This window comes from Ideonella sp. BN130291, from assembly GCF_036231905.1.
GTDB lineage: Bacteria > Pseudomonadota > Gammaproteobacteria > Burkholderiales > Burkholderiaceae_C > CAMLIZ01.
In genome coordinates this window covers 220287-276523 of record NZ_JAZARE010000009.1, presented here as the reverse complement: position 1 = coordinate 276523, position 56237 = coordinate 220287, and the positions used below count along the sequence as shown (strand labels likewise).

53 protein-coding genes (2 of these 53 cut by a window edge) are annotated in these 56237 nt (G+C 69.3%); 15 read left to right on the top strand and 38 right to left on the bottom strand.

Annotation, left to right across the window (positions count from 1 at the left end):
* On the top strand, positions 1-1698 hold the 3' portion of the coding sequence (locus tag VPH43_RS20275; RefSeq protein WP_328579562.1) for a M61 family metallopeptidase. It extends 240 nt beyond the left edge of the window; the window shows 1698 of its 1938 coding nt (coding positions 241-1938); its start codon lies beyond the left edge, outside the window; its stop codon occupies positions 1696-1698.
* Between the two features lie 36 nt (positions 1699-1734).
* Here VPH43_RS20275 and VPH43_RS20270 read toward each other — a convergent pair whose 3' ends face one another.
* The gene (locus tag VPH43_RS20270; RefSeq protein ID WP_328579561.1) at positions 1735-2196 is read right to left on the bottom strand and encodes a glycine zipper 2TM domain-containing protein; all 462 of its coding nucleotides are present in this window, start codon (positions 2194-2196) and stop codon (positions 1735-1737) included.
* Between the two features lie 177 nt (positions 2197-2373).
* Between VPH43_RS20270 and VPH43_RS20265 the strand changes: the two genes are divergently transcribed.
* From VPH43_RS20265 to fusA, 3 genes are all read left to right on the top strand, one after another.
* Positions 2374-3921: an AMP nucleosidase gene (locus tag VPH43_RS20265; RefSeq protein WP_328579560.1), complete on the top strand. Its 1548-nt coding sequence runs from the start codon at positions 2374-2376 to the stop codon at positions 3919-3921.
* A gap of 163 nt (positions 3922-4084) precedes the next feature.
* Positions 4085-5026: a DUF3344 domain-containing protein gene (locus VPH43_RS20260; RefSeq protein ID WP_328579559.1), complete on the top strand. Its 942-nt coding sequence runs from the start codon at positions 4085-4087 to the stop codon at positions 5024-5026.
* Between the two features lie 178 nt (positions 5027-5204).
* Positions 5205-7268, top strand: a complete 2064-nt coding sequence (fusA, locus tag VPH43_RS20255) for an elongation factor G (RefSeq protein WP_328579558.1) — start codon at positions 5205-5207, stop codon at positions 7266-7268.
* Positions 7269-7290: 22 nt separating this feature from the next.
* On the opposite strand, the gene VPH43_RS20250 is transcribed toward fusA, so the two are convergent.
* The 23 genes from VPH43_RS20250 to VPH43_RS20140 form a co-directional block, all read right to left on the bottom strand.
* Positions 7291-7725: a universal stress protein gene (locus VPH43_RS20250; RefSeq protein WP_328579557.1), complete on the bottom strand. Its 435-nt coding sequence runs from the start codon at positions 7723-7725 to the stop codon at positions 7291-7293.
* A 72-nt stretch (positions 7726-7797) separates the two neighbouring features.
* Positions 7798-8391 (bottom strand): SRPBCC family protein, encoded by a 594-nt coding sequence (locus VPH43_RS20245; protein WP_328579556.1) that lies wholly within the window; start codon positions 8389-8391, stop codon positions 7798-7800.
* A gap of 102 nt (positions 8392-8493) precedes the next feature.
* Positions 8494-9018 carry a DUF6683 family protein gene (locus VPH43_RS20240; protein ID WP_328579555.1) on the bottom strand — a complete coding sequence of 175 codons (525 nt, stop codon included), beginning with the start codon at positions 9016-9018 and terminating at the stop codon, positions 8494-8496.
* Positions 9019-9036: 18 nt separating this feature from the next.
* The gene (locus VPH43_RS20235; protein WP_328579554.1) at positions 9037-9900 is read right to left on the bottom strand and encodes a hypothetical protein; all 864 of its coding nucleotides are present in this window, start codon (positions 9898-9900) and stop codon (positions 9037-9039) included.
* A gap of 80 nt (positions 9901-9980) precedes the next feature.
* Positions 9981-10709 (bottom strand): DUF6683 family protein, encoded by a 729-nt coding sequence (locus VPH43_RS20230; RefSeq protein WP_328579553.1) that lies wholly within the window; start codon positions 10707-10709, stop codon positions 9981-9983.
* Between the two features lie 83 nt (positions 10710-10792).
* Positions 10793-11485: a hypothetical protein gene (locus VPH43_RS20225; protein WP_328579552.1), complete on the bottom strand. Its 693-nt coding sequence runs from the start codon at positions 11483-11485 to the stop codon at positions 10793-10795.
* A gap of 206 nt (positions 11486-11691) precedes the next feature.
* Positions 11692-12543 carry a DUF1521 domain-containing protein gene (locus tag VPH43_RS20220; protein WP_328579551.1) on the bottom strand — a complete coding sequence of 284 codons (852 nt, stop codon included), beginning with the start codon at positions 12541-12543 and terminating at the stop codon, positions 11692-11694.
* Positions 12544-12688: 145 nt separating this feature from the next.
* Positions 12689-13567: a hypothetical protein gene (locus tag VPH43_RS20215; RefSeq protein WP_328579550.1), complete on the bottom strand. Its 879-nt coding sequence runs from the start codon at positions 13565-13567 to the stop codon at positions 12689-12691.
* A gap of 16 nt (positions 13568-13583) precedes the next feature.
* The gene (locus VPH43_RS20210) at positions 13584-14255 is read right to left on the bottom strand and encodes a response regulator transcription factor (protein ID WP_328579549.1); all 672 of its coding nucleotides are present in this window, start codon (positions 14253-14255) and stop codon (positions 13584-13586) included.
* Positions 14227-15327 carry a sensor histidine kinase gene (locus VPH43_RS20205; RefSeq protein ID WP_328579548.1) on the bottom strand — a complete coding sequence of 367 codons (1101 nt, stop codon included), beginning with the start codon at positions 15325-15327 and terminating at the stop codon, positions 14227-14229. Before VPH43_RS20205 ends, VPH43_RS20210 begins: the two co-directional genes overlap by 29 nt.
* Entirely contained in the window at positions 15324-16073 is a 750-nt protein-coding gene (locus tag VPH43_RS20200) for a GNAT family N-acetyltransferase (RefSeq protein ID WP_328579547.1), read from the bottom strand. Before VPH43_RS20200 ends, VPH43_RS20205 begins: the two co-directional genes overlap by 4 nt.
* A complete protein-coding gene (locus VPH43_RS20195) occupies positions 16070-16798 on the bottom strand; it encodes a hypothetical protein (protein ID WP_328579546.1) in 729 nt (242 codons plus the stop codon). Before VPH43_RS20195 ends, VPH43_RS20200 begins: the two co-directional genes overlap by 4 nt.
* Positions 16795-17301 (bottom strand): hypothetical protein, encoded by a 507-nt coding sequence (locus VPH43_RS20190; RefSeq protein ID WP_328579545.1) that lies wholly within the window; start codon positions 17299-17301, stop codon positions 16795-16797. The genes VPH43_RS20195 and VPH43_RS20190 overlap by 4 nt, the downstream gene beginning before the upstream one ends.
* Positions 17298-18620, bottom strand: a complete 1323-nt coding sequence (locus VPH43_RS20185; RefSeq protein ID WP_328579544.1) for a FliI/YscN family ATPase — start codon at positions 18618-18620, stop codon at positions 17298-17300. Before VPH43_RS20185 ends, VPH43_RS20190 begins: the two co-directional genes overlap by 4 nt.
* A 136-nt stretch (positions 18621-18756) precedes the next feature.
* The gene (locus VPH43_RS20180) at positions 18757-19401 is read right to left on the bottom strand and encodes a FliH/SctL family protein (RefSeq protein ID WP_328579543.1); all 645 of its coding nucleotides are present in this window, start codon (positions 19399-19401) and stop codon (positions 18757-18759) included.
* Positions 19398-19979, bottom strand: coding sequence for a hypothetical protein (locus VPH43_RS20175; protein WP_328579542.1), 582 nt, complete (start codon positions 19977-19979; stop codon positions 19398-19400). The genes VPH43_RS20180 and VPH43_RS20175 overlap by 4 nt, the downstream gene beginning before the upstream one ends.
* A gap of 34 nt (positions 19980-20013) precedes the next feature.
* The gene (gene sctJ / locus VPH43_RS20170; protein ID WP_328579541.1) at positions 20014-20799 is read right to left on the bottom strand and encodes a type III secretion system inner membrane ring lipoprotein SctJ; all 786 of its coding nucleotides are present in this window, start codon (positions 20797-20799) and stop codon (positions 20014-20016) included.
* 25 nt (positions 20800-20824) lie between these two features.
* Positions 20825-21235, bottom strand: coding sequence for a hypothetical protein (locus VPH43_RS20165; RefSeq protein WP_328579540.1), 411 nt, complete (start codon positions 21233-21235; stop codon positions 20825-20827).
* 26 nt (positions 21236-21261) lie between these two features.
* Positions 21262-21573 carry a hypothetical protein gene (locus VPH43_RS20160; RefSeq protein WP_328579539.1) on the bottom strand — a complete coding sequence of 104 codons (312 nt, stop codon included), beginning with the start codon at positions 21571-21573 and terminating at the stop codon, positions 21262-21264.
* Between the two features lie 24 nt (positions 21574-21597).
* On the bottom strand, positions 21598-22758 hold the full coding sequence (locus VPH43_RS20155) for a SctD/MshK family protein (protein ID WP_328579538.1): 1161 nt from the start codon (positions 22756-22758) through the stop codon (positions 21598-21600).
* 2 nt (positions 22759-22760) lie between these two features.
* Complete coding sequence (gene sctC / locus VPH43_RS20150) at positions 22761-24539, bottom strand: type III secretion system outer membrane ring subunit SctC (RefSeq protein WP_328579537.1); 1779 nt, start codon at positions 24537-24539, stop codon at positions 22761-22763.
* A gap of 40 nt (positions 24540-24579) precedes the next feature.
* A complete protein-coding gene (locus tag VPH43_RS20145; RefSeq protein WP_328579536.1) occupies positions 24580-26565 on the bottom strand; it encodes a flagellar biosynthesis protein FlhA in 1986 nt (661 codons plus the stop codon).
* The gene (locus VPH43_RS20140) at positions 26562-27353 is read right to left on the bottom strand and encodes a lytic transglycosylase domain-containing protein (RefSeq protein WP_328579535.1); all 792 of its coding nucleotides are present in this window, start codon (positions 27351-27353) and stop codon (positions 26562-26564) included. The genes VPH43_RS20145 and VPH43_RS20140 overlap by 4 nt, the downstream gene beginning before the upstream one ends.
* Positions 27354-27604: 251 nt before the next feature.
* On the opposite strand from VPH43_RS20140, the gene sctU reads away from it, so the two are divergent.
* Both sctU and VPH43_RS20130 read left to right on the top strand, forming a co-directional pair.
* A complete protein-coding gene (gene sctU / locus VPH43_RS20135; RefSeq protein ID WP_328579534.1) occupies positions 27605-28765 on the top strand; it encodes a type III secretion system export apparatus subunit SctU in 1161 nt (386 codons plus the stop codon).
* Positions 28766-28782: 17 nt separating this feature from the next.
* Positions 28783-29103, top strand: a complete 321-nt coding sequence (locus VPH43_RS20130; protein ID WP_328579591.1) for a FliO/MopB family protein — start codon at positions 28783-28785, stop codon at positions 29101-29103.
* On the opposite strand, the gene VPH43_RS20125 is transcribed toward VPH43_RS20130, so the two are convergent.
* The 7 genes from VPH43_RS20125 to VPH43_RS20095 form a co-directional block, all read right to left on the bottom strand.
* Entirely contained in the window at positions 29063-29875 is an 813-nt protein-coding gene (locus VPH43_RS20125; protein WP_328579533.1) for a CsgG/HfaB family protein, read from the bottom strand. The two genes, VPH43_RS20130 and VPH43_RS20125, sit on opposite strands and share 41 nt — an antisense overlap.
* A 115-nt stretch (positions 29876-29990) precedes the next feature.
* Positions 29991-30539: a LemA family protein gene (locus tag VPH43_RS20120; RefSeq protein ID WP_328579532.1), complete on the bottom strand. Its 549-nt coding sequence runs from the start codon at positions 30537-30539 to the stop codon at positions 29991-29993.
* Positions 30536-31246 carry a 7-cyano-7-deazaguanine synthase QueC gene (gene queC / locus VPH43_RS20115; RefSeq protein ID WP_328579531.1) on the bottom strand — a complete coding sequence of 237 codons (711 nt, stop codon included), beginning with the start codon at positions 31244-31246 and terminating at the stop codon, positions 30536-30538. Before queC ends, VPH43_RS20120 begins: the two co-directional genes overlap by 4 nt.
* Complete coding sequence (locus tag VPH43_RS20110; RefSeq protein WP_328579530.1) at positions 31243-32523, bottom strand: glutamate-5-semialdehyde dehydrogenase; 1281 nt, start codon at positions 32521-32523, stop codon at positions 31243-31245. Before VPH43_RS20110 ends, queC begins: the two co-directional genes overlap by 4 nt.
* Positions 32524-32717: 194 nt before the next feature.
* Entirely contained in the window at positions 32718-34046 is a 1329-nt protein-coding gene (locus tag VPH43_RS20105; protein ID WP_328579529.1) for a hypothetical protein, read from the bottom strand.
* A 112-nt stretch (positions 34047-34158) separates the two neighbouring features.
* A complete protein-coding gene (locus VPH43_RS20100) occupies positions 34159-35148 on the bottom strand; it encodes an AEC family transporter (RefSeq protein ID WP_328579528.1) in 990 nt (329 codons plus the stop codon).
* A gap of 52 nt (positions 35149-35200) precedes the next feature.
* Entirely contained in the window at positions 35201-37753 is a 2553-nt protein-coding gene (locus VPH43_RS20095) for a DNA topoisomerase III (protein WP_328579527.1), read from the bottom strand.
* Between the two features lie 89 nt (positions 37754-37842).
* On the opposite strand from VPH43_RS20095, the gene VPH43_RS20090 reads away from it, so the two are divergent.
* Genes VPH43_RS20090 through VPH43_RS20080 form a run of 3 tightly spaced genes read left to right on the top strand, consistent with a single transcriptional unit; the run spans position 37843 to position 40051 of the window.
* Entirely contained in the window at positions 37843-38388 is a 546-nt protein-coding gene (locus VPH43_RS20090) for an SET domain-containing protein (RefSeq protein WP_328579526.1), read from the top strand.
* A 15-nt stretch (positions 38389-38403) separates the two neighbouring features.
* Positions 38404-39351 carry a biotin--[acetyl-CoA-carboxylase] ligase gene (locus VPH43_RS20085; RefSeq protein WP_328579525.1) on the top strand — a complete coding sequence of 316 codons (948 nt, stop codon included), beginning with the start codon at positions 38404-38406 and terminating at the stop codon, positions 39349-39351.
* A 31-nt stretch (positions 39352-39382) separates the two neighbouring features.
* Positions 39383-40051, top strand: a complete 669-nt coding sequence (locus VPH43_RS20080) for a hypothetical protein (protein ID WP_328579524.1) — start codon at positions 39383-39385, stop codon at positions 40049-40051.
* On the opposite strand, the gene VPH43_RS20075 is transcribed toward VPH43_RS20080, so the two are convergent.
* From VPH43_RS20075 to tkt, 4 genes are all read right to left on the bottom strand, one after another.
* Complete coding sequence (locus VPH43_RS20075; RefSeq protein WP_328579523.1) at positions 40026-42092, bottom strand: S8 family peptidase; 2067 nt, start codon at positions 42090-42092, stop codon at positions 40026-40028. The genes VPH43_RS20080 and VPH43_RS20075 overlap by 26 nt on opposite strands.
* A gap of 5 nt (positions 42093-42097) precedes the next feature.
* Positions 42098-42460: a hypothetical protein gene (locus VPH43_RS20070; protein WP_328579522.1), complete on the bottom strand. Its 363-nt coding sequence runs from the start codon at positions 42458-42460 to the stop codon at positions 42098-42100.
* A gap of 177 nt (positions 42461-42637) precedes the next feature.
* A complete protein-coding gene (gap, locus tag VPH43_RS20065; protein ID WP_328579521.1) occupies positions 42638-43636 on the bottom strand; it encodes a type I glyceraldehyde-3-phosphate dehydrogenase in 999 nt (332 codons plus the stop codon).
* A gap of 63 nt (positions 43637-43699) precedes the next feature.
* Positions 43700-45727: a transketolase gene (gene tkt, locus VPH43_RS20060; RefSeq protein ID WP_328579520.1), complete on the bottom strand. Its 2028-nt coding sequence runs from the start codon at positions 45725-45727 to the stop codon at positions 43700-43702.
* Positions 45728-45808: 81 nt separating this feature from the next.
* Here tkt and speD point away from each other — a divergent pair, with 81 nt between their 5' ends.
* The 4 genes from speD to VPH43_RS20040 all read left to right on the top strand — a co-directional run bounded on the left by speD (position 45809) and on the right by VPH43_RS20040 (position 50917).
* The gene (gene speD, locus VPH43_RS20055) at positions 45809-46213 is read left to right on the top strand and encodes an adenosylmethionine decarboxylase (protein ID WP_328579519.1); all 405 of its coding nucleotides are present in this window, start codon (positions 45809-45811) and stop codon (positions 46211-46213) included.
* Entirely contained in the window at positions 46210-46893 is a 684-nt protein-coding gene (gene murU / locus VPH43_RS20050; protein WP_328579518.1) for an N-acetylmuramate alpha-1-phosphate uridylyltransferase MurU, read from the top strand. The genes speD and murU overlap by 4 nt, the downstream gene beginning before the upstream one ends.
* A 189-nt stretch (positions 46894-47082) precedes the next feature.
* Positions 47083-50001, top strand: coding sequence for a TonB-dependent receptor domain-containing protein (locus VPH43_RS20045; protein ID WP_328579517.1), 2919 nt, complete (start codon positions 47083-47085; stop codon positions 49999-50001).
* A gap of 208 nt (positions 50002-50209) precedes the next feature.
* Entirely contained in the window at positions 50210-50917 is a 708-nt protein-coding gene (locus VPH43_RS20040) for a histidine phosphatase family protein (protein WP_328579516.1), read from the top strand.
* Positions 50918-50930: 13 nt separating this feature from the next.
* On the opposite strand, the gene VPH43_RS20035 is transcribed toward VPH43_RS20040, so the two are convergent.
* Together VPH43_RS20035 and VPH43_RS20030 are read right to left on the bottom strand one after the other, a co-directional pair.
* Positions 50931-52373, bottom strand: a complete 1443-nt coding sequence (locus VPH43_RS20035; protein ID WP_328579515.1) for a GTPase/DUF3482 domain-containing protein — start codon at positions 52371-52373, stop codon at positions 50931-50933.
* Positions 52370-53815, bottom strand: coding sequence for a DUF2868 domain-containing protein (locus tag VPH43_RS20030; RefSeq protein WP_328579514.1), 1446 nt, complete (start codon positions 53813-53815; stop codon positions 52370-52372). Before VPH43_RS20030 ends, VPH43_RS20035 begins: the two co-directional genes overlap by 4 nt.
* A 110-nt stretch (positions 53816-53925) precedes the next feature.
* On the opposite strand from VPH43_RS20030, the gene VPH43_RS20025 reads away from it, so the two are divergent.
* Entirely contained in the window at positions 53926-54414 is a 489-nt protein-coding gene (locus tag VPH43_RS20025) for a cupin domain-containing protein (protein WP_328579513.1), read from the top strand.
* A gap of 23 nt (positions 54415-54437) precedes the next feature.
* Here VPH43_RS20025 and VPH43_RS20020 read toward each other — a convergent pair whose 3' ends face one another.
* Positions 54438-55418 carry a potassium channel beta subunit family protein gene (locus VPH43_RS20020; RefSeq protein WP_328579512.1) on the bottom strand — a complete coding sequence of 327 codons (981 nt, stop codon included), beginning with the start codon at positions 55416-55418 and terminating at the stop codon, positions 54438-54440.
* An 88-nt stretch (positions 55419-55506) separates the two neighbouring features.
* Between VPH43_RS20020 and VPH43_RS20015 the strand changes: the two genes are divergently transcribed.
* Positions 55507-56237 carry the 5' portion of a sensor domain-containing diguanylate cyclase gene (locus tag VPH43_RS20015; RefSeq protein WP_328579590.1) on the top strand. It continues 706 nt past the right edge of the window, so 731 of the gene's 1437 nt are visible here — the first part of the coding sequence; it begins with the start codon at positions 55507-55509; its stop codon lies off the right edge, out of view.

Here is a 56237-nt window from a genome sequence, read left to right as displayed (position 1 = left end):
CCGCGCTGGCTGCCCGGCACCCACGGTCCCTACGGCAATGCGGTGGACCTGGCCGGCCTGCAGCTGCGTGCTGGCAACACGCCGCTGGCCTGGCAGCGCGACCCGGTGGACACCCACGCCTTCCACGTGCAGGTGCCACCGGGCGCAACCACCCTCACCGCCGAGTTCCAGTACCTCTCGCCCACCTCCAAGGACAGCGGCCGGGTGGTGATGACACCGCGCATGCTCAACGTGCAGTGGGACAACGTGCTGCTGTACCCGGCCGGGCACGAGGTGAGCGAGATCACGTTCGCACCCCGGCTCAAGCTGCCGGCCGGCTGGCAGCACGGCACGGCCTTGCGCGGGAAGGCTGGCGGCGATAGGTGGTGGGAGTTCGAGCGCGTGCCGCTGGACACGCTGATCGACTCACCCCTGTTCGCCGGCCGCCACTACCAGCGCGTGGAGCTGGACCCGCCGGGCGCGGCCCGCCCGGTGGTGCTGCACCTGATGGCCGATTCGCCGGAGCAGCTGAAGGCCAGCGACGCGCAGCTGCAGGCGCATCGCCAGCTGGTGGTGCAGGCCGACCGCCTGTTCGGCGCGCGCCACTACCGGCACTACGACTTCCTGCTCGCGCTGAGCGACAGCTTCGGCGGCATCGGCCTGGAACACCATGAGTCGAGCGAAAACGGCGTCAAGCCCGACTACTTCAAGGACTGGGACAAGGCAGCACTCTCACGCGACCTGCTGCCGCACGAATACACCCACTCCTGGGACGGCAAGTTCCGCCGCCCGGCCGACCTGTGGACACCCGACTACAACACCGTGCCCATGCGCAACAGCCTGCTGTGGGTGTACGAAGGGCAGACCCAGTACTGGGGCCGCATGCTGGCTGTGCGCAGCGGCCTGGTGACGCCGGAGCAGGCACGCGACGGCCTGGCCTACGCGGCGGCCTCGGCAGAGCGCCGCAGCGGCCGCGCCTGGCGCAACCTGCAGGACACCACCAGCGAAGCGACCTTCGGCCATGCCAACGGCCACAAGGCCTGGCGTGACTGGCAACGCAGCTTCGACTACTACGACGAATCGGCGCTGATCTGGCTGGACGCCGACACACTGATCCGCGAGAAGACGAACAACCAGCGCTCGCTGGACGACTTCGCGAAGGCCTTCTTCGGCGTCCAGGATGGACGCGTGCAGCCACTCACCTACACCTTCGACGACGTGGTGAACACGCTCAACGGCGTGCTGCCCTACGACTGGGCCCGCTTCCTGCGCGAGCGGCTGGACAACCACGAACGCGCGCCGCTGGACGGCCTGACGCGCAGCGGCTGGAAGCTCACCTTCACCGATAAGGAAAGCGAGAACGCCAAGGCCGACAACGACGACGACAAGGTGAGCGACTTCGTCTACTCGATCGGCCTGCGCATCAGCACCGAGGAAGAGCAGATCAAGGACGTGTTGTGGAACAGCCCCGCGTTCCAGGCCGGCCTGGCGCCCGGTGCCAAGGTGTTGGCCGTGAACGGCGTGGCCTACAAGCCCGAGCGCCTGGCCACGGCGATCACCGCCAATCGCAGCGGCCAGCAGCCGATCGAGCTGCTGGTGCGCGACGGCGAGCACTACCGCAGCGTGAAGATCGACTACCGCGGCGGCCTGCGCTATCCGACGCTGGAGCGCCTTGAAGGCACGCCTGACCGGCTGAGCGCGATCCAGGCACCGAAATAAAGCATCAGAACCCCGGCTGCGCCGGGGTTCTTCGCTTTACATGCGATACAGCTGGTTGTCCTGCCAGCGCACGCGATCGCCGATCTGCAGGCCGTTCAGCTCCTTGAAGTCGTAGGTCGCGGTGCGCCCGTCGTCGAACTGCACTTCGACCCGGTAGACCTCGGTGCCCGAGGTGCGGCGCTTCTCGATCTCGTTGCCGATCACGCCGCCGGCCACCGCACCGCCCACCGTGGCGGCCGTGCGGCCGTCACCCTTGCCGACCTGGGTGCCCAGCGCGCCACCCACCACCGCGCCCAGCACGGCGCCGGCGCCCGAAGCGGTTCCCGGCCGGTCCACCACGTTGATGGCGCGGACCTGGCCGTACTGCGTGCCCTGGTAGGCCGAGGGCGACTGCGTCACCGGTGCCACCGGGCGGGCGCCCGGGTCCTGCGGGCTGGAGCAGCCCACGGTCATGGCAAGCGCGGACGCGGCGGCAACGAGAGTCAGGGTGCGTGTCATGTCATTCACTCCTTTTGTGATGTCAAACGTTCCCGCCGCCTGCCGGACATCGGTGGCAGCGGCTGCTTGATCGTCGGACAGCCGGCATCGCCAGGCTGCCGCTGGAGGCCGCTTTGCCGGGTCGGCGGAGCCCGCAAGCGCCTGTGGGCGCCTTCCTACAGCGGTATGCTGATGTCCATGAGTGCTCCTCCCACCGTGATCAACACCCAGTCGTTCACCGACGCCGATGCCGCGCTGCAGCACGCGACCACCATCTACAACAGCGGCATCGCCCACCTGCGCCAGGCGCTGCATGAGTTCGTCGCCGGTGCCGAGTTCACCCAGCGGGTGCGCGCCTGCTACCCCTTCGTGCGCATCCAGACCCACACCGTGGCGCGGGCCGACTCGCGCCTGAGCTACGGTTTCGTGGCCGGGCCGGGCACCTTCGAGACCACCCTCACCCGGCCCGACCTGTTCAGCAACTACTACCGGGAGCAGCTGCGCCTGCTGCTGCAGAACCACGGCGTGGCGCTGGAGGTGGGGCTGTCCAGCCAGCCGATCCCGGTGCACTTCTCGTTCGCGGAACACGACCACATCGAGGGCTCGCTCACCGCCCAGCGGCGCCAGCTGATGCGCGACCTGTTCGACCTGCCCGACCTGGCCGCGATGGACGACGGCATCGCCAACGGCACCTACGAGCCGGCCTTCGGCGAGCCCTATCCGCTGGCGCTGTTCACCGCGCCGCGGGTGGACTATTCGCTGCACCGGCTGCGCCACTACACCGGCACCGCGCCCGAACACTTCCAGAACTTCGTGCTCTTCACCAACTACCAGTTCTACATCGACGAGTTCGTGCGCCTGGGCCACCAGCTGATGCGTGAGCCCGGCAACCAGGCCGGCCTGCTGGACGACCAGCCGCAGCACACCCACCCCTCGGGCGACGAGGGCTACGTGGCTTTCGTGGAGCCGGGCAACGTGATCACGCGGCGCGCCGGTGCTGCGCCCCAGCCGGAGGACGAATACGGCGCGCCGCCGCCGCGCATGCCGCAGATGCCGGCCTACCACCTGGTGCGCGCCGACGGCAGCGGCATCACCATGGTGAACATTGGCGTGGGGCCGGCCAACGCCAAGACCATCACCGACCATATCGCGGTGCTGCGCCCGCATGCCTGGATCATGCTGGGCCACTGCGCCGGCCTGCGCACCACCCAGCAGCTGGGCGACTACGTGCTGGCCCATGGCTATGTGCGCGAGGACCATGTGCTGGACGAGGAGCTGCCGCTGTGGGTGCCCATCCCGCCGCTGGCCGAGGTGCAGCAGGCGCTGGAGCAGGCGGTGGAGGAGATCACCGAGCTGAAAGGCTTCGAGTTGAAGCGCGTGATGCGCACCGGCACCGTGGCCTCCACCGACAACCGCAACTGGGAGCTGCTGCCCTCGCGCGGCGTGGGCTCCACGCCGGAGCGCCGCTTCAGCCAGAGCCGCGCGATCGCTCTGGACATGGAAAGCGCGACCATCGCCGCCAACGGCTTCCGCTTCCGCGTGCCCTACGGCACCTTGCTGTGCGTGAGCGACAAGCCGTTGCACGGCGAGATCAAGCTGCCCGGCATGGCCAACCAGTTCTACCGCGACCGGGTGGACCAGCACCTGCGCATCGGCATCCGCGCGGTGGACCTGCTGCGCCAGCAGCGTCAGGACCAACTGCACAGCCGCAAGCTGCGCAGCTTTGCCGAGGTGGCGTTCCAGTAAGGCGTGCCGTAGAGCAGGCGGCGTGCCTGGCGGCACCCCTCATCCACAGGGCCGCGTCCCCCCACACCATAGGGACACGCCACCCCATCCTGACTCCTACATTGGGTTGGCGGGCACCGGCCAGGGGTAACGGTGGGTGCTCGTACAACCACCAGGAGCACCTATGAAACAACAAACGCGGCGGGCCTTGGGGCTCGCCTTGGCCCTTGCGGCGGGCCCCCTTTTCGCGAGCGACATCGCACCCTTCCAGACCGTGACCAACACCGACTGGGCACAAGCCGGCGTCGGCGGGCTGCGCGGGGTGGGCGAGGGCAGCATCAGCCTGTCCGGCGTGAGCGGCACCGTCACCCAGGCCTTCCTGTACTGGCACGGCCCCACCAACAGCAGCGATCCCAACGCCAACGCCAACATCAGCTTCAACGGCACAGCGATCACCGGTGCCAACATCGGCTTCTCGCAGGACAACTTCTGGGGCTTCCAGAACAGCCAGGCCTATCGCGCCAACGTGACCAGCCTGATCACCGGCAACGGCAGCTACACGCTGGCCAACATGGTCAAGCCCAATGTGGAGGTCAACGGCGCCTCGCTGGTGGTGTTCTACAACGACGGCAACGCAACCAACAACCACGACGTGGTGGTGTTCAACGGCAACGACGCCAACTGGCCCAACAGCTTCGACGCGGATGGCTGGAACACCACGCTGGCCGGCATCAACTACACCAGCGGCAGTGCGGCGCTGCACATGCACGTGTCCGACGGCCAGAACTTCGGCCCCTCCGATGACGGCAGCCTCAACGTCAATGGCACCGCCATCGCCTCCGGCGGCATCTTCCAGGGGGACTCCACGCCCTTTGGCACCGGCGGGGTCAGCAACGGCAAGCTGTGGGACATCAAGACCTTCGACGTCACCAGCTTCCTCACGCCGGGCATGAACACCCTCAACATCCAGATGAGCCCCGTCAACGATGCGCTGAGCGAAGTGGCGCTGCTGATCGAGCTGCCGGTGGGCGCGGCGCCGCCGGTGCCCGAGCCCGGCACCTACGCACTGATGCTTGCCGGCCTGGCCGGCGTGGGCGCCATGGTGCGCCGCCGCCAGCGCGGCTGAACGGCACACGCCACGGGGCCCTGGCGCCCCCGTCTCCCGGAACACGGGGCCCTGGCGGGCCCCGTGTTGCGTTGTGCCGCGGCTCGCAGTACCCTGCCTCGTACCCATCCACCAGCCGCGAGGCTGCGTTGCGTCGGTCTCGCGAGTCGGCCCTCAAAGCGGCCGAGAGGAGACTGCCATGCCAAGCACAAGCCAAGGTGGCGCCAGCACCGCCACCACTGCCCTGCGGACCCTCGCCCTCGTGGGGCCCGCGGCGGCCGGAAAAACCAGCCTTGCGGAGGCGCTGCTGCTCAAAGCCGGAGTGATCGGCGCCGCCGGCAGCCTAGAGCGGGGCAGCACCGTCAGCGACTTCGACCCCCTTGAACGCCGCATGCAGCACTCGCTGAATGCGGCGTTGATGCATCTGGAGCATGCCGACACCCGCATCCACCTGATCGACACCCCCGGAGCGGCCGATTTCGTGGGCCAGTCGTTGCCCGCGCTGGAGGCGGTGGAAACGGCGGCGGTGGTGATCAACGCGCAGACCGGCATCGAGATGATGGCCACGCGCATGATGGACTGGGCCGCCAGACGCCACCTGTGCCGCATGATCATCGTCAACAAGATCGACGGCCAGGGCGTGAACCTGCAGGCCTTGCTGACCCAGCTGCGCGAGGCCTTCGGCAAGGAGTGCCTGCCGCTGAACCTGCCCGCCGACGGTGGCAACAAGGTGGTGGACTGCTTCTACAACCGCACCGGCTCGGCCGACTTCTCCTCGGTGGAAGACGCGCATCGCGCGCTGGTGGAGCAGGTGGTGGAGGTGGATGCGGCCTTCGTGGACCGCTACTTGAACGATGGCGATGTGGACGCCAGCGAGCTGCATGCGCCGCTGGAGCAGGCGCTGCGCGAAGGCCACCTCATCCCGGTGTGTTTTGTCTCGGCGCGCAACGGCGCCGGCGTGGCCGAGCTGCTGGACGTGATCGTCAAGCTGCTGCCCAACCCGACCGAAGGCAACCCGCCGGAGTTCCTGCGCGGCGAAGGCACCGAGGCGCAGCCGATCAGCGCCACGCCCGACCTCGCGAAGCATGTGCTGGCCCATGTGTTCAAGGTGACGGTGGACCCCTACGTGGGCAAGATGGGCATCTTCCGTGTGCACCAGGGCACCCTCACCAAGGACTCGCAGCTGTACATCGGCGACGGCCGCAAGCCCTTCAAGGTGGGGCACCTGTTCATGATGCAGGGCAAGGACCATGTCGAGGTGCCGCGCGCGCTGCCGGGCGACATCTGCGCGGTGGCCAAAGTCGAGGAGCTGCACTACGACGCGGTGCTGCACGACGCCGCCGAGGACGACCACATCCACCTGAAGCCGCTGGACTTCCCGGTGCCGGTCCACGGCCTGGCGATCGAGCCCAAGCGCCATGGCGACGAGCAGCGCATGTGGGAGATCCTGCAGAAGCTGATCGACGAAGACCCGTGCCTGAAGGTGGAGCACGTGGCCACCACCAACGAGACCATCGTCTACGGCCTGGGCGAGCTGCACTTGCGGGTGCTGCTGGAGCGGCTGCGCGATGTGTACAAGTTCGAGGTGAACACCCGCCCCCCGTCCATCGCCTACCGCGAGACCATCACCGCGCCAGCCGAAGGCCACCACCGCCACAAGAAGCAGACCGGCGGCGCCGGCCAGTTCGGCGAGGTGTACCTGCGGGTGGAGCCGTTGCCCCGTGGCGCGGGCTTCGAGTTCGTGGACCAGGTCAAGGGCGGCACCATCCCCGGGCAGTTCATCCCGGCGGTGGAAAAAGGCGTGCGCGAGGCGATCGCCAGCGGCGTGATCGCGGGCTATCCGCTGGTGGACGTGCGCTGCGTGGTGTTCGACGGCAAGCACCACAGCGTGGACAGCAAGGAAATCGCCTTCGTCACCGCCGGGCGCAAGGCCTTCATCGCGGCGGTGAAGGAAGCGCGGCCCATCGTGCTGGAGCCCATCGTCAACGTGGAGATCACCGCACCCGATGCGGCGATGGGTGACATCACCGGCGACCTGTCGGCCAAGCGCGGCCTGATCAGCGGCACCACCAACGGCGTGGCCGGCTCGATGATCGTGCGCGGGCAGGCACCGTTGTCGGAGCTGAGCGGCTACCAGTCGCGCCTGAACGCGATGACCAGCGGGCAGGGCCGCTACACCATCGAGTTTTCGCACTACGACCCGGTACCGCCCAACACCCAGCAGCAGCTGATGGGGCAGTACAAGGTGAAGGACGAGGAGTGAGCTGAGCGGCGCCCAGCCCGCTTCAGCGATACACCAGCACCGGCAGCGGCGAGTGGCGCAGCACTTCCTGCGTCTGGCTGCGGCCGATCAGCGCCTGCAGGCCGAAGCGCTTGCGCGTGGCCATCACGATCAGGTCGCAGTGCTGCTCCTCGGCCGCCGACACGATGCCTTCCCAGGGGGTGTCGGTTTCCTTTGTGACCACCTCGCAGTCCACGTGAGCGGCTTCGGCCGCTTCACGCAGGTCGTGCAGCGATTGTTCGGCCTTGACCAGCATCTCGCTGTGGTGGCCGTCGTAGTCCTCGTTGCGGTAGCCGGCCATGCCGGCGTAGCGGTAGGGCTGCACCACCGTCACGGCCACCAGCTGGGCGCCGGAGTCCTTGGCCAGGTCGATGGCGGCGTGGATCGCCTTGTTCGACAGCTCGGAACGGTCCGTGGAGACAAGGATGCGTTTGAACATGCGGCCACCTTTTCAGGGCCAGGGTGTGGCCCCTCCAACGGCATATCGGCGGCCAACCGGCGGACTTGAAGCCTATTTCGGGGCGCTGGCCGCTTCGCGCCGCTGCTTCAGTTGCTGCAGCCAGGTGGTCCAGTCCACCGGGCCGGACTCGAAGCGCTTTTGCAGGTTGGCCAGCACATTGCCCCAGGCCCGGTCGAAGTAGGCGTAGGCCTTGTCCCATTCACCGCCATCGCCCCAGCCGGTGTGGTGCAGGCTCACTCTGGTGTGGGTGGCATCCACCGGCTCGAAGCGCACGACCACGAAGGTGCGCTGCTGGCGTGCCTGCGGCAGGCTGGGCGGCGCGTTCCAGTCGAAGGAGAGCATCTTCTTCGGCTGCAAGGCCATGAAGCGCATGTCGTCGGCGCCCTTCATACCGCGCTCGGCACCCGGGTCGATGTGGATGTGGAAGGCGCCGCCCACCCACGGCTCGATCTGCGCATCGGGCGCAAAGAAGCTGGTGATGCCCTCGCGCGTGGTCCAGGCGGCCCAGGCCTCGTCCAGCGTGGCCTTGACTTCGACCTGCTTGTCGATGCTGCGCTCGGCCGCGTGCAAGGGCGCAAACACTGCCGCCAGGGCGACCAGCGCGCCGGCCTGCCAGGCCATCCTGATGGTGTGCCATGCGGCCATGCGTGCCCCTCCAAGGTTGATAGGGCCTTATGGTGGGGGAGGGTTCGGTGGGCTGCAACCCGGGGCAGCCCGGCCCTTTGGCGTGCGTGCGGGCCGCAGGTGTCAGCCCGGCTGCATCGCCATGCCCTGCTCCGTGATGCGCAGCTGCCGGGTGTCCATGCGCAGGAATTCATCCAGCCGCGCCTTGGCGGCCTGGCGCAGCTGGGCGCTGGCGCGTTCGTTTGGTTGCTGGCGCAGCTGGTCGCGCGCCAGGGCCATCTGCATGCCACCGATCACCATCTCCTGGTAGACCTGCTGGCGCTGCTCGGGCGTGCCGCTGACGAGATGCGGGCGCCCGGCCAGCAAGGCGCGCATCTGCGCCACCAGCGCCGTGAAACCCTGGTCGGGGAAGTCCACGTCGCGCAGCGCCATGTAGTTGCCGGCAATGAAGGCCGCCACCGCGCCGGGCACGTCGCCGTGCGGCAGCTCGAAGCGCTGCTCCATCAGCCGGTACTTCGCGAGCAGGTCTTCCATCTCCTGGACCAGCTCGCGCTGCATCTGCGGGGTGGCCTGGGGCGCGAGGCGACGGGCCAAGGCTTGCAGGCTGATGTCGGTGTCGGGAGAAGCGGGCGTGGCGGTGCTTGGCATTGCGGGCCTCCTTCAGCGTCAGTTCTGCAGGTACCAGTCGTCGGCGATCTGGATGGAGTCGCCGTCGAGGAAGAAGAACACACGCCCTCCGGCGCCACCTTGTGGTGAGAGCGTGATCGCATGGCCTTCGATGCTGTAGGTGCCCGCCACGCTGGCGCTGTTGCCGGCACCCGCGAAGACGGTGGCAATGGTGTTGGCGTAGGTGTTGCCGGCGGACGCGGTGAAGGTGCCGTCCGGGCGGAAGGTGAAGGTGGCGCTGGAGCAGGTGGCGAGGAAGCAGGAGGTGGAGCTGTAGCTGCCATTCAGGCGCTGGTCGTGCAAGGCGGGCAGCGGCTTGAAGGGCTGGCCGTCAATGCTCCATCCGGTACTGGTTTGCGCCAGGGCCACCGGCGATTGCCCGTTGATGGAGATCGTGCCGCCTTGCACGGTGTAGGGCACGCACAGCGGGTTGCCCTGCGCATCATGCGTGGCGGTGGTGCATCGGATGTCCTCGATGTCGGCGGTTGGCGGGCCGACGTAGGCAAAGCCGTTGTCGAAGAAGCTGGCATAGGTGTACTGGAACACCGTGATGAGATGGGGGAAACCATCCGCGCCGATGACAGGCGTGAGCTCTTGAGTCCAGCTCCAGTACAGCCCGCTGGGATGGGCACTCTGGCCATTGGGATCGGGCGGCGTGGGGGTGGGAGCGGGTGCAGGGGCGGGGGCCGGCCCAGGTGCCGGAGCAGGCGCGGGCCCAGGCGTTGGGGCCGGGGTCGGCGTGCCCGCCACGGGCGGCGGCGCTGCTGCGGGGCTGTCGTCGCCTCCACCGCCTCCGCAGGCTGCCATCAGCATCAACAAGGACACGGCAGAGCCGCGCCGCAGCGCGGTGTGCACTTCGCTCATCTTCTAACTCCCTGAGAAATCGACCCATTCACTGCCGTGGGCGCCGATGACAGCGGCCCCCGCGGCGCATGCAGGCAAGCTCAGCGGATCACGAGTCCTTGCTCGTTGATCGTCACCCGGCTTGCATCCGTCTTCAAGAACTGTTCGAGGTTGGCGCGCGCGGACTCGCGGAAGTTCTGTGCCACGGTGGCATTCGGTGGCTGTCGCTTCAGGGCTTCACGCGTCACCGCCATGAAGGTGCCGATGATGGCCATCTGCTCGTACACCTCGCGCTTTTCCGCTGCGGACGCGCGTTGGAAAGCCGGGTTGCTGGCCAGCACGTTGCGCATCTGCGCCACCAGGGTGCTGAAGTTGCGGTCTGGAAAATCGACGTCGCGGTAGGCCATGTAGCTGCCCGCGAGAAAGGCCGCCACGGCGCCAGCCACGTCGTTGCTCGGGATGCCGAACTTGGCTTCGATCTGGCGGTAGCTACGCAGCGATTCGCTGAACGCCTGCTCGATCTGCGCCCGCTGCGTGGTGGGGTAGCGCGCGGCCAGCACACGCGGCGTGGTGGTGCTGGCCGAGCCCGGCGCGATGGTGACGCCCTTGGCCGCGGCGGCCGTGGTGGCTTTGCCGCCACCGCGTGCATTCTGTTCGTTGATGAGGCGCAGGTTCTCGCTGGCCAGGTTGCCCATGATCATGGGCGACAGCGTCTGCGGCATCTCCACATAACCCTGAAAGGGCGCGTAGTCCGCCTGTACTGCCGCGCTGCCAGCGAGCAGCGCCATCGCGACGTACAACCCTTTCGATCGCATAAACCACTTCGACATCGAACCCCTCCAATGACAACAGGACGAGGGGAGGACACCCTCCCCTCGTCCTCGACCCGTGAAGAGCAGCGGGTCGTGAGAGATTAGCCCTTGCGAGCCATCTGCGACAAGCCTTCGCCGATGGACTTGATGGCGTTGTTGAAGGCGTTTTGCAACAAGCTGAACATCTGGCTCACGCCTTGCATTTCAGACTGCAGCGCGGACATTTCCTTGGCGGCCTGGGCCTGGGCATCCTTGTCGCCGCCGGCGTTGGCCACTTCGGAGATCTTGTTGCTCAGCTCGACCAGCTTGGCAGCCTTGTCGCCCAGCACTTCACCCATGGCACGGGCGATGGCTTCGAGCCAGCTCTTGCCGCTGGCCTTGCCGGCCGGCTTGCCGCTGGCGGAGGACTCCGACTCGCGGGCGCTTTCCATGTACTTGCGGGTGGCTTCGACCAGCTTGTTGGTCAGGTCGGAGGTGAAGTCCTGGACCTGGTCCTTGAACTGGCCGGCCTTGTCGGCCGCTTCGGCGGACACCGGGGTGTGCGCTTCCTTGATGGCCTTGTCGACCGCTTCGTGCACCAGGTCCGCCAGGAACTTGGGCATGCCGGCTTCCTTGGTCAGCTGCGTGGCGGCGTCCTTGACGGCATCGCCCACGGCCTGCTGCAGCATGTTGCCGATGGCCTGGCCGATCATCGCGCCGATCGGGCCGCCGAACATGCCACCGACGATGCCGCCGATCGCACCCAGCAGGCCACCGCCGCTGCCACCCATCACACTGTTCAGAGCTCCAGACATCTTGTTTCTCCCGTTGTGGTGCCGGTCTTGGCACCAGGTTGCATACACACTGTTCGGAAAGATCGCCGCCTTGCTGTGCTTGCCTTTGTTGGTTCGTGGCTAGCGTTGCTGGTCGACGGAATCAATTAAAGGCGTTGTGGAGGACTTTCGTAAGCTGGGTCGGATACCAGCTAGGAATCGACCCAGGTCCTCCGCGGCCCTTGCGTTCAGGCGCGGCCGAGCGTGACCGACACGTTGGCGCTGATCTGCAGCGAGGCAAAGCTCGAGCTCTGGCCCAGCCAGGGCTCGAAGCCCACGCGCCGGTCATTGCCGTGGCCCACGCCATGGTCGCGCCGGCCGTGGTCGTGGCTGCTCGCCGCCAGGCCTGCGAGGAAGCCGCCGAAGAAGCTGATGCTCACCAGCCCGGTGAGCACGCGGAACGCGTCCTTGAACGCTTCGGCCAGGCGCTGGGCGTCCGGCCCTTGCCCCGCCGGCTCCGCACCACCCTTGAGCAGGTCCGTCTTGTTGATCCAGCTCTGGTCCACTGCATGGATGTTCCCTTCCGCGTCCACGGCCAGGAAGCCCTTGCCGGCGGGGTTCTCGTGCATCACGTTGCCGTCGGACACGGCCCAGTCCAGCGTGCGGCCCCAGCCGGCGGCTTCGTTGATCTTGAGGTCGCCGGTGGTGTTGGTGTCCACGCCGGTGATCTGCACGCCGTAGTCGCCGTTGGTGATGGTGACCTTGGACGACAGCGTGGCGTTGGGGTTGTTGCCCCAGGGCGTGGTCTGGATGGTGACCTTGGTGCCGTCTTCCAGCTTGAAGGTGGTGGTGCCCCAGAAGTCGAAGGCCTGCTGGCCGTCGATCTTCATGTGCGGGTCGCCCCAGGCCTGGTAGGTCTCGCCGGTGTGCTTGTTGGTGATGGTGACGGTGTTGTTGTCACCCGCGGTGATGCGGTAGTTGTCGTTCTCGAACACCGCCTGGCCGCCTTGCATGGAGGTGCTGGCGTGGGTGGGGTTGCTCGCGTCCGTCGTGGGCGGGAAGCAGCCGCCGGCGGCGATGTTGGCTTGGACCGTGCTCATGTGTGTCTCTCCCGTGAAGGCAATCGATGGATCGGCCACCGTGGCCGATGGAAGAGATTGAAAAGCGTTGTGCTGCCAGATGTAAGCTGGGTCGATTCCCAGCTGGTAACCGTACCAGCTGGTAACGCACCCAGGCGAGTGACCACTACTCCATGCGCAGCAGGTGGCCCGCGCGGCCATCGGCTCGCAGGCCCAGCGGCAGCAGCTGGGCCGGGTGCACCACCGCATGGGCCACACCCACACGCTCGAGCAAGGCCGCACCACCGGCGCACTCGCGCACCTGCATGCCGGCCCAGGCCAGCAGCTCCGGCGGCGTGAGCATCAGGGGCTGGCGCAGCAGCACCTCCAGCATCACCTCGCCGGTGGCCGCGGCCGCAGGCGAGGGCTGGCCCAGCCACTGCAGGCGGGCCGCATGCGGCTGCCATTGCGCGCCGAGGTCCTGCGGCAGCAAGGCCTCGCCTACGCTGTCGAGCGGGCGCAGCGCACAGGGCCAGCCGGCGGGCTCGAATGATTCCGGCAACAGCAAGGCGGCACCCGGCTGGCACAGCTGCGCCCACTCCGCCGCCTGCACCCCCTGGCGCGACAGCACCAGGCGCGTGGCCAGGGGTTGCCACTTCAAGGCCTGCAGCTGCTGCGCCAGCGCCGGCTCGCGTGGCGGCAGCGCCTGCAGCCAGGCCCAGGGCAGGTGCACTTGCGCCTGCAGCACCGGGCCACCGCCCGCCGGGCCGAGCGACACATGGGCGGCGGCCGAGGGGCCTGCCGCGCCGGGGCTGCCCGGCTCCAGGTCGATGGGGGCCTGCAGCCAGTCTTCCAGCAGCTGCACCAGGGCTTCCGCCTGGGCCAGCAACAACGCCGCACGCAGCACCTCGTGCGACGGCAGCTCCACGCCGGGCGCCGGCTGCAGGCTCAGCACCAGCGGCCCGAAGGGGGTGGGCGCACGGTAGACCGAGGGCTCCCAGCTCTGCGGCTGCTGCACGCGCCGTGCAGCGCCATGCACGGCGCCCGAGGTGGCGGTCGGGGTCATGCGCCGCGCCTCCACATCACTGCACGCACCCGGTGCTGACCATGCGCACCAGGTCCACCACCGAGCGCGCCTGCATCTTGGTCATGAGGTTGGCCCGGTGCAGGTCCACCGTCTTCACGCTCACACCAAGTTCGCGCGCGATGCTCTTGTTGATCTTGCCTTGCATCACGCCCTGCAGCACCTCACGTTCGCGCTGCGACAGCGAGCCGAAGCGGCGTCGGTAAGCCTGCTCGCCCACCTCCGCCTGCGCCTGCGCCTTGGCCCGCACCATCAGCTCGCGTGCGCGCTCGAAGGCTTGCGACAAGGCGAGCTCCAGCGCGGCATCCTCGAACGGCTTTTCCAGGAAGGTGACGGCGCCGCGCTGCATCGCTTGCACCGCGAGCGGCACGTCGCCATGGCCGGTCATGTAGATCACCGGCATCACGATCCCTTCGGCGCGCAGCATGTCGTGCAGGTCCAGCCCCGACATCTGCGGCATGCGCACGTCCAGCAGCAGGCAGGCGAGCTCCGGCTCGGCCTGGTCCGCGCCCTTGGCCAGGGTGTCGATCTGCCACTGTCGCAAGCCCTTGAGGGCGACCGCCGGTCCGTCGAAGGCCTGCACGCGATAACCCGCACCGCTGAGCCACCAGCCGGCGGACTCGCGGAACTCGGCGTTGTCGTCAACGATGAACAGCGTCTGTTGCGTCATGGTGTGTTGTCTCCTTCAGCGGCAGGGCCACGTTGAAACTGCAGCCGGTGGGCGAGCGCCGCTCGAACCACAGGCGCCCCTGGTGCAGCTCCACGAAGCTGCGGCAGATGTTCAGCCCGATGCCCATGCCGGTGGGCTTGGTGGACACGAAGGGCACGAAGAGCTGGGCGGCGGCATCGTCGGTGAGGCCGCAGCCGGTGTCGGCGATCGCCACCTCGGCCTGCGTGCCCTGCGCGCGGGCCTGCACGCTGAGCGTGCGGGGCTGCCCGGGCGGCACACCACGCATCGCGTCCAGGGCATTGCGCACCAGGTTCACGAACACCTGCTGCAGCATCACTTCATCGCCTTCCACCATGAGCGGCTCGGCCTCGGGGAGCTGCAGCACGCACTGCACGCCGTCGCGTTGCAGCTCCCAGTCCAGCAGCTGCACGCTGGCACGCACTGTCGCGCCCAGGTCGAAGGCTTCGCGGCGCGGCTGGCGCGACTGGGTGTATTCGCGGATGCGGGCGATGATGCGGCCGGCAAAGAGGGCCTGCTCGGTGGCGCGCTCCACCGCGCGCTGCAGCTCCGTGCCGGTGTTGTCGGCAGCGGCTTCGCGTGCCATGCGCATGCGCACCCCGCGCAGCAGGTTGGCGATGGCGCCGATCGGCTGGTTGAGCTCGTGTGCCAGGGTGGAGGCCATCTCGCCCACCGACACCGCGCGCGACGTGAAGAGCAGGCGCTCGCGGTCTTCCAGGTGGCGCTGCATGGCACGCTCGCGCTCGCCGGCGTCGCACAGGCGCACGGCCACCCGCTGGTCACCGGCCGATGCGAGGGTGGCGTCGAAGTGGCGGCCGTCCACCTGCAGCGCGGCGATCGCGCAGCCGCCGGCGGGTGGCGCATCGAGCAAGGCGCGCAAGCCGATCACACGCTGGCACACCTGGGCCAGCGGCGCGCCCACCCGCAGCGGCGACAGCAGCTCCTGCGCCGGCCCGGAGCACCAGGGCAGCCATTCCTCGCCCAGGTCGATCAGCAGCACCAGCTCGCCCAGCGCCTGCAGGGCTTCGGCGGCCGCGGACTGGCGCGCGATCATGCAGCCGCCTCCACAACGGCCCGCTCCGGCTGCGGCATGCGCACCTGGTGCAGTGCACGGCGCACACGGTCGCGGCGCGGCAGGGCCATGTGGCGGCGCCACGCATCGGCCGCGACGAGGTAGTGGCGCGCCGGCACCTCGCCATAGGCCATGACGCCCTGGTCCTCGAAGCCCAGGCTCAGCACGCAGTAGCGGACCGACGCATGCTGCGGATGGCACACCGCCCACACCCGCGCCGCACCCAGCTGCTCGAAGGCATGGTGCAGCAGCTGTTCGCCACCTTCCAGCGCCAGGCCGGTGCCCCAGGCGTCGGGCAGCAGGCGCGCGCCCAGCTCGAGTTCGTCGGGCGCATGCGGCATGGGCATCAGGTTGAACCAGCCGGCAAAGCGTGGCCGGGGCTCGGACCACTGCGCCAGCGCCTCGGCACTCAGCAGGTCACGCACCATCGGATCGCACAACTCGCTGTCGCCCAGCAGGCGCACCAGGCGCTCGGCGCACCAGATGCCCAGGCCTTCATGGCGCCGGTAGAAGGCCTGCAGGCGCTGCAGGAACACATCGGCCACCTCGTGGCGATGCAGCGGCTCGTCGTCGATGAGCAGGCGGCGCAGGCGCGATTCCTGGTGCATGCGCACCAGCAGCTGCCGGTCGGCCCAGCTGGCGCTGAACTCGCGCAGGCGCAGCGTGGGGGTCACCAGCCAGGGCGGCGGCGCCACGGCCTCTTGCGGGGCATCGGCCAGCGCGTTCATCGCTGGGGCTCCTCGTCCTCGATGGTGAGGTCGTGCACCCGCTGGCCACGTGCCTGCAGCCGGGCACGCAGGCGCTCGCCGCGCTCGGCCAGCGCCTGCGCCGAGGTGCCACGCGCCGGCGTGAGCTGCAGGTTCCAGCCCGCGGCCGCATCGCCACTGACGCGCAGCGACGCCAACGGTGTCATCGCGTCGCCGAGCGTGAAGGTCCAGTGCGCCGGCTCCAGCGCCGCAAACGCCGAACGAGGTGGCTCCTGCAACCAGGCACCGGTAACGGTGGCGGCCACATCGTGGGGCGTGATGGCGCTCTGCGGCGCCGGTGCGGCGGCCGGTGTGCCCCAGCAGCCATCGAGTGGCAGCGGCTGCAGGCGCGAGGCGGCCATCTGCGCCTGCCATCCGGCGAGCTCGCCTGCATCGGCGGCCTCCTCGTCCCCGGTGAAGGCGTCCGACCGGCGGGCGTCGCGGCCGGCGGGCGCTTTCACCGTGCGCGGCGTGGCAGGCACTTCGCGGTCCACTGCAGCGTCCTGTGGTGCGTCCTCCAGTGACAAGGGCAGAGCGGCGCCGGGGCGCTCCTGCGCCCGGCCTTCGACGCGCTGCTGCGCCTGGCGCAGGCCCTGCTCGAAACGTTGTTGCAGCGGTGCGCGATCGGCGTCCTGCGCGGCAGTGCGCGGCACCGGCGCTTCTTCGCGCGGCGGCAGCGCGCCGGGCAGGGTGGGGGTGGGTGTCATGGCCGGGCCTCCAGCGCCAGGCGCGCCAGCAAGGGGGCGGGCGCGCGCTCCTCGGCTTCCGCGTCGGTGCGCAATTCGATCTGCTGGTGTTGTTCGGTGCGGGCCTGCTGCAACAGGTCGCGCACACCGTCCTCGCGGGCACGTTCGCGCCGCCATTGCGCCATCGCATCGTCCAGCCGCTGTTGCGCCTGGTCGAGCTCGTTCTCGTCGTCGATCAGGCCGTACTCGTCGCGCTCCAGCTCGGTGTCCAGGTGCTCGCGCAACGCGGCCGCGGATGCAGCGAAGCGGCCGATCGCGGGCGCGGCCGGGCCCACCACCTGCTGCGCCAGGTCGTCGCGCCGGCGCTTCCATGCGTCGATGCGGCGCTGGCGCCGCTCCACCGCGGCCTGTGCATCCTCCACCGCATGGCGGCACAGCATGCAGTGGCGCGCGGCCGTACGCACGCGCAGCTCGCGCAGGCGCAGCAGCAGCGCCAGTTCGTCCGGGTCGCCCACCTGCTTCACGCCGTCACCTCGCGCAGCTGCTGCAGCGTGGCGTCCAGCGCCGTGGCTTCGTCCGGGCGCTGGCGCAGCAGCGCCAGGATGGCCGGCTGGCGCGCGATCGCTTCATCGGCCAGCGGGTCGCTGCCGGACTTGTATTCGCCCACCCGCAGCAGGAACTCGATCTCCGCATGGCGGGCCATCAGCGCCCGCAGATGGGCGGCGGCCTGCTGGTGCTCGGGCGTGGCCACCCGCGGGAACACGCGGCTGGCGCTGGCCAGCACGTCGATCGCCGGGTAGTGGTGGGCCTGCGCCAGCTTGCGCGACAGCACGAAGTGGCCGTCGAGGATGGAGCGCACTTCCTCGCCCACCGGATCACCGCCCTCCTCGTCTTCCACCAGCACGGTGTAGAAGCCGGTGATGGAGCCGCGGCTGTCGTTGCCGGCGCGTTCGAACAGGCGCGGCAGCTCGGCAAACACCGAAGGCGGGAACCCGCGCCGCACCGCCGGCTCGCCGATGGCCAGGCCGATCTCGCGCAGCGCCCGCGCAAAGCGCGTCACCGAGTCCATCATCAGCAGCACGTTGCGGCCCTGCGCGCGGAAGGCTTCGGCGATGGCGGTGGCGGCATAGGCCGCCCGCACCCGCTCCATCGCCGGGCGGTCGGAGGTGGACACCACCACCACCGAGCGCTGCAGGCCGTCGGCGCCCAGGCTGTCCTCGATGAATTCACGCACCTCGCGGCCCCGTTCGCCGATCAGCGCGATCACGTTGACGTCGCCGCGCGCCTGCCGCGCCAGCATGCCGAGCAAGGTGGACTTGCCACCGCCGGCCATGGCGAAGACACCCACGCGCTGGCCCCGGCCCACCGTGAGCAGGCTGTCGATGGCGCGCACGCCGGTGGGCAGCGGCTCGTCGATCGGGCGGCGCACCAGCGGGTTGGGCGCTTCCGCATGCAGGGCGCAGCGGCCGGTCAGCGGCGGCAGCAGGCGGCCGTCCAGCGGCTGCCCAAAACAGTCGATCACGCGGCCCAGCAGGCCCTCGCCGAAAGGCAGCTCGGACGAGGCCTCCAGCACCTCCACCTCGGCATCGATCGCCATGCCTTGCAGCGGCGACAGCGGCACCAGCAGCGCATGGCCTTCGCTGAAGCCCACCACCTCGGCGGCAATGGGTGCAGCTTCACCATGCCGGTCCAGCACGCGGCACTGCTGGCCGATGCGCGCATGCAGGCCGCTCACCCGCAGCAGGGTGCCGAAGGCCTGCACCACACGGCCGCGCTGGGCGAGCGTGCGGGTGCGCCGCAGCGCATCGACCAGCCGGGTGTCCAGCGGTGCGACAGTGGTCATTTGGGCACCCTTCGCGCTGCGCGCGTTCCCGCCAAGCGGGAATTCGCCTCTTCGGGCTGTTGGGCGAGGCTCATGGGGCCACCCCCCGTGCTTCGCGCTGCGGTGCGAGCGGCTTCGGGCGGCCGGGCTGCGCTCATCACACCCGCCCTCCGGCATCGCCCCACACGGTCTCCAGCCGGCGCAGCTGGGCGTCCAGCCCGGCCACGGTGGTGCCGGCGCGGGTGACCAGCCGGCAGTCGAAAGGCTTGAGCGTCGCGTCCTCTTCCACGCTCACCGTGGGCCAGCGGGCATCACCGGCCGCGGCGCGCTGGCAGCGCTCGCGCACACGGCGCGCCACGGCCGGGTGCACCACCAGGGTGACCGGCTCGTCCTCGATCAGCTGCTGCACCGCGGTGCGGGCCAGTGCGGACACCAGCTCCGCGGCGTCGATCTCACCGGCGAGCTTGCGCACCACCTCCAGCGCCAGCATGGCCACCGTGGCTTCGGTCTGCGCACGCAGGGCCTCGCGCTCGCGCTGGGCACGGCTGGCCAGGTCGACCTGGGCCTGGGCGAGCTGCTTGCGCGCAGCCGCTTCACCGGCGGCGAACCCGCTCGCGTAGCCTTCTCGCCGGGCCTTGTCCGCCGCCGCCAGGGCGCGCGCATCGGCGAGCTCGCGCTGCGCCTGCAGCGCCTGCACCAGCGCCTGCGCATGCTGCAAGGACTGCACTTCGCCAGGCGGCAGCACGCGCCGGTCGGTCGCGACGCTCAGGTCGCCGGTCGCGAACAGGGCGACGTAGCTCATTTCGTATCCTCCACGGCCGGCTCGGAGGACGGCTCGCGCAGCACCACGCGGTCGGCACCCTCGGCCTCCTGCTGCAGCAGCTGCAACGCCAGCGCCGTGAGCGGGCGCGCCACCACCGCGGGGCACAGCGGCGGCTGGGCATCGGCAGCCGGCAGGCGCGGCGCGGCCACACCCCGCATCCAGGCCGCGGGCAGGCTGCCCAGCAGCACCGCGCGGCCGGCGTTGTCGAACAGGCGCGCCAGGTCGCCGCTGCCGGGCACACCCGGCGCCTGCGCCGGCAGCTCGGGGCTGTGCATCACGCGGTCGAACATCCAGTCGCCCACCAGCGCACGCGCGGCACGCAGGCGTGCGGCATCGATCCACAGCCGCATGCCCGGCGCGGCAAACAAGGCACCGGCCACACGCACCAGGCGGGCACGCCGCGCATTGGCCCAGAGGCACCAGTCGGGCAGCAGCGCCAGGTCGGCCCAGGGCAGCGCCTGGGTCTCATGCGGGCCCTGCACCTGCGCCAGCGCGCCCGCCACCGCGGCACGGCGGGCCCGGCGCTCGCGGGCGGCCTGCAGCTCATGCAAGCTCATCGGGCCGCCCTCCGCGAGCCTGGTGCCTGAGCCCTCATGCCGGCGCCTTCGGTGCCGGCACGCGGCGCTTGGTGGCCACGTCGGCGCGCACCGGCTGGCGCCGCCGCCAGGCCCAGAAGCCGCCACCGCCCAGGGCCACCACGCCACCCCCGCCCGCGAGCGCGGCCAGCGCGGTGTCCAGCGGCGCGGCGGGTGCGGCCGCCGTCGGCGCCGGCATGCCGTTTTCCGGCCAGGGCTCGGCGGGGAACAGGGCCACGGTGACGTTGTCGTAGGGTAGCCCTTCGACCCCGTTGACCACCAGCGCCTTGATCTGCCCCACGCTGCCCGACAGGTCCTTGCCCGCGCGGTGCTTGATGAAGACCGAAGCCGCCGCCGGATGCGGCTTGTCCACCAGCGGGTCCTTCTCCGGCACGGCCAGGTGCACCCGGGCCACCACCACGCCGTCGATGTGCGCGATCGTGTTGGCGATCTCCTGCGACAGCGCATGGATCAGGCGGGCGCGCTCTTCCAGCGGAGAGGAGACAAAACCCTCCTTCTTGAACACCCGGCCCATGCTGTCGAAGGTGTCGCGCGGATAGCCGCTGGCATGCAGCACGGTGACGGCGCGGGAGAACTCGCTCTGCCGTGCAGTGACGGCAAAGGTCTTGCCGTCACGCAACTCCTTCTGCGCATTCAGGCCGGCGTTGCGCAGCACCGCGACCATCTCGTTGGCCTGCTGCTCGCTGAGCTCGGTGTACAGGTCCTGCATGCCGCAGGCGGCCAGCAGCAGGGCCGCCGCGGCCGGCACCAGCAGCCGCACTACACCCCTTGCGATCGACATGGCACCACTCCTCTTTGCACGGTTGTCAGGACTGCTGGCGGAACAGCTGCTGCAGGCCATCGGACGCGCGGTTGGCGATGTTCGAGGTGAGCTGGCAATGGAACATGAACTCCTGGCAGCGCACGGTCAGCATCACCATCTCGCCCGGCGTGAGGCTCTGGCCGGCGGCGGCGGCGCTGTTGGCCGCGGTGTGCAGCTGGGCCGCTTCGCCATTGATGTGCTCCAGCGGCTGGAACAACGCCTGCACCGCGGGCGTGACACGGCTGTTGGCCTGCGCCTGCAGCTGGCTCTCGCCACCCCGCGCCTGCGCATTGCGCAGCGCCTCGTGGAAGCCCGACAGATCGGTGAGCGACACGCCGTAGCCGGCCTGCACGCCCGACGGTGGCAGCGCCGCCGGCGACGCGGCCAGCGCTGCGGCTGAAAGTTCGATCGACATGCGGATCTCCTTTCAGTGGAATCGGCTTATTGCTTGCGCGCCATGGTTTCGAGCGCGGTACCCACCGACGACAGCGCGGTGTGCGAGCTGTTCGACAGGAAGCTGAATTTCAGCGTCTCCGCGGTGAGCGCGGTGATCGCCTCGGGCCGGTCATTGCCGGCGCTGATGTCGTTGGACATCTCCTCGATGCGGCCGGCTTCGCTGTCCAGGGTCTTGCCCCAGGCATCGGCCATGGCCTCGAACCAGCTGCTGCTGCCCCCGCTGCTGCCCTGGGCCGACTTGGTGGTGTTCAGCGGCGCGGTGGCCATCAGCGACAGGGGGTTGATGGAATTGCTCATGCGGGTCTCCTTCAGGGTGGTCGGTCAGAAACTGAGTTCGCTGTGTTCGCGGCCGCGTGCCAGCTGCACACGGCCTGCTTCGATGGCCTCGATGCGGTGGCCGGTGGGCAGCAGTGCGCCCACGAAATACCGGGTGCCGTCGGCGGTGACCACGTAGGCGCTTTCGCCGGGCACGATGGAAGCGATGCGCTTGCCGGGGTCGTCCACCACCGGCACGTTCTCGGGCGGCGGCGCGGGTGGCCGGTTCTGCAGCGTGAGGCTCGCCAGGCCGGCCACGTCGCGACGCGCCGTGGCGGCGGCGCGCTCCAGGCGGGCGGCGTCGGGCTCCTGGGTGCGCACCGTCACCTGGCCCGCCGAATCGCCCTGGGCCTGCGCGGTGACGCCCTGCACACGGAACACATCGGCCACGGCCGTGGCCAGCTGTTCGCCGGTCCACACCTCCAGCTGCACGCCAGCCAGGCCGTTGTCGGCCAGCAGCCGCTGCAGGCGGTCGCGTTCGGTCTGGGTGCCGAGGTGCCCACGCACCACCGGGCCTTGCACCCCGGCTTCGACCTTCAGCCCTTCAAAGCCCGGCGTGAGCATGAGCAAGCGCACGGTGCGCTGCTGCGCATCGGGGCCGGCCACCGGGCGCGGCGTGAGCAGCTGGCTCAGCAGCCACAAGGCCGCGGCCACCAGCACCAGGGCCGCCCCACCCAGCGCCACCCAGGTTTCGGGACGGCGCCTGTGTGTGGCAGTGACCGTGGCGGTGGATGGGGCTTCGATGCGGCGCGCTGCGACCGGCTCGGCAGCGGCTGGCGTGGCCACGCCGGGCCCGTCGGCCACCAGCATCGGCAACTGCCATTGCGCGCTGTCCGGCTCGCCCAGTGCCAACACCGTGCCACCCAGTCGCAAGGGCACGTACAAGGGCCAGGCCACCTGTTCACCGGCAGGCACCGGCTTGCCGTTGACCTTCACCTCGCCGGCCAGCACCTCGATGCGTGCACCGGCCGCGCCGAGCAGCATGACCCGCACACGCGCCTCGCCGATCTGCGGGTCGCGCAGCTGCACGTCGCAGCCTGCGGACAGCAGCCCGCCGATCTCGAAGGTGCCTGACGCCGGCATCTGCGCGCTGGCGCCCCGCTGCTGCCCGTCGAGCACGCGCAGCTCGAACACGGTGTCGGAAGGGGCAACGGCGGCAGCGGCCATGGTCAGCGTTCTCCTGCGGGCATGTACTCGGTGCGCGGGGCGGGGGCGGGTGCGGCGGGCTGGCCGGCCTGCGGCGGCGCCGCCTCCAGCGCCTTGGCGGCGGCCGCCGCAGCCCGGCCGGGGGCGGCAAGGCGCGGCGAGATCAGGAACATGCGCTCCACCCTGCCGCGGCTGTCGTTGCGGGTCTTGAAGAGGTTGCCCACCACCGGGATGTCGCCCAGCACCGGGATCTTGTCGACGTTGCTGCCGCTGCTCTCGCGCACCAGGCCACCGATGAGCAGGCTCTCGCCTTCCTGGATCAGCGCCTGGGTGTTGACGGCGGAGCGCTCCACCACCGGCAGGTTGTCGATGTTGCGGGCGGTGATGCTGCCGTCCTCGATGTTGACCAGCAGCTTGATGCGCACCTTGTCCTTGTCCTTGAACACGTGCGGGGTCACGCGCAGGTTGGTGCCGGCCGACACGTTGAATAGGTCCACCTCCTCGCGGCCGGCAACCTTCACGTAGAAGGTCTGGCTGTTGTCGAACACCGCCTCCACGTTGGACAGGGTCACCACCTGCGGGCTGGACACGATGCGCGCCGCGCCATCGGACTGCAGCGCATTGATGCGCGCGACGAACTGGCCGGCATCACCCAGCACGGCGGAGACAAAACCGCCGCGGCCCGGCGGCTGCGGCGTCACCGTGCCGAAGCCGGCGCCATAACCGGCATTGCTCCAGCGCCAGTTGATGCCCAGCTCGCGCAGGCGCTCGGTGTTCACGTCGATGATGGTGGCCTCGATCTCCAGCGACTGGGGCTCCACGTCGAGCGCGGACACCAGCTGCTCGTACTGCGCCAGGCGCTCGGGGGCGTCGCGCACGATCACCGCATTCAGGCGCTGGTCGGCTTCGATGCGCACCTGGTTCGTGTCACCCAGCCGCACCGCGGCCTGCGCCGCGTCGGTGCCACTGGCGCCGGCACCGTAGGCCGCGAGGAGTGCATCGGCCACGCCGTTGCCGGCCTGCGCCCCGCTGCCATCGTTCAGGCCGAGCGTGCCGAGCTTGTTGTTGTTTGCGCCCGCGCCGACCGCCGCCAGGCCCTGGCCGCGCAGCTTGGGTTGCGTGGGCCGCAGCAGCTGCTCGCCACCCACCGCCACGTTCTGGCGCGCACCACTGGTGACCAGCGAGCGCAGGATGCTGGCCACGCCGGGCACCACCACCTGGCGGCCACCGAAGGCCACGCTCACGTCCTGGGCCCAGGCATAACGCAGGTAGAAGACCCGGAAGCCCAGCGGCGGGCTCACCGCGTTGGCCGCCTGGGCCGAGCGATGGAACTCCTCCACCTGCTCGATGAAGCGTCGCGTGCCGGTGGCCACCAGGCTGCCGTCGCGGGACAGGCGCAAGGTGTTGCGTGCATCGGTGAGCCGGGCCTCCTGCACCGCGCGCTGCACGCGTTCGCCCACCTTGGGCGTGACGTTCAGCGTGCGGCTGGTGATGTCACCGGCGGACACCACGTGCACCACCGAGCCATCGAAGTAGGTCACCAGCCCGAAGGAGCGCGACACGTCGCGCAGCACCTTTTGCGCCGGGCCGCTGAAGCTGCCGCTGACCTGGCCCTTCACGCTGGGGCTCACGCTCACCGGCAGGTCGAGCTGGCCGAACAGGTCCTGCAGGAAGGAAGCGATCGGCTGCTCGCGCGCGGTGAGCGAGAGGTTGCGGTCGTCGAAGGGGATCGGCGCGGCCGAGGCGCCCAGGGCGCTGGCCAGGAAACAGGCGGCCAGCAGCAAACGGTGAGGAAAGCGCATGTTGTTGTTCGGTGGTTGTCTCTGGTCTTTTTGATCCGGCTCAGGCCGCCTCCAGCATCGGCGCGCCGGGCAGGCCCACGCGGTGCAGCAGGTCCAGCTTCAGGGTGGGCATGAGCTCCTGGTACGACAGCACTGGCGTGTCGAAGGCATCCGGCTCGATCAGCTTGCGCAGGTGGCGCCGCAGGTCCACCGGGGCCACGATGGCGTCGGGCTGGTGGGTCCGGATGGCGGCGTTGAACTGGTCCAGCACGGCCTGCGCGGTGGCCGGGTCCAGCGCCAGCTGGTGCACGCCGCCGGACACCCGCGCGCTGTCGCGCAGCTGGTTCTCCAGCTCGGGCGCGAGCAGCAGCGCGCGCAGCTGGCCGTCGGGGGCGTGGCGGTGGCTGATCTGGCGCTTGAGCGCGATGCGGGCGAATTCGGTGAGGGTGTGCACGTCCTTCTCGCGCTGGCCCACGTCGGCCAGCGTCTCCAGCACGTCGCGCAGGTGGCGGATCGGCACTTCCTCTTCCACCAGACGGCGCAGGATGTCGGCCACCCGCTGCATCGGCAGCGCGCGCATCACCTCCTTCACCACCTCGGGATAGTCGGCGCTGGCGCGCGTGAGCAGCGCGCTGGTCTCCTGGATGCCGAGGAACAGCGCGGCGTGGCGGCGCAGCGCCTGGCGCGTGGCTTCGGCCAGCGCCTGGGCACGCCCGGTCTCCGGCAGGTCGCCCTTGGCGATCGGCACTTCATAGGCCAGCAGCTGCCAGGCCGGCGCATCGGCAGAGCCGGCCAGCGCCTCGGTGCGGCCGTGCACGCTGATGCGCGGCAGGTTGAGCCCGAGGGTGAGCTGGTAATGCTCCAGCACCTGGTGCAGTGCCTGCATCAGCTGCGGGCCCTCGTCGCCATGCAGCGCGGCGGCCGGCAGCTCCAGCAGCAGGGGCACCGCCGGGCGCGGTTCGGGCAGCGCGGTGGCGAGCACCTGCTCCTGGTCTTCGCGCGGCTTGCGGCTCACCGCCTCCAGCGCCGGGCGAGACAGGCGCTCGAAGCGCTCACGCAGCAGCGGCATGCCGAGTGCGCCCAGCCCGGCCACCGTGACACCCAGCCCCACGAACACCGCGCCCGGAAAGCCCGGCACCAGCGCGAACAGGAAACACAGGCCGCCGGCCACCAGCAGCACACGGGGCTTGGCCACCAGCTGCTGGCGGATCGCATCGCCCAGGTGGCGGTGGTCTTCGTCGGCGGTGCGGGTGACGATCAGGCCGGCCGACATGGCGCCCAGCAGTGCCGGGATCTGCGACACCATGCCGTCACCGATGGTGAGGATGGAGTACTTCACCATCGCGCTGCCCATGTCCATGCCCTGCTGCAGCACGCCCACGGCCAGGCCGCCCAGCAGGTTGATGATGATGATGACGATGCCCGCGATGGCGTCGCCCTTGACGAACTTCATCGCGCCGTCGAGGCTGCCGTGCAGCTTGCTTTCCTGCTCGAGCTCGCGGCGCTTGCGCTTGGCTTCGTCCTTGTCGATCAGGCCGGAGCGCAGGTCGGAGTCGATCGACAGCTGCTTGCCGGGCATGGCGTCCAGCGTGAAGCGCGCGGCCACCTCGGCCACCCGCTCGGCGCCCTTGGCGATCACGATGAACTGCACCACCGTGATGATCAGGAACACCACCAGGCCCACCACCAGGTTGCCGCCGGCCACCATCTTGCCGAACGTGTCGATGATGTGGCCCGCATGGCCTTCGAGCAGGATCATGCGGGTGGTGGCGATGGCCAGCGAGAGCCGGAACAGCGTGGTGATGAGGAGCACGCTCGGGAACACCGAGAACTCCAGCGGGGAGGCGATGTAGATCGCCAGCAGCAGCAGCATCAGGCCGATGGCGATGTTCACCGCCACCAGCAGGTCGATCATCACCGCCGGCAGCGGCAGCACCATCAGCGCCACGATGGCCACCACGCCGGCCACCAGCAGCAGGTCGCTGTAGCGCGCGAGCGGGCCCTCGTTGCGCCGGCCGGCGGAGCGGAAGTAGGCGGCCAGGTTCATCGGGCGGTCGCTCCGAGCGAGGCGCGCAGGGCGCGGTACTGGGCCAGCACGGCCTGCACGTAGCCGCGTGTTTCCGCATACGGCGGAATGCTGCGGCCGTGGCGCTCGACCGCGCCTTCACCGGCGTTGTAGGCGGCCAGCACCAGCGCCAGGTTGTTGCCGAAGCGGCCCTGCAGGGTCTTGAGGTAGGCCGAGCTCACCTCCAGGCTCACGTCCGGGTCCAGCAGCTGGCTGCGCGGATCGCCCACGCCGAAGCGGCGCGCGGTGGCCGGCATCACCTGCATGACGCCCAGGGCCCCGGCATGCGACACCGCCTGCGGGTTGTGGCGCGACTCCACATGGGCGATGGCATGCAGCAGCAGCGGATCGATGTCGTAGGCGGCCGCCACCCGCTGCACCTTGGGCGCCAGGCTCAGCAGGCGCTGCTGCGCGGCGTTGAGCCTGCCGGTGCGGCCGGGTACCGCAGGCCGCGCGGCGCCGGCGGTGGATGCGGAGCTGGCGTAGCCCGCCGGGACCGGCGCGGCCTGCGCCGGCAGCAGCGGCGCGCTGTCGTACAGCTGGAGCTGGGCTGCTTCGGCAGACGGTGGGATTGCAGCGGCGCTGGCGCGGGCGGCATCGCCCATGGCGCAGCCCTGCAGCGACAGGCTGAACTTGTGCACCAGCGGGGCCTGCGCCGCCGCCAGCACCGCACCTTGCGGCGCGAGGCAGCCCGCTGCGTCGTCGGCTGCCACCACGAGCGAGGATGCCAACAGCATCCCCACGCCCATCATCGTGTGGGCTAGGTGCATCGTCTACTCCCTGGCTACCCCGGCGGTCACGGCCTTCTGGGCCCTGCCGCCTTGTTCGGGGTGAAGTCATCATGCGGGCGCTACTTGGCCTGTTCGTGACAAAACTCACAGCACCTGTGACACCTCGTTTCCTAGGGGGGCCGAGAACCACTAACTAGTGATGCACCCCCTCCCCGCCCCTAAGTCATCAATCGAAACAACTGATCCACGCCCGGCCGCGAAGATCACCTCGTACCGACCCCGGGAAGCCCATGGCCGACAAGAACGATGGTGGCGACAAGACCGAGAAGCCGACTCCGCAGAAGCTGAAGGACGCGCGCAAGAAGGGCAGCGTCTGGAAGAGCAAGGAGATCACCAGCACGGCGACGCTGCTGGTCTGGCTGGCGCTGGGCGGGCTGGCCGCTGCCTATGCGGGCGTGCGCCTGCAGGCGCTGATGGTGGCGTCGTTCCAGGCCATCGGGCAGGACTTCACCACCGCGGCGCGCAACCTCGGTGCCAATGCACTGGAAGCCGCGCTGCTGCTGAGCGCCATGTTCATGGTGCCGGTGGCCGCGGTCGGCGTGCTGGTGGAGTTTTTGCAGGCCGGCCCGGTGCTGGCCTTCGACAAGGTGAAACCGAAGCTGGAGAACATGAACCCGGTGGAGGGGATCAAGCGCATGTTCACCATGGACAACCTGGTCGAGGTGCTGAAGGCGGTGATCAAGACGGCGCTGCTGTTCGGCATCGGCTGGGCGGTGCTCAAGGGCCTGCTGCCGCAGATCCTGCTGCTGGCACGCCAGGGCGCCGACGGCCACGCGCTGGCCGGGCTGCTGGGCAGCGCCTACTGGCGCATCACGCTGCAGGTGACCGCATGGACGCTCGCGGTGTTCGGCCTGCTCAGCGTGCTGGACGCGGCCTGGCAGCGCCACTCCTTCATGAAGAAGCTGCGCATGAGCCTGCGCGACATCAAGAAGGAGATGAAGGACAGCGAGGGCGACCCGCACATCAAGCAGCAGCGCCGCCAGACCCACCAGGAATGGTCGCAGCGCAATGCCGCGCAGGCCGCGCGCCAGGCCAACGTGCTGGTGGTGAACCCGACCCATGTGGCGATCGCCCTGGAATACGACCGCGACAGCTGCCCCATCCCCACGGTGAGCGCCAAGGGCGAGGACGAGGTGGCGCGTGCGATGAGGGAAGCGGCGGAGGACGCCGGCGTGCCGATCGTGCGCAACGTGGCGCTGGCACGCGAGCTGCTCGCCGGCACCGAGGTGGGCGAGATCGTGCCGCAGCACCTGTTCGAGATCGTGGCCGAGGTGATCCTGTGGGCGCGCGAGGTGCGCGAGGACATGGAGCGCCAGCGCCGCGGCGAGCCGCCCGCGCGGCGCGTGAAGCCACCGGGCGAGGACGCCACGCGCTATCCTGAGCAGCGCTGAATCACGGGCCCGTGTCCATGGAGAACTTTGCGTCCTCGCTGCTGTCGATGCTGATCGCGCTGGCCTTCGTGCTGGCGCTCGCCTGGGTGGCGATCCGGGGGCTCAAGCGCATGCAGTACGGGCGCACCACGCGCGCCGGCGGTGAGGTGCTCACCTTCGTTCGCGCGCTGCCGGTGGGGGCGCGCGAACGCGTGGTGGTGGTGCACTACCGCGGCGAGGAATGGGTGCTGGGGGTGACCGCCGGGGGCATCAGCCTGCTGGGGCGCGGGCCGGTGCCGGCGACGGCGGACCCGCAGCTCACTTCTTCTCTTCCGCCTTCAGCACCACCCGCTCGCTGATGCTCTTGCTGGCCAGCGTGTCCGTGACGTAGGTGGTGGAGCGCACCAGCAGGTCGCGCGCCACTTCCTCCAGCGGCGAGCCGGAGATGGCGGCATGGCTGCCGCCCAGGCCCACGCCGCCGGCCCAGCCGCCGCCCGACAGGCCGAAGCCGCTGCGCTGGTTGTCGGCCTGGAAGGTGCGCGAGCCCATGATCTTGGCCTTGCGGATGTCCACCACGCGCAGGTCCATGTTCATGTGGACCTTGGTCTTCTTCCAGTCCACCGAGCCGGCCACCAGCGAGATGGGGCCCTTGAACAGGCCGCCCAGCGCGCCCAGGCCGGTGGAGCTCTGCTCGAAGCCGAGCGAAGTGATAGAGCCGGTGATCATGAAGTCGGCGGCTTCCACCTCGGCCTTCTTGCCCACCAGCGCGAGCTCCTTGTTGATCTCGTCCAGCGCGGCGCGCTCCATCACGTCGAAGCAGCCGGTCTGGCTGAGCGCGGTGGCCAGCATGTCGGTCATGCCGGTGCCCACGCCGGTGTAGGTCGGCTGCTTAACGTTGCCGCCGCTGCCGGCGGCGTAGTCCCACCAGCGGTAGCGCCGCGGGTCCTGCTGGCCGGCGCCGGAGCTGCAGTCGGCCGACTTGCACTTGATCTCGGTGATCATCACCTTGGCGACCGGTGCGGCGCACTTGGGCACGCTGATCTCGCGCTCGGTGACCTCGCTGGTCTGTGCCAGTGCGCACGGCACCACCATGGCGAGCATGGCGCCGCCGACCCAATGTTTTGCCTGCATGTCCGTCCTCCTGGGATACCACCACGACGCCGCCCCTCCGGCGGCGCGCAAGGCTAGCGCAGTTGCATGGGGCAGGCACCCCCAGTTCTTGGGGGTTCGCCTGCGCGCCTGAGGACTACAGCCGCCCGGCCGTGCCGAAGCCGTAGAGCTGGGTGAGCAACCGGGTGGGGAACTGGCGTGCCGCGTCGTTGTAGGCCTGGGCCGCGTCGTTGAAGAGCTGGCGTGCAAAGGCCAGGCGGGGCTCGGCGTCCTGCAGCGCCTGCAGGCCCTGCGCCACCTCCGGCATCTCGTCGCGCAGCTGCGGATGGTGTTCCAGCAGCGCCAGCAGCCGCGCCAGGGCATTGCCCAGCACCTGCTCTGCCGTGACCAGCACGGTGACCAGGCTGGCGGACACCGGGCGCGCGCGCACGGCGTCCGCCGCGGCCTGCACCTGCAGCAGCGCGCCCACCAGCGCGTCCAGGGCGGTGGGCTCTTCCTGCAACACGGGGCGCAGCGCGCCCACCATCGCCTCCAGGGCCTGGCGGCGGCGCTGCAGCTGCTCTTCCACCTGGGCCCAGGCGCCGCCGATCGCATTGCGCAGCGCGACCAGGCGGTTGTAGGCCCCCACCATCCAGAACACCAGCACCGCGCCGGTGATCAGCGCGCCCACCTGGCCGCCGGTCACCGGCCCGCTCCGTTCACGAACGCTTCATGGCCGCGCCGGCGCAGCTCGCAGGCCGGGCAGCGGCCGCAGCCATGGCCCCAGGCATGGCGCTGCCCTCGTTCGCCGAGGTAGCAGGTGTGGGTGTGCTCCACGATCAGGTCGTTGAGCGCCGGCCCGCCGAGCGAGTCGGTCAGCGCCCAGGTCTGGGCCTTGGTGAGGAACATCAGCGGCGTTTCCAGGGTGAGCGGCTGGCCCAGGCCCAGGCTGAGCGCCACCTGCATGGCCTTGATGGTGTTGTCGCGGCAGTCCGGATAGCCGGAGTAATCCGTCTCGCACATGCCACCCACCAGCACGCTGGCGCCGCGCCGGTAGGCCAGCGCCGCCGCGAAGGTGAGGAACAGCAGGTTGCGGCCAGGCACGAAGGTGTTGGGCAGGCCGTTGGCCTGCATCTCGATGGCGCGCTCCGCGGTGAGTGCGGTGTCGGAGATCTGGCCCAGCAGGCCTAAGTCCAGCAGGTGGTCGTCGCCCAGGCGGGGCGCCCAGTGCGGGAACTGGCGTTGCAGTTCCTGGCGCACCGTGCCGCGGCACGCGAGCTCGATGCGGTGGCGCTGGCCGTAGTCGAAGCCGATGGTCTCCACCCGGGCATACCGCTGCAGCGCCCAGGCCAGGCAGGCGGTGGAGTCCTGCCCGCCGGAGAACAGCACGACTGCCGTGCGAGGGTCCGTCATTCCCGGACTTCGCCCTGGCCGAGCACCACCCACTTCAGCGATGTCAGGCCCTCCAGCCCCACCGGCCCGCGTGCATGGAACTTGTCGGTGGAGATGCCGATCTCGGCACCCAGGCCGTACTCGAAGCCGTCGGCGAATCGGGTAGACGCGTTGACCATCACGCTGGCCGAATCCACCTCGCGCAGGAAGCGCATTGCGTTCGGGTGGTTCGTGGTGAGGATGGCGTCGGTGTGGTGCGAGCCGTGGCGGTTGACGTGGGCGATGGCTTCGTCCAGGCTGCTCACCACCTTGATGCTGATCACCGGCGCCAGGTACTCCTCGGACCAGTCGGCCTCGGTGGCGTCCACCAAGCCCGCACCCGGCACGGCGGCCAGCAAGGCCTTGGCCTGCGCATCACAGCGCATCTCCACACTCTTGGCGGCAAACACCTGGCCGATGCGCGGCAGGAACTGCGCCGCCACGGCCTCATGCACCAGCAGCGACTCGGCCGCGTTGCAGGGGCTGTACTTCTGCGTCTTGGCGTTGTCGGTCACCTTCAACGCCAGGTCCAGATCGACCTCGGCGTCCACGTAGACATGGCAGTTGCCGTCAAGGTGCTTGATGACCGGCACCTTGGCTTCGGCGCTGATGCGCTCGATCAGGCCCTTGCCGCCGCGCGGGATGATCACGTCCACGTACTGCGGCATGGCGATCAGCCGGCCCACGGCCGCGCGGTCGGTGGTTTCCACCAGCTGCACGGCTTCCGGCGGCAGCCCGGCCTCGGCCAGCGCCGCCTGCACCAGCCTCCACAGCGCGAGGTTGGAGTGCAGCGCCTCCGAGCCACCGCGCAGGATGCAGGCGTTTGCGCTCTTGATCGCCAGCGACGCGGCTTCGATGGTCACGTTGGGCCGGCTCTCGTAGATCATGCCGAACACACCCAGCGGCACCCGCATCTGGCCCACGCTGATGCCACTGGGGCGGCGCTTCAGCTGCGTGATCTCACCCACCGGGTCCGGCATGCCGGCCAGCTGCTCGCAGCCTTCGGCGACGGTGGCGATCACCTGGTCGGTGAGCTTCAGGCGGTCCACCATCGGCGCGGCCAGGCCATTGGCCTGCGCGGCGGCGATGTCCTGGGCATTGGCGGCCTGCAGGGCGGCGGTGTCACCGCGCAGCCGGCGGGCCAGGGCCAGCAGTGCCGCATTGCGCGCCGCCGTGGAGGACGCTGCCATCGCGGTGGCCGCGGCCCGGGCGGCGACGCCCACATGCGCCATGTAGGCCGGGATGTCGGTCGGAGTCATCCCCGGATTGTCCCAAATCCCGGGTGACCACCCTCAACACGCCAGCCACACCGGGCAGTGCAGCCCCCCTGGGACAGGCCACCTCCGGTGGCCAGGGGCAGCCTCGCCGAGCGAGCGATGCGCGGACGGGTTGCCCGGCCGCGCATCGAGCCCCCATGGGGGGCGGCCGCCAGGCGGCCGGGGGCTCCATTTCCCTAGCGTTGGTGGAACAGTACGAGCGTCGTTTCCTTGGTGCGCCCGCCCTGCTCCGCCTTCAGCGCGATCTCATAGCGCATGCCCGGCGCCGTGAACGGCGAGGTGAAGGCGAAGCTGAAGTTGCCGTTGTTGTCCGCGGTGATGGTGTCCTTGTACAGCGGCTGGCTCACGCCGATCATGCCGGCCACCGAGGCCAGGCCGACCGCGTTGATGCTCACCGTGGCGCCCGGCGCGGTGCGGCCGCGCAGCTCCAGCCGGCCGGCCGGCACCATCGCGTTCGGATGGTGGCTGGTGATCTCCAGCGGCAGCGGGCTGGCCGAGGGCTGCACCACCCAGCTCCACGCGGTGCGCACCGCGTTGCCGGCCGCATCCTTGGCATTCACCTCGGCGGCATAACTGCCGGGGTTGAGCTCGGTGCGATAGGTGAAGTAGTCGCGCGTGATGGTCGCGCTGGAGGTCACGTCACGCCCGCCCACGGTGATGCGCACGCTCTTGGGGTCCACGCCCAGGCCGCCCTGGTCGTCGAAGGTGCCGGACACGGACGTGGTGCCGGCGGAGATCATGTCGCCGTCGCGGGGATAGAGGTTGCGCACCACCGGCGGCTTCACATCCTGCAGCACCGAGGCCCGGCCCAAGCTGGTCTTCACCGCCTGGCCGTTGGCTTCCAGCGTGGCCACCACCTGCACGCCGGTGGGCACGCGGTCCAGGCGCCGGATGGTGTAGCTGCCCTCGTAGTGGCCCGGGCTGGCCTCGCGCATCGGCACGTTGGCGATCACGTTGTCGATGCTGAAGCTGGCACGTGCACCCGGCGTGCCTTCGAGCTGGAATTTCAGCTCGGCGCCCGGCTCGAACTTGTCGACCGGCACGGCGTTGAACCTGCTGATCGCTAGCGTGGCCGGCGGCTTGGCCGCCTGCGGCTGAGCGGGTGCAGGCGCCGGTGCGGCCGCGGCCAGGCGGCCCATGGTCACCGTGGTGGAGCGGCCATTGCGCCGCAGCGTGGCACTGGCGGTGGAGCTGGCATTGGCGCGGTCGTTGGCGCGCAGCACGTAGCCACCTTCATAGACGCCGTCGTCCACCTCCTGCAGCACCAGCGTGCGCGACACACCGGCCACCCGCACGGTGGTGCGCCCGCCCGCGGAGCCTTGCACCCGGAAGAACAGCTCGGTGCCGGCGGCCACCTGGTTCACCGGCTCGACCTCGAAAGAGGTGATCTCCGGCGGGGGTGCGGCCTTTTTCTTCGCGGCCAGGGCCTGCCCTGCCGGCAGGAAGCACAGGCTGGTCGCCGCGCAGGCGAGCGCGAACCAGCGTTGAAGCGAACGAAGCGCCATGGTGGACCTCTTGTTGTGGTTGGACGACGCCTGACGCCCTGCAAACGCCGGACCCGTCCGCCCGCGCGCCACCCCCGGGAGCCGGGTAAGCCGGCGCTGTCAGCGCTTTCCTTCAGCGCCAGACCGGCGCCGACAGCACCCACAACCACAAGGGCGCGGTGAGCACGAACGCGAAGGTGGAGAGCACGATGGCCGCCGTGGCTTCGCCCTCCAGCGTCTCGTAGCGCTGGGAAAAGATCAGCGCATTGCTGCCCACCGGCAAGGCAGCGGCCATCACCACCACGTTGAGCGCCAGGCCGTGCAGCCCGAAGCCCCAGTGGCCCACGGCCAGCACCAGCACGGGCAACACCAGCAGCTTGAGCACCGACAGCCCCGCCGCACCCCGCACGCTGCCGCGCATGCCGTAGTAGGCGAGCGACATGCCGATCAGCACCAGGCACAGCGGCACCACCGCCGTGCCCAGCACCTCCAGCGCCTCGTCCACCACCGGCGGCAGCGGCAGGCCGGTGGCGTTCCAGGCCATGCCGGCCAGCACCGGCAGCACCACCGGATGGATGATGGTGTTGCGCAAGGTGGTCTTCAGCGTGGCCATCAGGTCATGGCCCATGTGTGCAGCCTCGGCCCGCGCGAGGTCCAGCTCCACCAGCGTGGTAAGCACCAGCAGCAAGGTCAGCGCATGAAGGCTGATGATGGTGATGTGGATCGCGAGCCCCGGCTCGCCGAACAACGCACTGGCCATCGGCACGCCCACCTGCAGGGTGTTGCCGAAGGTGGCCGAGATGGCGCGCACGCTGGGCGCCGCGGTGGGCAGGCGGCCGCTGCGGTTGCGCCTGCGCTGCCAGGCATACACGCCCAGCAGCAGCATCAGCACCGGCACGAAGAAGGCCACCAGCGTGCCCCACGGCATGGTGGCGAACGGCAGGCGCGAGGTGGTGCGGAACAGCAGCGCCGGCACGAACACGTAGAACGCCACGTTGCTCAAGGTGCGGGCCGGGTCCGCGCCCTGCCGCTCGTCGCCCAGCCAGCGCATGCGCCCGGCGATGTAGCCCAGGGCCACGACGATGAAGATCGCGAGCAGCTTGTAGAGGACGGGCAGTGTCATCGGTACACGCAGGGCGCCGGTGCCGCTCCCGTCCAGGCGGCACCCACGTGGGTCAGGCCGCCTTCTTGGCGGCCGCTTTCTTGGCCGGCGCCTTCGCCGCCCGTGGCTCGAACTCGAAGCTCACCTTGCCTTCCTTGGCGTCGTAGGCCAGGCGGGCCTTGAACTTGCGCCGGGTCTTGTTGGAGACAAAGTTCTCCAGCAGGTCGGTCTTGCCGGTGGCCAGCAGCTTGCTCATCTGCTCGCGTGCCACCGGCTGCTGCAGGATGATCTTGCCGCTCTTGAAGTCGCAGGTGATGTGCGCGCCCACGGCGTGTTCGCACACGTAGTTGCTGCCGTGCTCGAACACCCGGCCCTTGCACTTGGGGCAATGGCCCAAGGACTCGTGCGCCGAGAAGTCCACCGGTTCGCCGGACTGCTCACCGTTCTTGGTGTCCTCGCCGAAGTCGAACTCCAGCTTCCAGTTCTTGATCTCGTCGTCATAGGCGAGCTTCATCTCCGCGGTGAAAGGCCAGCCCGCCTTGGAGCGGAAGCCTTCCAGCGGGCCGATCTTCTTGGTCGCCAGGAAGGTCTCCACCTCGTGGATCTCGAAGGCGCGGCCCCCGGGGATCTTGCTGATCGAGAACTCGCACTTCTCACAGGTGAACCGGCGGTAGTTCTCCTTCACCGTGCCGCCGCAGTTGGGGCACGGTGTCTTCAAGGTCGCATAGTCGCCCGGGATGGTGTCGCGGTCGTACTCCTTGGCCTTCTTGACGATGCGCTCGGCCATCTCGGCAATGCCGGTCATGAACTGCTCGCGCTGAAGGCGGCCATGCTCCATCTGGGCCAGCTGGTATTCCCAATTGCCGGTGAGCTCGGGCTTGGTGAGGTCCTCCACGCCCAGGCCGCGCAGCAGGGTCATCAGCTGGAAGGCCTTGGCGGTCGGGATCAGCTCGCGGCCCTCGCGCACCAGGTACTTCTCATTGATCAGGCCTTCGATGGTCTGCGCGCGGGTGGCTGGCGTGCCCAAGCCTTTTTCTTGCATGGCCTCGCGCAGCTCGTCGTCGTCGATCAGCTTGCCGGCACCTTCCATCGCGGAGAGCAGCGTGGCTTCGGTGTAGCGTGCGGGCGGCTTGGTGCGCAGCGCCACCGCATTCACTTCCTCGTTGGTCGCCTTTTCGCTCGGCGTCACCGCCACCAGCGTGGCGTCCTCGTCTTGCGCTTCCTTGCCATACACCGCCAGCCAGCCGGGGTTGACCAGCACCTTGCCGTTGGTCTGGAAGTGGTGGCCTTCGATCTGCGTGATGCGGGTGGTGACCATGTACTCGGCCGGCGGGAAGAACACCGCGAGGAAGCGCTTGACCACCATGTCGTAGAGCTTCGCCTCAGCCTCGGTGAGGGCCTTGGGCGCCTGCATGGTCGGGATGATGGCGAAGTGGTCCGACACCTTGGCGTTGTCGAACACGCGCTTGGAGGGCTTGATGTAGCCCTCCTTCAGCGCCTTCTTCGCATGCTGGGCCAGCTCGCGCAGCGGGCCGGGCAGGTCCTCGGTGGAGATCATCTTCACCGTGTCCTTCACCACGGCGAGGTAGTCCTCGGGCAGGGCGCGCGAATCGGTACGCGGGTAGGTGAGCACCTTGTGCTTTTCGTACAGCGCCTGCGCCAGCGACAGCGTGGTCTTGGCCGAGAAGCCGAAGCGGCCGTTGGCCTCGCGCTGCAGGCTGGTCAGGTCATAGAGCAGCGGGCTGGACTGCGAGCTGGGCTTGGCCTCCTCGCTGACGGTACCCACCTTGCCACGCACCGCGTCGGCGATCGCCTTCGCGTCGCGCTCGACCCAGATGCGGTCGGCGCGCTTGTCGGCATCGTTCTCATCCTTCTTGTACTTGGGATCGAACCACTTGCCGTCGTAGCTGCCCGCGGCCACGCCGAATGTGGCGCGCACCTCCCAGTAGTCGCGCGCCACGTGCTTGCGGATCTTTTCCTCGCGCTCCACCACGATGGACAGCGTGGGCGTCTGCACCCGGCCCACGGTGGTGAGGAAGAAACCGCCGTCGCGCGAATTGAACGCGGTCATCGCGCGGGTGCCGTTGATGCCCACCAGCCAGTCGGCCTCCGAGCGGCTGCGTGCCGCGTCGGCCAGGCCGCGCATCTGCTCGTCGGCGCGCAGCTTCTCGAAGCCATCGCGGATGGCCTGCGGCGTCATGCTCTGCAGCCACAGCCGGCGCACCGGCTTGGGCGCCTTCTTGTCGATGCCGGCGTACTGCACGATCAGCCGGAAGATCAGCTCGCCCTCGCGGCCCGCGTCGCAGGCGTTGATCAGCTCGCTGATGTCCTTGCGCTTGACCAGCTTGACCACGGCGTTGAGCCGGGTCTTGGCCTTGTCGATCGGCGCCAGGTCGAAGTGCGGCGGAATCACCGGCAAGTGGGCAAAGCTCCACTTGCCGCGCTTGACGTCGAACTCCTCCGGCGCCTTGATCTCCACCAGGTGGCCGACCGCCGAGGTGACGACGTAGCGCTCGTTCTCGAAGTACTCCGCGTGTTTCTCGAACTTGCCGGCGGTGGGCGTGAGCGCGCGCACGATGTCCTGCGCGACGCTCGGCTTCTCCGCAATGATCAGGGACTTGGTCATCGTGTCTTCGACTATGTGGCGGCCTACAATGGCCCGTTCTCGCGCGCACGCACATACACGCGCGCGCACCCATGAATTCAATGTACCGAATGAAGTCGAACGCGCAAGCTGCCCCCTCCAAGACCACAGACCAGGCGAAAAATGCGCGAGCCAACGGCAAGACGCACGCCAAGGCGGAAGCCGCACCCGCCGGGCGCCGCATCCAGGTGCGCAAGAGCGGCATCCACGGCAAGGGGGTGTTCGCGCTGCGGCCCTTCGAGCCGGGCGAGACCATCATCGAATACAAGGGCGAGATCATCAGCTGGAAGGAGGCGCTGCGCCGCCATCCGCATGATCCGTCCGACCCCAACCATACCTTCTTCTTCCACATCGACGACGAGCATGTCATCGACGGCAAGGTCAACGGCAACGCGGCACGGTGGATCAACCACGCCTGCGACCCCAACTGCGAGGCCGACGAGGTCGAAGGGCGGGTCTTCGTCAAGGCGATCAAGCCCGTGGCGCCCGGCGAGGAACTGTTCTACGACTACGGCCTCATCATCGACGAGCGCTACACGCCCAAGCTGAAGAAGCAGTTCGCCTGCCATTGCGGCGCCGACGCCTGTCGCGGCACCATGCTGGCAAAAAAACGCTGACCCTCCTTTTCCACCATGCCCGACACCAGCCACCTCCCCTGGGGCGCAGAGCAGCTCTGGCAGGCGCTGGAGCCGCTGCTGCCCGGCCTGAGCGTGGAAGTGGTGGCGCGCTGCGAATCCACCAACACCCAGCTGCTCGAACGGGCGCGCCGCTCCGGCGGGCGGCGTGACACGCCGATCACCGGCCCGGGTGAACTGGACGGCGTCACCGAGCAGGCGCCATCTACCGGGCAGGCGCCCATGCCGTTCGGCCGGCGTGCCGACGACACCCAGCCCTGCCTGCTGGTGGCCGAGCACCAGTCGCGCGGGCGCGGCCGCATGGGGCGCCTCTGGCAATCGAGCTCCGGCGCCTCCCTCACCTTCTCGCTCGGCGTGGCGCTGGAGCCGCGCGACTGGTCCGGCATGTCGCTGGCAGTGGGCGTGGCCATTGCCGACGCCCTCGACCCGCTGCCCGCTGGCGGCAGGCCGCGCATCGGCCTGAAATGGCCCAACGACCTGTGGCTGCTGGACGGCCCCGGCCAGGGGCGCAAGCTGGGCGGCGTGCTGATCGAGACCGTCGCCGTGGGCCGGCGCCGCATGGTGGTCATCGGCGTGGGCCTGAACGTCACGCCGCAGCCGACCCGGGAGCTCAGCTCCGGTTATGCCTGCCTGCAGGAGCTGATCCCCGGCGTGACGGCGCCCGAGGTGCTGCACCGGCTGGCGCGGCCGCTCGTCAGCGCGCTGCAGCAGTTCGAGGCCCAGGGCTTTGCCGGCTTCGCGCCCCGGTATGGCACGCGCGACCTGCTGGCCGGGCAGCCGGTGGTCACCACCGCGGCCGAGCTGCCGGCCGGCGTGGCCGAGGGCGTGTCGGCCGATGGCGCGTTGCGGGTGCGCACCGCCGCCGGCGTGCAGCTGCTGTCCAGCGGCGAGGTGAGCGTGCGGCTGCAGCACGGTGATCCGCCGCCGGAGGCCACACCAGCATGACACCGGCCGAGCGCCGGGTGCGCGAGGGCGCATGCTGAGGGCGGCGCTGGCGCTGGTGCTGGCGGCCAATCTGGTGTTCTACGCCTGGTCGCATGGCTGGCTGGACAGCCTGGCAGGCAGCAGCGGGCACGGCGAGCGCGAACCCGAGCGCCTGCAGCGGCAGGTGCATCCGGAGGTGGTGCAGCTGCTGCCGGCCCAGGCTGCGCGCGCGGCAGCGAGTGCACCGGCCAACCCGCAAGCCTGCTTGCAGGCCGGCCCCTACACCGACGCCGAGATGGCGCTTGCCGAAGGGGTGCTGCGTGCCGCCGGCCTGCCGGCCGGCCGCTGGAACACCCCCGCCGTCGATCGGCCGGGCGCCTGGCTGCTCTACATGGGCCGCTTTGCCGACCGCGAGGCGCTGCAGAAGAAGGAAGGCGAGCTGCAGCGCATCCGCGTGCCCTACGAGGAGCTGCGCGGCACGCCGGAGCTGGAACCCGGCCTGGCGCTGGGCCGGTTCAGCGACCGCGCTGCGGCCGATGCCGCCTTGGACCAGCTGGCCCAGCGTGGGGTGCGCACCGCCCGCATCGTGACGCTCACCGCGCCGGCGCGGCTGCACCTGCTGCGGGTGAACGATGCGGACGCCGCCTTGCAGGCCCAGCTGCTGGGCCTGAAGGCCCCTGCACTGGGCAACGGCTTCAGCGCCTGCGCGACGGGCGGCTGAGGCGGGCGGCTTGCCACCGGGCGGCCGCCAGCAGGGCCACGGCCAGCGCGAGGGCGGCCAGCCACACGGCGGACATGGCGCCACCACCGCCGCTGTCGTTTGAAGGCGGGGGCGTGGTGGGCGGCGGTGTGGTACCAGCGGCCTGCACCGTGATGGTCTGATCCATGGTCGACTGCCGATCGGTGTCGTCCACCAGAGTCAGCCGAACGGTGAAGGTGCCTTCCCCGCTGGGCGTGGCGGAGACTGTGTCGCCGGTAGTGGTATCGCCCAGCGTGGTCACGATGCCCCCGCCGTCCACCAGGCTCCAGTTGCGCGATTTCAGCGTGCGTGGGGCAGGCAGCACCGTGCTGGTGCTGCTGAAGGTGACCGCCTCGCCTGGCGCCACCGTGGTGGCATTCACATCGATGTACGCCTCCAGTCGCGCTACGGAAGTCACCGCGGCGCGGGCATCCAGCAGGCCGGCACCGCAGGTGCTGGTGGTGCAGTAGCACTCGAGCTGGTCGGTGCCATTGGGCGCATGGCACATCGGCACCGGATTGCCTGTCTCGTTGTCCGGCGGCGCCCCGGTCTGCGGGAAGGCGCGCGCGGTGGACTTGATGACGGAGATGACCGCCGCTGGCGTGAGCGACCGGTTGGCCGCCATCATCAGCGCGGCTGTCCCGGACACCAGCGGTGCGGAGAAACTGGTGCCCACGCTGATGTTGTCGCCGTCGGTGTAGGTGGCAGCCGAGGGTCCCTTGGTGCCGGTGTTGGACGTGGTCAGGATGGGGAACAGGCAGGTGCCGCTCAAGTTCACGCAGTTGCCGCCCGGGGCTGCCACCGTGATCTCGGGGCCCACGTCGGAAAAGCCGACCTTGGTGCCGATGTGCCGCACCGCCGCCACGCCGATGACCCCGGGGCAGTTCGCCGGGTTGCTGACAGCATGGCCGGTGGTGTTGCCCGCGGCCGCCACGATCACCGCCCCGGCGGCGGTGATCTCCGTGACGGCGCTGGTGTAGGCGCTGTTGCAGGCGCCCTCACCGCCGAGGCTCAGGTTGATCACCTTGGCCTTGTTCGGGTTGTCCGGCACGCCGTTCACGTGCAGCCCCGCCGCCCAGCGCATGCCGGCGATGATGTCCGAGTCATAGCCGAAGCACTTGCCCAGCACCCGCACCGGCAGCACCTTGACGTTCCAGCCGGTGCCGGCCATGCCGGTGGCATTGTTCGTGGCGGCGCCCACCAGGCCGGCGGTCATGGTGCCATGCCAGGAGCTGTCGGAGATGTCACAGTCCTTGAACGCGGTGGTGTTCTTGTCCGCGGCAGTGATCCAGTCGCCCGGGTCGGAGGGATCCGCATCGCGGCCATTGCCATCGTTGGCCACTGCCACGTCGGTCACCATGTCGTAGCCCGGCAGCAGCTTGCCAGCCAGGTCCGGATGGTCGCCGCGCACACCCGTGTCCAGCACGGCCACCACGATGCTGCGGTGGCCGGTGGTGATGCTCCACGCGCCCACCGCATCGATGGAGGAGATCACCTCGTTGCCATTGCTCAGCGACCCCGCGGCCGGCGCCTTGAGGTACCACTGGCCCGACGCCGGTCCGTTCGGCAGCGAGGCCGTGGGCACGAACATCAGATCGTTGGGCACCGTGAAGCGCTGCTTGCGTCCGTCGACCACTGCGTATTCCACGTCCGGGTCGGCCGCCAGCCGGGCGGCCAGCGCCTGTGAATCGATGCTGTCCGCGGTGACCACCTGGGTGCGATCGTCGATCGCGGCGGCCGCGCGCAACGCGAAGCCATGCCGCTGGCCCAGGGCATGGGCACGCTGTGCCAGGGCCTGCGCCACGGCTGCATCCCGCGCCAGCACCTCGGCGGCGCTGCGGGCCGCCAGCACCTGCTTGCGGCCGCTGTCCTCGGCCTTGAACTTCACGATCACGCGTGCGGCCAGCGGCTCCTGCGGCAGGCGCGTGGGGCGGGCACCGGCGCGTTCGGCCTGCGCCGGCCCCGCCAGCGCCACCATCAGCGCGCACGCCAGCGCGGGAGCCCAGCGGGCAACGGATCGCATGGAAGTCATTGTGAGTTCTGGGAGTTGGGTCGTTTAGGCAGCGCGCGGGTGTCATCCCGCCGCAGTTCTACAAACAGCGCCGGCTGTGCCGCGAGTTTCATCGAAGCCCGCTTGCACGTGGCCCGATCTTCGCACTGCAGCGTGATGGCATACCAGTGCGGCGCAATGGCCGCCACCTCCGGGCTCACCGGCACGCCGGCAATCTGCTCGGCGCGCTGGCTCAGCGCTTGCGGGTCGGGCCAGTCGGCCACCGTGCGCACCTGAAGCCGCCATTCCACCGGCTGCTGGGTGGCACAGGCGGCCAGCCCCGCGGCCGCCACGGCGCAGCCGATGAAGCGGAGGAGTCGGAACGCAGCGGTGGGCGGCATGGCGGAAAAGTGTAGTGCGGTGTAGTGCGCGGACGCAGCGGCGCCCGCTCGGGTGGGACTGAGCCTGTGCCTTCAAGGCAAGGCCCGTACCCACCAACGGCGCCACCGGCCGCGACGCCGACGTTCCACACGAAAAAAGCCGCCCGAAGGCGGCTTGCGGGCGAACCGGCGAAGTGCTTACTTCGCGATCACGCGTGCCATTTCGAGCACCTTGTTGGAGTAGCCCCACTCGTTGTCGTACCAGGACACCACCTTCACGAAGGTCTTGTCCAGCGCGATGCCGGCTTCGGCGTCGAACACCGAGGTCATGGCCTCGCCGCGGAAGTCGGTGGAGACCACCTTGTCCTCGGTGTAGCCCAGCACGCCCTTCATGGCGCCCTGGCTGGCGGCCTTCATCGCGGCGCAGATCTCGTCGTAGCTGGCTTCCTTGTTCAGCTCGACCGTGAGGTCGACCACCGACACGTCGGAGGTGGGCACGCGGAAGGCCATGCCGGTGAGCTTCTTGTTCAGCTCGGGGATCACCACGCCCACCGCCTTGGCAGCGCCGGTGGAGCTGGGGATGATGTTTTCCAGGATGCCGCGGCCGCCGCGCCAGTCCTTGTTGCTCGGGCCGTCCACCGTCTTCTGGGTGGCCGTGGCCGCGTGCACCGTGGTCATCAGGCCGCGCTTGATGCCGAAGGTGTCGTTCAGCACCTTGGCCACGGGCGCCAGGCAGTTGGTGGTGCAGCTGGCGTTGGAGATGATCGCCTGGCCGGCGTAGGTCTTGTCGTTGACGCCGTACACGAACATCGGCGTGTCGTCCTTCGACGGGGCGGACAGGATGACCTTCTTGGCGCCGGCCTTCAGGTGCTTCTCGGCGGTGTCCTTGGTCAGGAACAGGCCGGTGGCCTCGACCACCACGTCCGCGCCGACTTCATCCCACTTCAGCTCGGCCGGGTCCTTTACCGCGGTGAGGCGTATCTTCTTGCCGTTGACGATCAGGGTGTTGCCGTCCACCGCAATCTCGCCCTTGAAGCGGCCATGCACGCTGTCGTACTTGAGCATGTAGGCCAGGTAGTCGGGCTCCAGCAGGTCGTTGATGCCCACCACCTCGATGTCCTGGAAGTTCTGCACCGCGGCGCGGAACACCATGCGGCCGATGCGGCCGAAGCCATTGATACCGATCTTGATCGCCATGTCTGTCTCTCCAGCAATGAATGAAACCGTCAACCCGCGAGCCGGCAGTGTGCCGCCTGGCGGTTACTTACCGAGTACTTTCTGCACCGTGGCCGCCACGTTCTCCGCCGTGAACCCGAAGTGCTTAAACAGCACGTTGGCCGGGGCCGACTCGCCATAGGTGTCGATGCCCACCACCGCCGCGCAGCCGTACTTCCACCAGAAATCGGTGACACCCGCTTCCACCGCCACCCGCGGCAGGCCGTCGGGCAGCACGCTGCGCTTGTAGCGCACATCCTGGCGGTCGAACACCGTGGTGGACGGCATGGACACCACGCGCACCGCAATGCCTTTGGCCGCCAGCAGCTGCTGCGCATGCAGCGCGAGCTGCACTTCGGAGCCGGTGGCCACGATCACCGCCTGGGCCTTTTTCTTCAGGCCCACCTCGGCCGGTTCGGCCAGCACGTAGGCGCCCTTGCTGATCTCGTCCAGCCCGGCCTTGGGCGCATAGGGCAGGTTCTGGCGCGACAGCAGCAGCGCGCTCGGCCGGGTGTTGTTGCCCAGCGCCATGGTCCAGGCGATGGTGGTTTCCGCCGTGTCGGCTGGGCGCCAGACGTCCAGGTTGGGGATCAGGCGCAGCGAAGCGGCATGCTCCACGCTCTGGTGGGTGGGGCCGTCCTCGCCCAGGCCGATGGAGTCGTGCGTGAACACATGGATCACCCGCGCCTTCATCAGCGCCGCCATGCGGATCGCGTTGCGGCTGTAGTCGCTGAAGGTGAGAAAGGTGCCGCCGTAGGGAATGTAGCCACCATGCAGCGCGATGCCGTTCATGATGGCCGCCATGCCGAACTCGCGCACGCCGTAGTTGATGTGGCGGCCGTTGTTGGGCACGCCGTTGTCGTCGAAACGCAGCGCGGCGGTGGAGGAGGTGTTGGTGAGGTTGGAGCCGGTGAGGTCGGCCGAGCCGCCCAGCATCTCCGGCAGCGCGCGGGTGAAGGCCTCCAGCGCGATCTGGCTGGCCTTGCGGCTGGCCACGGTCTCCGCCTTGGTGTGGGATGCGATCGCGGCATCCACCGCGCTCTGCGCAAAGTTGGCCGGCAGCTCGCCCCGCATGCGGCGCAGGAACTCCGCGGCCAGCTCGGGGAACTCCGCCTTGTAGGCGTCGAAGCGGCCGCTCCATTCGCTTTCTGCCGACAGGCCGGCGCCCTTGGCATCCCAGGCGTCGTAGGCGGCTTCCGGGATCACGAAGGGCTCGTGCGCCCAGGCGAGCGCCTCGCGCGTGAGCTTGATCTCGTCGGCGCCCAGCGCTTCGCCGTGCGCCTTGGCGGTGCCGCCGCGGTTGGGCGAGCCCTTGCCGATGGTGGTCTTGCAGATGATCAGCGTGGGCTTGGTGGCCGACTGCTTGGCCTTGGCGATGGCCGCGTCCACCGCGTCGGCGTCATGGCCGTCCACCGGGCCGATCACGTTCCACTGGTAGGCCTCGAAGCGCTTGGCGGCGTCGTCCACGTACCAGGGCTTGACCTGGCCGTCGATGGAGATGCCGTTGTCGTCGTACAGCGCGATCAGCTTGTTCAGCTTCCAGGCGCCGGCCAGTGCGCAGGCCTCGTGGCTGATGCCTTCCATCAGGCAGCCGTCGCCCATGAACACATAGGTGTGGTGGTCCACCACCGCATGGTTGGGCCGGTTGAACTCGGCGGCCAGCAGCTTTTCGGCCAGCGCCATGCCCACAGCGTTGGTGAGACCCTGGCCGAGCGGGCCGGTGGTGGTTTCGATGCCGGGGGTGATGCCCACTTCCGGGTGGCCCGGCGTCTTGCTGTGCATCTGGCGGAACTGGCGCAGGTCGCTCACCGCCAGGTCATAGCCGGTCAGGTGCAGCAACGCGTAGATCAGCATCGAGCCGTGGCCGTTGCTCAGCACGAAGCGGTCGCGGTCAAACCACTGCGGGTTGGTCGGGTTGTGCTTCAGGTGCCGCCCCCACAGCGCCACGGCGATCTCGGCCATGCCCATGGGCGCGCCCGGATGCCCGGAATTCGCCTGCTGCACGGCGTCCATGGCCAGGGCGCGGATCGCGTTGGCCATCAGGGAGGTGTCTTGGGGGGAAGTCGAGGGCATGAGGCGGGCGCGCTGAGGGAAACCACCGATTTTAAGGGGCAGCCCGGCCGACGCCCGGCGCCGGGCCTACACTCGGCCGCCATGCAGGGACTGCACCTCACCGCCGACCTCCATGGCTGCACCGGCGCGCTGCCGGCGATGACCGATGTGGACACCTTGCGGGCGCTGTGCCTGCAGGCGGTGGCTTGCGCCGGTTTGCAGGCGGTGAACACGCTGTTCCACCGTTTTGCGCCGGCCGGCAACACGGAGCAGCCCACCGGCATCACTGGCGTGGTGCTGCTCGCCGAATCGCACCTGGCCGTGCACACCTGGCCTGAGCTGCAGGCGGTGACGCTGGACGTGTACGTGTGCAACTTCAGCGCCGACCACGCCGACGCTGCCCAGGCCCTGATGGACACGCTGATCGCGCACTTCCAGCCCCGTAACGTTGAGCGCCATCGCCTGCAGCGTGGTGCGCTGGCCCCCCAACCGATGTCTGCCGCATGAAGGCCCTGATCCTGGCCGCCGGCCGCGGCGAGCGCATGCGCCCGCTGACCGACCACACGCCCAAGCCGCTGCTGCTGGTGCGCGGCAAGCCGATGATCGAATGGCACCTCGAGGCGCTGGCGCGCGGCGGTGTGCGCGAGGTGGTGATCAACACCGCCTGGCTGGAAGAGCGTTTCCCCGCGGCGCTGGGTGATGGCGCGCGCTGGGGCCTGAAGATCCACTACTCGATGGAAGGCCGCGACCACGGCGGCGCGCTGGACATCGGCGGCGGCGTCGCCAAGGCGCGGCCGCTGCTGGGTGATGCCTTCTGGGTCGTCTCCGGCGACATCCATGCACCCGACTTCATGTTCGATCCCGCCGTGGCCGCCGGCTTCGAGCGCAGTGACCGCCTGGCCCACCTGTGGCTGGTGCCCAACCCACCCTATCACCCGCAGGGCGACTTCGGCATCGACGCCAACGGCCTGGCGGTGCGGGACACCGACCAGCGCCTCACCTGGGCCAGCTTCGGCCTCTACCGGGCCGAGCTGTTCGACGGCATCGCCGCCGGCACGGCGGCGCCGCTGCTGCCGCAGCTGCTCAAGGGCATCGCGCAAGGCAAGGTGTCTGCCGCGCGCTACCTCGGGCGCTGGGACAACGTGGGGACGCCGGAGCAATTGGCTGCGCTATCGACGGACCCTTGAGTCCCGCGCTCGTCAATCCGAAGGGGCCCTCGGCTCGCCCGTTTTGTCGCAAGCCCGCCACACCGTATTTGTGCGGCTGGCCTTGCTTCATCACCTGGATACATTCAGTACCACTCATTCGCCTGGCAAGACGGCTGCTCGCATGACGGCCGCGCCGGCGCTTATCGTCAATTCCCGGAGGAATCCATCTTGTTCAAACCGAAGTTGAGCGCGGTCGCGACTGCCGTTGCCGTGATTACCAGTCTCGGCGCGTCCGCGCATGCGCAGGACGCTGCACAACGCGTCGAGATCACCGGCAGTCGGATCTTGTCGACCAATGCCGTATCGCCGGCGCCCGTGCAGGTGCTCACGTCCGCCGACATCGCCGCGTCGGGTGCCGTCAACCTGCAGGAACTCATCCTGAAGAGCCCGGTGTTCGGCACGCCAGGCATCAGCCGTACGAACTCTAACTTCATCACCTCCAGCGTCGGCATTGCCACGGTCGACCTGCGAAACCTTGGCGCCGATCGCACGCTCGTGCTCGTCAATGGCCGCCGCTATGTGGCGGGCCAGTCCGGCAGCGCGACTGTCGACCTGAACACCATCCCCACCGATTTCATCGAACGGGTGGAAGTGCTGACCGGCGGCGCTTCGTCCGCGTATGGGTCGGATGCCGTGGGCGGCGTGGTGAACATCATCCTGAAGAAGAGCATTGACGGCATCAAGCTCGACGCCTCCTACGGCGAGAGCCAGAAACACGACGACACGCTGAAAAAGTTCAGCGCCAGCTTCGGGTCAAACAGCGGTGACGGCAAAACCCGCATGATGGGACACTTCTCCGTCACACAACAAGGCGCGGTGTATTCGAAGGACCGTGACATCTCGGCGGTGGACGGCTTCTCCGCGTACGTCGGTGGCTTCAGCGATGACCCTGCCGACCTGTTCACGAATCACACGCCGTTTTACTCGAGCTTTGCGCCGCAGGGCCGCTTCTTCTTCCGCACGGCGGGCGGCTCGAACACCAGCCGCACGTTCGATGCGGACGGCAACCTCATCCCCTTCAGCACCAATGGCCCGAACGGCGATGGCGTCGGCGCCACGGGCTACAACCGCAACGAAGTTCGCACCATCGCCGTGCCGACAAACCGGCTGCTGTTTGCTGCCAACGGCGAGCATGAGTTCAGCGAAAAGGCGACCGTCTTCTTCGAAGGCACGTACGCCGCCACCAAGACGACGTCACGGCTCGAGCCGTTCGCAGTCGACTCCACCGGCGGCACCAACCCGATCTATGCAGGTGGCGGCTTCGTTCCCGCCGAGTTCCTGGTCAACGGCGTCCTGGTGAAGAACCCGCTGATCCCGCAGGCTCTGTTTGATCAGCTGACCGATCGCGATAGTGATGGCGCGCGGGACTACAACTTCACCCGCCGGCTGACCGATATCGCCAATCGGGGAAACACCGCGAACCGGGACACCTTCCGCTTCTTGACCGGCCTCAAGGGCGAGTTGACGAAGACTTGGAATTACGACGTCTACACCGCCTACGGCTACACGAAGGAAGCGCAGTACGGCACAGGCCAGGTCAATGCGGCGAACTTCCGGTACGCGCTGGAGGCCATTCCCGACGCCAACGGGAACCCCGTCTGCCGTGACCCGGTGGCCCGCGCCTCCGGCTGCGTTCCGGTGAATGTGTTCGGTGCGAATACGATCAGCCCGGAAGCCGCACGCTATATCCACGCGCCCAGCACGCTCAACACCAAGATCACGCAGTCGTTCACTGGCGCCACGCTGTCCGGCGAACCGGTCGAACTGCCTGCTGGCCCGCTGGGCATGGCTTTCGGTGTGGAGTACCGCAAGGAAGCCTCCAGCGACGTTGCCGATGCGTTGACTCAGCTCGGGCTGAATCTTGGCAACGCACGGCCCATCACGGAAGGCAGCTTCAACGTCAAGGAAGCTTTTGCCGAATTCCGCGTTCCGCTGCTGAAAGGGCTTCCCGCGGTGAAGTCCCTTGACGGCACGGTCGCGGTGCGCTCGGCGAAATATTCAACCGGCAGCAACACAACGAGCTGGAATACAGGGCTCGACTGGGCCGTCAACTCGACGTTCCGCTTCCGCGCGACCAGCGCTGTCTCGACGCGCGCGCCTAACATCGGCGAGCTGTTCCAAGGGCCGAACCAGACCTTCCCGACCGGGCTGGTCGACCCTTGCGTGGGTGTAACCGCTACCTCCACGGGTGCAGTGTCCGAAGCATGCCGCCAAGACGCCGGCGTCCTGGCGAACATCGCTCAAAACGGCGCGTTCACCTTGACTCAAGCGGACCTGCAAGGCATCAGCGGCTACAACCTTGGCAATCCGAACCTACAGCCGGAAAAGGGCAAGTCCGTCACGCTCGGCATGGTGATCACGAGCCCGCTGCCCGCTGACCTGGGCAACATGAACTTTACGGTGGACTACTACCGGATCCAGATCGACAAAGCGATCAACTCGCCCGGCCGACAGTTCCAGCTGACCCAGTGCTACGGCGGCGATCCAAAGTTCTGCAAGGACATCACGCGTCGCCAAGTGGCCGTGGGTGCGAACAGTGCAGGTGCGCTGCAAACCATCAATTCCAGCTCGGAGAACACGGGGGGCCAGTTCGATGAGGGCGTTGACCTGACTGCAAACTACGCGGGCAAGATCGCAGGTGGCAGCTTCTTCAGCCGCTTGTCCTATACCCACCTGTTGAAGGCCTGGGTCAAGACGACACCGGACGCGGAGCGTGACTACTCCACCGGAGAACTGGGAGCCGCGCGCAACCGGTGGGTGCTCAACCTCGGCTACGACATTGGCAACTTCGGCCTCAAGAGCTCGGTGACCTACATTGGTCAGTCCTATGTGGATGACCAGTTCATGATCCCCAACGAGATTCCGAAGGAGTTTGGCAAGGTCGGTGCGAAAACCTATACCGATGCTCAGCTGACGTACAAGTTTGGCAAGGCAGAGGCGTACTTCGGTATCAACAACCTGCTCAACACCAAGCCGCCGCTCATTCCCTCGGGCGTTCCTGGCAACAGCACCGGCGTGGAAACGATGGCGGGCACCTACGACCCCATTGGGCGCCGCTACTATGTTGGCGTACGCTACAGCTTGTGATCGTCTGATTCGAACCGAGGGAGACCTCCGGACCATCGTCAGTTGACAACGAGATAAGCGCGACCACCAGTGGTCGCGCTTTTTTTGGTGAGCTTACCGCCTGCACAGAGCCTCTGAACCACAGTGACTGCAGCGGCATCACCGGCCGACACCTGGGGTGTCGCCTGGGTGATTGCCGCTCCCCGGCGTGGCGGCGATGCTGCGCCGCATGGGACAGATCCACCTCGTGCGCCACGGCCAGGCGTCGTTCGACTCCGACCACTACGACTGCCTGTCGGCATTGGGTGAACGCCAGGCGCGGCTGCTGGGCGACTGGTTTGCTCGCTGCGGGCGGCGGGTGGACATGCTGCACCGCGGCTCGCTGCAACGCCACCGACAGACGGCCGACGGCCTGATGGAGGCGCTGCCGTCAGCGCTGAGGCCGGCGGCCGACGTGCAGATCGACGCCGGCTTCGACGAATACGACCACGACGCCATCCTGCTGGCGCAGCGGCCCGACCTCGCCGACCCGGCCGCGATGCGCGCCTGGCTGGCCGCACAGCCGCATCCGCGGCGCGCCTTCCAGCACCTCTTCGCGCAGGCGATGGCGCGCTGGGTGAGTGGTGCGCATGACAGCGACTATCCGGAAAGCTGGGCCGCCTTTCGCGCCCGCACCCTGGCCGCGCTGCAGCAGGCGGTGCAGCGGGCCGGTGGCTCCAGGACGCTGGTGATCGTCACCTCCGGCGGGCCGATCAGCGCGATCTGCCAGCAGTTGCTGCGCCTGCCCGACGACAGCGCCTGCGAGGTCTGCTACGGGCTCGCCAACAGCGGCGTGACCAGCCTGTTCTACAGCGGCGAGCGCCTGAGCCTGGCGCAGCTGAACAACATCGCCCACCTCGATGTGGTGGCCGACCCCGCGCTGGTCACCTACCGATAGCGGCGCCGCCGTCTCACACCAGCGCGATGCGGCGCCGGACCACGTCGACCATTGCTGCGCGGCTCGCGGCGTCCAGCCGCCCTTTGCGCAGCTGGGCGAAGGCGCGCTCGCACACCCGCCGATCCGCATCGCTCCAGCCGGTGCTCGCCAGCCCGAGGCGGCTGAGCAACTCCTGCAGCTGGTCCGCCTGCAAGGTGACCGTGTCGCGCCGCGCATGGGCGCGTGTCATCACGTAGGCCAGGGTGCCGATCGCGCGGTCCAGCACGATCCAGGGGAAGTTGAGCGCGGCGTAGGGCCCGACGGTCAGCTGCGAGCGCCCCAGCGCCATGCGCCGCGGCAGCCAGGCTTGCAGGGCCTCGGGCACGGGCGCCCGCGGCAGGCCCACCGCGATGTCGGGCCGCCGCTTGCCCAGTGCCAAGGCACCCGCCGCACCGACGGCCGCGCCCAGCGCGCTGCCGGCCAGCAAGGTGTGGCCGGCGGTCAGCACGTCGGCGCCCGCGCCCACCACGGCGCCCGCCATCGCGCCCGCGGCCAGCAACTGCCGGCTGCTCAAGCCCAGCAGCGACCAGGTGGCCTCGCTGAACAGATCGTCGACCAGGGCCTGCGCCGGCAAGGCGCCGGAGGTCACCCGGCTGTGGCCGAACAGCGCGATCAGCGCCGCGTGGGTGCGCGCCTCGCGCTCGCGCACGGCCGCGCGGAACCGCTCCTTCAGCGCCTCGGCCGCCGCGGCGGCCTGGCCCGCATCGGCCGGCGCATCGGCAGTCTCGCGGTGCTGCAGCAACTCGGCCAGCAGCGCCACCATCAGCTCGGCCGCGTCGTCGAGCCGGCTGCTGCGCTCTTCGCGCAGCAACTGCACCGCCTGCATCAGACGCGGCTTCCATGCCTGCTCGATGCCGGCCAGCGTCTCCAGCAGCTCGATGCGTTCGGCAAAGCCGGCCTGCATCGCGTTGAACTCCCGCACCGCGTTGAAATGCTGGCCCAGGCGCCGGCGCCAATCGGCCACGTGGTCCTCGGCGCCGGTGGGGTTGATGATGGCCAGCCGCGGCGCGCCGCTCAGGCGCATCAGCTCCATCTCGGCCAGGTGGATGTCCAGCACCGGGCGCGAACCGTCCACGACGTAGATCAGTCCGGCGCCCTGCACCACCGGCTCGAACAGGCGGCACTCGGCGTCGAACTCAGGCTCATGGCGATGGCGCGCGATGAAGGCCGCGAACACCGCCAGCGGGTCCGCCGCCTCGGCCGCCGGCCGCAGCTCGGCCAGCGCCTCGCGCGCGTTCTGGAAACCCGGCGTGTCGAAGAAGACGAACAGCTCGCCGAGCGCAAAACGCTGGCACTCCACCGTCTCGCCCGGCATGCGCGAGATGCGCACCTGGTCGTTTTCCGCCAGGGTGGCGGCCACCGACGATTTGCCGTGGTTCACCGCGCCCACGACGGCGAAGGTCGGTGTGGGCGTCATGGCAAGGCCTCCACGCCCAGCCTCAGATGCTGGATCTGCACGAAACGGCGCCAGATCGTCAGCCGCTCGTCATCGGCTTGCACCAGCAGCAGCAGCACGTCGGTGCCTGGGGCCAGCGCCTGCAGCAGCGCGCGCAGGCCGGCCGCGATCGCGACGATGGGGTCGCGGCTGGCGGGTGCGGCCACGAGCACGGTGGCCGGCAGGCCGCTCGACCGCAGCTGCGCCACCAGCGGGGCGATGGCACCGCGGTCGTCCAGCGGCAGCGGCGTCACGGACAGCACCCGCGAGCCCAGGCGCTGGCGCACCGTGGCGGCCAGCGTATCGGCCTCCGCGGCCAACTCCTGGGCGACCAGCAGCGCGCAGTCACCCGCACTGACGGGCTGCGCGTGGGCCACCGATGCGCCGCCCGGCAGCTCGGCCAAACCGCCATCGGAGCGCAGCAGCGGACCGCTCAGGCGGCGCCACAAGGCATTCGCTGCCGGATGATCGAAGCGCAGGCGCGCCAACGTGCGGCGCTGTTGCCAGCGGGCGCCGCACAGCAGCGCAGCGCGCAGCAGCAGGCCGTAGCAGGCGATGGACAGCGCCAGGAACGGCCACCACGCACGCGCCGCCTCCGCCGGCAGGCGCGCCGAGGCATCGCCCCGCACATAACGCGTGGCCGCCACCTCGTCCACCGAGGGTTGGGCCTGCGGCAGCGCCCAGCGCCAGGGCGTGGCCAGCGCCTGCACCGCAAGGTGGACCTGATCGGGCCGCACGGGGTAGCTGGACTGCCAGCCGAAACGCAGGTCCACCAGCGGCAGGTGCAGCAGCAGCATGGCGGCCAGCAGCCCGAGGTTGAAGGCAATGGCAAAACGCTGCGCCAGCGCCACCGCCGGGGCGACCAGCAGTTGCGACTGCGCATCGTGGCGCATCGCCAGCCGGCCCAGCGCCGCGCGCAAGGCGTCTCGCCGCTCACCGGGCAGCCGCCGCAACAGCGTTGCAGCCCCGGTCATCGCTGCCTGCAGCAGCCCGACCAGCCCACCCGCGGCACCGCCCCAGCGGCGGCGCGACCACCAGCCCAGCAGCGCGACCACCAGCAGCACCAGCTGCAGCCCCACCGTGGCGACCCAGAACAGCGGCGCGTTCACCGGCTCCGCGCCGCTGCCCGCCAGCCAGGTGCCGGCCAGGCCTGCGCCCAGTGCGAGGCCCACCCCCCAGGCCAGCGCCGACAGCAGCCGCTCACCCTGCTGCAACTGCTCGCCGGGCGTGGGTGCGCCAGAGTGACCTTCGCGTTGCTGGCGCAACCAGGCGTGGAAGACGGCGCGCCGGTCCGCGCCCGCTGCGCCGGGCATCGCGCACGCCTGGGCCACGGCGTCGGGCTGCGCCAGCCAGTGCTCGAAGTCCACCACGTCGGCCAGCGTCCAGCGGGCGCTGCGAAGGGCGGTGTCGGCAGAGGGTGTCAAGGCCATGGTGTGCAGGCAGACGGCGAAGGGCCATTCTGAGGGATGAACTCCGGCTCGACGCCCCAGCAGCACGGCGCCAGAATCAAGCGCCTCACCTGCTGGAGCCCACGATGGACACTGCGCCCCATGCCAATGACCCACGCTGGAAACATGATGGCGTGCGCGTGGTGCCGGGCGACCGGCTGGACCCCAACACCGCGCAGACCCCGGGCATGGACCGCAAGGCGGCGATCAACTTCGCCCGCGTGGGCGCGCAGAAGCTGTGGGCCGGCACGGTGCACATCCATGCCAATGCCAAGACCGGTGCGCATCACCATGGCCCGCTGGAAAGCGTGATCTACGTGGTGCGCGGACGCGCCCGCATGCGCTGGGGCGAGCGGCTGGAGTTCACCGCCGAGGCCGGCCCGGGCGACTTCATCTACGTGCCGCCCTTCGTGCCGCACCAGGAGATCAACGCCAGCGCCACGGAAACGCTGGAATGCGTGCTGGTGCGCAGCGACGGCGAGGCGGTGGCGGTGAACCTCGACATCACACCCGCCGAGCCGCCGGAGAACGTGCCCTGGGTGGACCCGACCCATCCCGATCCGGCCGCCGGCTGAACGCAGTGGCGAGGCCGCGCCGCTCAGCTGGCCAGCGGCGCCGTGATCGCGTCGATGCGCGCCATCACCTCGGGTGTCAGTTTCTCCATCACCGCCACCGCACCCAGGTTGTCCTGCAGCTGCGACAGCTTGGAGGCGCCAGTGATCACCGTGCTCACGCGCGGGTTCTTCGCCACCCAGGCGATCGCCAGCTGCGCCAGGTTGCCACCGAGCTCCTGCGCGATCGGCTCCAGCTGCGCCACCGCCTCGTTCTTGCGTGCGTCGGTGAGGCTGTCGCGCAGGAAGGCCATGTTGTCCATCGCGCCGCGGCTGCCGGCCGGAATGCCGCTGCGGTACTTGCCGGTGAGCAGGCCGGAGGCCAGCGGACTCCAGGTGGTGAGGCCCAGGCCGATGTCCTCGTACAGGCGCGAGTACTCGTCTTCCACGCGCTTGCGGTGGAACAGGTGGTACTGCGGCTGCTCCATCACCGGCTTGTGCAGGTGGTGTTTGTCGGCGATGTCCCAGGCCGCGCGGATGTCGGCCGCCGACCATTCGCTGGTGCCCCAGTACAGCGCCTTGCCCTGCGTGATCATGTCGCTCATCGCATGCACCGTCTCTTCCACCGGCGTGTGCGGGTCGGGGCGGTGGCAGTACACCAGGTCGATGTGCTCCAGGCCAAAGCGCTGCAGCGAGCCGTCGATCGCCTGCATCAGGTACTTGCGGTTGAGCGTGTTGCGTCGGTTCACACCGTTGCCGTCGCGGTCCAGGCCCCAGTAGAACTTGGTGGACACGATGTAGTTCAGGCGCGGCCACTTCAGTGCCTTGAAGGCCTCGCCCATCACCACCTCGCTCTGGCCGAGGGCATAGGCCTCGGCGTTGTCGAAGAAGTTGATGCCGGCGTCCATGGCCGCGGCCAGCATCTCCACGGCCGACTTGGTGTCCACCTGGTTGTGGTACGTGACCCAGGAGCCGAGCGACAGCTCGCTCACGCGCAGGCCGCTGCGGCCCAGACGGCGGTAGTTCATCGAATCGTCCTTCTTGGTTCGTGAAGCGGGCGATGATAGGGTGGCCTGCAATAACAAGGAGCCGCCTGTGGTCGATCTCTACGCCGACATGTTCGAGCTCGCGCCGGTGTCCCTGTGGCTGGAGGATTACAGCGATTTGAAGCGCCTGTTCGAGCGCTGGCGCGCGGAGGGTGTGCGCGACCTGCGTGTCCATTTCCGGGAGGATCCGGCTCGTGTGGCCGAATGCTCGCGCTGCCTGCAGGTGCTGCGGGTGAACCGGCGCACGCTCGAGCTCTACGGCGCCAGCTCGCAGGACGAACTGGTGGCCAACCTGGCGCAGGTGTTCCGCGACGACATGTTCGACCAGCATGTGGAAGAGCTGGCTCAGCTGTGGGAGGGCCACACCGACTTCAGCAGCCAGACGGTCAACTACAGCCTGCTCGGCAAGCGCCTGGCCATCGTGCTGCGGGCCAACGTGCTGCCCGGCCATGAACACGACTGGAGCCGCGTGCTGCTGGCGGTGGAGGACATCACCGACCGCAGCCGCGCCGAACGTGCGCTGCGCGCCAGCGAGCAGCATGCCAAGGGGCTGTTCGAACATTCGCCGGTGTCGCTGTGGCTGGAAGACTTCAGCAGCATCCAGCGCCTGCTGGGCGAGGTGCGCGCCAGCGGCGTCGAGGACTTTCGCGTGTTCCTCGACGTGCACCCCGATTTCGTCACCCGCTGCATGCAGGAGATCCGGGTGATCGACATCAACCGGCAGACGCTGGCGATGTTCCGGGCGCCCGACAAATACACGCTGCTGGGCAACCTGGACAAAGTGTTCCGCGACGACATGCG

Bases quoted from the DNA above. Each gene is read 5' to 3' on its own strand.
- VPH43_RS20270 (WP_328579561.1), bottom strand. From the start codon at position 2,196: ATGACACGCACCCTGACTCTCGTTGCCGCCGCGTCCGCGCTTGCCATG.
- VPH43_RS20265 (WP_328579560.1), top strand. From the start codon at position 2,374: ATGAGTGCTCCTCCCACCGTGATCAACACCCAGTCGTTCACCGACGCC.
- VPH43_RS20260 (WP_328579559.1), top strand. From the start codon at position 4,085: ATGAAACAACAAACGCGGCGGGCCTTGGGGCTCGCCTTGGCCCTTGCG.
- fusA (WP_328579558.1), top strand. From the start codon at position 5,205: ATGCCAAGCACAAGCCAAGGTGGCGCCAGCACCGCCACCACTGCCCTG.
- VPH43_RS20250 (WP_328579557.1), bottom strand. From the start codon at position 7,725: ATGTTCAAACGCATCCTTGTCTCCACGGACCGTTCCGAGCTGTCGAAC.
- VPH43_RS20245 (WP_328579556.1), bottom strand. From the start codon at position 8,391: ATGGCCGCATGGCACACCATCAGGATGGCCTGGCAGGCCGGCGCGCTG.
- VPH43_RS20240 (WP_328579555.1), bottom strand. From the start codon at position 9,018: ATGCCAAGCACCGCCACGCCCGCTTCTCCCGACACCGACATCAGCCTG.
- VPH43_RS20235 (WP_328579554.1), bottom strand. From the start codon at position 9,900: ATGAGCGAAGTGCACACCGCGCTGCGGCGCGGCTCTGCCGTGTCCTTG.
- VPH43_RS20230 (WP_328579553.1), bottom strand. From the start codon at position 10,709: ATGTCGAAGTGGTTTATGCGATCGAAAGGGTTGTACGTCGCGATGGCG.
- VPH43_RS20225 (WP_328579552.1), bottom strand. From the start codon at position 11,485: ATGTCTGGAGCTCTGAACAGTGTGATGGGTGGCAGCGGCGGTGGCCTG.
- VPH43_RS20220 (WP_328579551.1), bottom strand. From the start codon at position 12,543: ATGAGCACGGTCCAAGCCAACATCGCCGCCGGCGGCTGCTTCCCGCCC.
- VPH43_RS20215 (WP_328579550.1), bottom strand. From the start codon at position 13,567: ATGACCCCGACCGCCACCTCGGGCGCCGTGCATGGCGCTGCACGGCGC.
- VPH43_RS20210 (WP_328579549.1), bottom strand. From the start codon at position 14,255: ATGACGCAACAGACGCTGTTCATCGTTGACGACAACGCCGAGTTCCGC.
- VPH43_RS20205 (WP_328579548.1), bottom strand. From the start codon at position 15,327: ATGATCGCGCGCCAGTCCGCGGCCGCCGAAGCCCTGCAGGCGCTGGGC.
- VPH43_RS20200 (WP_328579547.1), bottom strand. From the start codon at position 16,073: ATGAACGCGCTGGCCGATGCCCCGCAAGAGGCCGTGGCGCCGCCGCCC.
- VPH43_RS20195 (WP_328579546.1), bottom strand. From the start codon at position 16,798: ATGACACCCACCCCCACCCTGCCCGGCGCGCTGCCGCCGCGCGAAGAA.
- VPH43_RS20185 (WP_328579544.1), bottom strand. From the start codon at position 18,620: ATGACCACTGTCGCACCGCTGGACACCCGGCTGGTCGATGCGCTGCGG.
- VPH43_RS20180 (WP_328579543.1), bottom strand. From the start codon at position 19,401: ATGAGCTACGTCGCCCTGTTCGCGACCGGCGACCTGAGCGTCGCGACC.
- VPH43_RS20175 (WP_328579542.1), bottom strand. From the start codon at position 19,979: ATGAGCTTGCATGAGCTGCAGGCCGCCCGCGAGCGCCGGGCCCGCCGT.
- sctJ (WP_328579541.1), bottom strand. From the start codon at position 20,799: ATGTCGATCGCAAGGGGTGTAGTGCGGCTGCTGGTGCCGGCCGCGGCG.
- VPH43_RS20165 (WP_328579540.1), bottom strand. From the start codon at position 21,235: ATGTCGATCGAACTTTCAGCCGCAGCGCTGGCCGCGTCGCCGGCGGCG.
- VPH43_RS20160 (WP_328579539.1), bottom strand. From the start codon at position 21,573: ATGAGCAATTCCATCAACCCCCTGTCGCTGATGGCCACCGCGCCGCTG.
- VPH43_RS20155 (WP_328579538.1), bottom strand. From the start codon at position 22,758: ATGGCCGCTGCCGCCGTTGCCCCTTCCGACACCGTGTTCGAGCTGCGC.
- sctC (WP_328579537.1), bottom strand. From the start codon at position 24,539: ATGCGCTTTCCTCACCGTTTGCTGCTGGCCGCCTGTTTCCTGGCCAGC.
- VPH43_RS20145 (WP_328579536.1), bottom strand. From the start codon at position 26,565: ATGAACCTGGCCGCCTACTTCCGCTCCGCCGGCCGGCGCAACGAGGGC.
- VPH43_RS20140 (WP_328579535.1), bottom strand. From the start codon at position 27,353: ATGCACCTAGCCCACACGATGATGGGCGTGGGGATGCTGTTGGCATCC.
- sctU (WP_328579534.1), top strand. From the start codon at position 27,605: ATGGCCGACAAGAACGATGGTGGCGACAAGACCGAGAAGCCGACTCCG.
- VPH43_RS20130 (WP_328579591.1), top strand. From the start codon at position 28,783: ATGGAGAACTTTGCGTCCTCGCTGCTGTCGATGCTGATCGCGCTGGCC.
- VPH43_RS20125 (WP_328579533.1), bottom strand. From the start codon at position 29,875: ATGCAGGCAAAACATTGGGTCGGCGGCGCCATGCTCGCCATGGTGGTG.
- queC (WP_328579531.1), bottom strand. From the start codon at position 31,246: ATGACGGACCCTCGCACGGCAGTCGTGCTGTTCTCCGGCGGGCAGGAC.
- VPH43_RS20110 (WP_328579530.1), bottom strand. From the start codon at position 32,523: ATGACTCCGACCGACATCCCGGCCTACATGGCGCATGTGGGCGTCGCC.
- VPH43_RS20105 (WP_328579529.1), bottom strand. From the start codon at position 34,046: ATGGCGCTTCGTTCGCTTCAACGCTGGTTCGCGCTCGCCTGCGCGGCG.
- VPH43_RS20100 (WP_328579528.1), bottom strand. From the start codon at position 35,148: ATGACACTGCCCGTCCTCTACAAGCTGCTCGCGATCTTCATCGTCGTG.
- VPH43_RS20095 (WP_328579527.1), bottom strand. From the start codon at position 37,753: ATGACCAAGTCCCTGATCATTGCGGAGAAGCCGAGCGTCGCGCAGGAC.
- VPH43_RS20090 (WP_328579526.1), top strand. From the start codon at position 37,843: ATGAAGTCGAACGCGCAAGCTGCCCCCTCCAAGACCACAGACCAGGCG.
- VPH43_RS20085 (WP_328579525.1), top strand. From the start codon at position 38,404: ATGCCCGACACCAGCCACCTCCCCTGGGGCGCAGAGCAGCTCTGGCAG.
- VPH43_RS20080 (WP_328579524.1), top strand. From the start codon at position 39,383: ATGCTGAGGGCGGCGCTGGCGCTGGTGCTGGCGGCCAATCTGGTGTTC.
- VPH43_RS20075 (WP_328579523.1), bottom strand. From the start codon at position 42,092: ATGCGATCCGTTGCCCGCTGGGCTCCCGCGCTGGCGTGCGCGCTGATG.
- VPH43_RS20070 (WP_328579522.1), bottom strand. From the start codon at position 42,460: ATGCCGCCCACCGCTGCGTTCCGACTCCTCCGCTTCATCGGCTGCGCC.
- gap (WP_328579521.1), bottom strand. From the start codon at position 43,636: ATGGCGATCAAGATCGGTATCAATGGCTTCGGCCGCATCGGCCGCATG.
- tkt (WP_328579520.1), bottom strand. From the start codon at position 45,727: ATGCCCTCGACTTCCCCCCAAGACACCTCCCTGATGGCCAACGCGATC.
- speD (WP_328579519.1), top strand. From the start codon at position 45,809: ATGCAGGGACTGCACCTCACCGCCGACCTCCATGGCTGCACCGGCGCG.
- murU (WP_328579518.1), top strand. From the start codon at position 46,210: ATGAAGGCCCTGATCCTGGCCGCCGGCCGCGGCGAGCGCATGCGCCCG.
- VPH43_RS20040 (WP_328579516.1), top strand. From the start codon at position 50,210: ATGGGACAGATCCACCTCGTGCGCCACGGCCAGGCGTCGTTCGACTCC.
- VPH43_RS20035 (WP_328579515.1), bottom strand. From the start codon at position 52,373: ATGACGCCCACACCGACCTTCGCCGTCGTGGGCGCGGTGAACCACGGC.
- VPH43_RS20025 (WP_328579513.1), top strand. From the start codon at position 53,926: ATGGACACTGCGCCCCATGCCAATGACCCACGCTGGAAACATGATGGC.
- VPH43_RS20020 (WP_328579512.1), bottom strand. From the start codon at position 55,418: ATGAACTACCGCCGTCTGGGCCGCAGCGGCCTGCGCGTGAGCGAGCTG.